General features: G+C 67.4%; 49 protein-coding genes and 1 other RNA gene (1 of these 50 running past the window's edge). 29 read left to right on the top strand and 21 right to left on the bottom strand.

All coding sequences use genetic code 11. The features are described from left to right. From ACG00Y_RS25745 to ACG00Y_RS25725, 5 genes are all read right to left on the bottom strand, one after another. A protein-coding gene (locus ACG00Y_RS25745) for a S46 family peptidase (protein WP_394483955.1) crosses the window boundary here: on the bottom strand, positions 1–1,291 show its 5' portion. Its footprint begins 896 nt before the window's first position; only the first 1,291 of its 2,187 coding nucleotides appear in the window; it begins with the start codon at positions 1,289–1,291; the stop codon falls past the left edge of the window. 93 nt (positions 1,292–1,384) lie between these two features. Beyond that, the gene (locus ACG00Y_RS25740; protein ID WP_394483953.1) at positions 1,385–1,753 is read right to left on the bottom strand and encodes a hypothetical protein; all 369 of its coding nucleotides are present in this window, start codon (positions 1,751–1,753) and stop codon (positions 1,385–1,387) included. Positions 1,754–1,939: 186 nt separating this feature from the next. Continuing rightward, the gene (locus ACG00Y_RS25735; RefSeq protein ID WP_394483951.1) at positions 1,940–2,755 is read right to left on the bottom strand and encodes a cupin domain-containing protein; all 816 of its coding nucleotides are present in this window, start codon (positions 2,753–2,755) and stop codon (positions 1,940–1,942) included. 19 nt (positions 2,756–2,774) lie between these two features. Further along, positions 2,775–3,476, bottom strand: coding sequence for a sigma-70 family RNA polymerase sigma factor (locus ACG00Y_RS25730; RefSeq protein ID WP_394483949.1), 702 nt, complete (start codon positions 3,474–3,476; stop codon positions 2,775–2,777). A gap of 8 nt (positions 3,477–3,484) precedes the next feature. Next, positions 3,485–3,892, bottom strand: coding sequence for a cupin domain-containing protein (locus ACG00Y_RS25725; protein ID WP_394483947.1), 408 nt, complete (start codon positions 3,890–3,892; stop codon positions 3,485–3,487). An 85-nt stretch (positions 3,893–3,977) separates the two neighbouring features. Here ACG00Y_RS25725 and ACG00Y_RS25720 point away from each other — a divergent pair, with 85 nt between their 5' ends. From ACG00Y_RS25720 to ACG00Y_RS25705, 4 genes are all read left to right on the top strand, one after another. Next, on the top strand, positions 3,978–4,463 hold the full coding sequence (locus ACG00Y_RS25720; protein WP_394483945.1) for an SRPBCC family protein: 486 nt from the start codon (positions 3,978–3,980) through the stop codon (positions 4,461–4,463). Continuing rightward, positions 4,463–4,753, top strand: a complete 291-nt coding sequence (locus ACG00Y_RS25715) for a hypothetical protein (RefSeq protein WP_394483943.1) — start codon at positions 4,463–4,465, stop codon at positions 4,751–4,753. Before ACG00Y_RS25720 ends, ACG00Y_RS25715 begins: the two co-directional genes overlap by 1 nt. A 66-nt stretch (positions 4,754–4,819) precedes the next feature. After that, on the top strand, positions 4,820–5,221 hold the full coding sequence (locus ACG00Y_RS25710; protein WP_394483941.1) for a GFA family protein: 402 nt from the start codon (positions 4,820–4,822) through the stop codon (positions 5,219–5,221). Positions 5,222–5,241: 20 nt separating this feature from the next. Beyond that, the gene (locus tag ACG00Y_RS25705; RefSeq protein ID WP_394483939.1) at positions 5,242–5,670 is read left to right on the top strand and encodes a hypothetical protein; all 429 of its coding nucleotides are present in this window, start codon (positions 5,242–5,244) and stop codon (positions 5,668–5,670) included. A gap of 2 nt (positions 5,671–5,672) precedes the next feature. Here ACG00Y_RS25705 and dcd read toward each other — a convergent pair whose 3' ends face one another. From dcd to ACG00Y_RS25680, 5 genes are read right to left on the bottom strand one after another with little or no spacing between them, the layout of a single operon-like run. Further along, entirely contained in the window at positions 5,673–6,239 is a 567-nt protein-coding gene (gene dcd / locus ACG00Y_RS25700) for a dCTP deaminase (protein ID WP_394483937.1), read from the bottom strand. Between the two features lie 25 nt (positions 6,240–6,264). Then, the gene (locus ACG00Y_RS25695) at positions 6,265–7,824 is read right to left on the bottom strand and encodes an ABC transporter substrate-binding protein (RefSeq protein WP_394483935.1); all 1,560 of its coding nucleotides are present in this window, start codon (positions 7,822–7,824) and stop codon (positions 6,265–6,267) included. Then, on the bottom strand, positions 7,821–9,833 hold the full coding sequence (locus ACG00Y_RS25690) for an amidohydrolase family protein (RefSeq protein WP_394483933.1): 2,013 nt from the start codon (positions 9,831–9,833) through the stop codon (positions 7,821–7,823). The genes ACG00Y_RS25695 and ACG00Y_RS25690 overlap by 4 nt, the downstream gene beginning before the upstream one ends. 39 nt (positions 9,834–9,872) lie before the next feature. Beyond that, complete coding sequence (gene rnhA / locus ACG00Y_RS25685) at positions 9,873–10,346, bottom strand: ribonuclease HI (protein WP_394483931.1); 474 nt, start codon at positions 10,344–10,346, stop codon at positions 9,873–9,875. Further along, positions 10,343–11,083: a class I SAM-dependent methyltransferase gene (locus tag ACG00Y_RS25680; protein WP_394483929.1), complete on the bottom strand. Its 741-nt coding sequence runs from the start codon at positions 11,081–11,083 to the stop codon at positions 10,343–10,345. Before ACG00Y_RS25680 ends, rnhA begins: the two co-directional genes overlap by 4 nt. A gap of 13 nt (positions 11,084–11,096) precedes the next feature. Between ACG00Y_RS25680 and gloB the strand changes: the two genes are divergently transcribed. Beyond that, complete coding sequence (gloB, locus tag ACG00Y_RS25675) at positions 11,097–11,882, top strand: hydroxyacylglutathione hydrolase (protein WP_394484217.1); 786 nt, start codon at positions 11,097–11,099, stop codon at positions 11,880–11,882. Then, positions 11,879–13,492, top strand: coding sequence for a transglycosylase SLT domain-containing protein (locus ACG00Y_RS25670; RefSeq protein WP_394483927.1), 1,614 nt, complete (start codon positions 11,879–11,881; stop codon positions 13,490–13,492). The genes gloB and ACG00Y_RS25670 overlap by 4 nt, the downstream gene beginning before the upstream one ends. A gap of 3 nt (positions 13,493–13,495) precedes the next feature. On the opposite strand, the gene ACG00Y_RS25665 is transcribed toward ACG00Y_RS25670, so the two are convergent. The 4 genes from ACG00Y_RS25665 to dnaX are packed head-to-tail and all read right to left on the bottom strand — an operon-like array spanning position 13,496 to position 16,668. Further along, positions 13,496–13,897 carry an MAPEG family protein gene (locus ACG00Y_RS25665; RefSeq protein ID WP_394483925.1) on the bottom strand — a complete coding sequence of 134 codons (402 nt, stop codon included), beginning with the start codon at positions 13,895–13,897 and terminating at the stop codon, positions 13,496–13,498. An 11-nt stretch (positions 13,898–13,908) separates the two neighbouring features. After that, positions 13,909–14,499 (bottom strand): recombination mediator RecR, encoded by a 591-nt coding sequence (gene recR / locus ACG00Y_RS25660; RefSeq protein WP_394484215.1) that lies wholly within the window; start codon positions 14,497–14,499, stop codon positions 13,909–13,911. Further along, the gene (locus ACG00Y_RS25655) at positions 14,487–14,813 is read right to left on the bottom strand and encodes a YbaB/EbfC family nucleoid-associated protein (protein ID WP_394483923.1); all 327 of its coding nucleotides are present in this window, start codon (positions 14,811–14,813) and stop codon (positions 14,487–14,489) included. Before ACG00Y_RS25655 ends, recR begins: the two co-directional genes overlap by 13 nt. Before the next feature lie 10 nt (positions 14,814–14,823). After that, positions 14,824–16,668, bottom strand: a complete 1,845-nt coding sequence (dnaX, locus tag ACG00Y_RS25650) for a DNA polymerase III subunit gamma/tau (RefSeq protein ID WP_394483921.1) — start codon at positions 16,666–16,668, stop codon at positions 14,824–14,826. A 44-nt stretch (positions 16,669–16,712) separates the two neighbouring features. On the opposite strand from dnaX, the gene ACG00Y_RS25645 reads away from it, so the two are divergent. The 3 genes from ACG00Y_RS25645 to ffs all read left to right on the top strand — a co-directional run bounded on the left by ACG00Y_RS25645 (position 16,713) and on the right by ffs (position 18,338). Continuing rightward, positions 16,713–17,822, top strand: coding sequence for an AIR synthase-related protein (locus ACG00Y_RS25645; RefSeq protein WP_394483919.1), 1,110 nt, complete (start codon positions 16,713–16,715; stop codon positions 17,820–17,822). 19 nt (positions 17,823–17,841) lie between these two features. Beyond that, a complete protein-coding gene (locus tag ACG00Y_RS25640) occupies positions 17,842–18,231 on the top strand; it encodes a SirB2 family protein (protein ID WP_394483917.1) in 390 nt (129 codons plus the stop codon). 10 nt (positions 18,232–18,241) lie between these two features. After that, positions 18,242–18,338, top strand: an RNA gene (gene ffs / locus ACG00Y_RS25635) — signal recognition particle sRNA small type. 92 nt (positions 18,339–18,430) lie between these two features. Here the strand turns inward: ffs and ACG00Y_RS25630 are convergent. The 6 genes from ACG00Y_RS25630 to hrpA all read right to left on the bottom strand — a co-directional run bounded on the left by ACG00Y_RS25630 (position 18,431) and on the right by hrpA (position 28,594). Continuing rightward, positions 18,431–18,832 (bottom strand): hypothetical protein, encoded by a 402-nt coding sequence (locus tag ACG00Y_RS25630; protein ID WP_394483915.1) that lies wholly within the window; start codon positions 18,830–18,832, stop codon positions 18,431–18,433. A 20-nt stretch (positions 18,833–18,852) separates the two neighbouring features. After that, positions 18,853–19,794, bottom strand: coding sequence for an OmpA family protein (locus ACG00Y_RS25625; protein ID WP_394483913.1), 942 nt, complete (start codon positions 19,792–19,794; stop codon positions 18,853–18,855). Between the two features lie 26 nt (positions 19,795–19,820). Further along, positions 19,821–20,183, bottom strand: a complete 363-nt coding sequence (locus ACG00Y_RS25620; protein ID WP_394483912.1) for a DUF4398 domain-containing protein — start codon at positions 20,181–20,183, stop codon at positions 19,821–19,823. A gap of 173 nt (positions 20,184–20,356) precedes the next feature. Further along, a complete protein-coding gene (locus ACG00Y_RS25615) occupies positions 20,357–22,741 on the bottom strand; it encodes a protein kinase domain-containing protein (protein ID WP_394483910.1) in 2,385 nt (794 codons plus the stop codon). Positions 22,742–22,758: 17 nt separating this feature from the next. Beyond that, positions 22,759–24,528 (bottom strand): serine/threonine protein kinase, encoded by a 1,770-nt coding sequence (locus tag ACG00Y_RS25610; RefSeq protein WP_394483908.1) that lies wholly within the window; start codon positions 24,526–24,528, stop codon positions 22,759–22,761. A 232-nt stretch (positions 24,529–24,760) separates the two neighbouring features. Further along, positions 24,761–28,594 (bottom strand): ATP-dependent RNA helicase HrpA, encoded by a 3,834-nt coding sequence (hrpA, locus tag ACG00Y_RS25605; protein WP_394483906.1) that lies wholly within the window; start codon positions 28,592–28,594, stop codon positions 24,761–24,763. A 40-nt stretch (positions 28,595–28,634) separates the two neighbouring features. Between hrpA and argA the strand changes: the two genes are divergently transcribed. The 20 genes from argA to ACG00Y_RS25505 all read left to right on the top strand — a co-directional run bounded on the left by argA (position 28,635) and on the right by ACG00Y_RS25505 (position 55,886). Next, complete coding sequence (gene argA, locus ACG00Y_RS25600) at positions 28,635–29,978, top strand: amino-acid N-acetyltransferase (protein WP_394483904.1); 1,344 nt, start codon at positions 28,635–28,637, stop codon at positions 29,976–29,978. Positions 29,979–30,056: 78 nt separating this feature from the next. After that, the gene (locus tag ACG00Y_RS25595; protein WP_394470945.1) at positions 30,057–30,335 is read left to right on the top strand and encodes an oxidative damage protection protein; all 279 of its coding nucleotides are present in this window, start codon (positions 30,057–30,059) and stop codon (positions 30,333–30,335) included. Positions 30,336–30,651: 316 nt separating this feature from the next. Continuing rightward, positions 30,652–30,948, top strand: coding sequence for an H-NS histone family protein (locus tag ACG00Y_RS25590; RefSeq protein WP_394483902.1), 297 nt, complete (start codon positions 30,652–30,654; stop codon positions 30,946–30,948). Positions 30,949–31,169: 221 nt separating this feature from the next. Beyond that, positions 31,170–34,340, top strand: coding sequence for a putative bifunctional diguanylate cyclase/phosphodiesterase (locus ACG00Y_RS25585; protein ID WP_394483900.1), 3,171 nt, complete (start codon positions 31,170–31,172; stop codon positions 34,338–34,340). Positions 34,341–34,349: 9 nt separating this feature from the next. Next, positions 34,350–36,224 carry a DNA primase gene (dnaG, locus tag ACG00Y_RS25580; protein WP_394483899.1) on the top strand — a complete coding sequence of 625 codons (1,875 nt, stop codon included), beginning with the start codon at positions 34,350–34,352 and terminating at the stop codon, positions 36,222–36,224. A 319-nt stretch (positions 36,225–36,543) separates the two neighbouring features. Continuing rightward, positions 36,544–38,784, top strand: a complete 2,241-nt coding sequence (rpoD, locus tag ACG00Y_RS25575) for an RNA polymerase sigma factor RpoD (protein WP_394483897.1) — start codon at positions 36,544–36,546, stop codon at positions 38,782–38,784. Positions 38,785–38,936: 152 nt separating this feature from the next. After that, a complete protein-coding gene (locus ACG00Y_RS25570) occupies positions 38,937–39,905 on the top strand; it encodes an adenylate/guanylate cyclase domain-containing protein (protein ID WP_394483895.1) in 969 nt (322 codons plus the stop codon). A gap of 150 nt (positions 39,906–40,055) precedes the next feature. Further along, complete coding sequence (gene hemH, locus ACG00Y_RS25565; RefSeq protein ID WP_394483893.1) at positions 40,056–41,153, top strand: ferrochelatase; 1,098 nt, start codon at positions 40,056–40,058, stop codon at positions 41,151–41,153. After that, positions 41,150–41,572, top strand: coding sequence for an RNA-binding S4 domain-containing protein (locus ACG00Y_RS25560; protein WP_394483891.1), 423 nt, complete (start codon positions 41,150–41,152; stop codon positions 41,570–41,572). Before hemH ends, ACG00Y_RS25560 begins: the two co-directional genes overlap by 4 nt. 81 nt (positions 41,573–41,653) lie before the next feature. Next, positions 41,654–42,172, top strand: coding sequence for a nucleotide exchange factor GrpE (gene grpE, locus ACG00Y_RS25555; RefSeq protein WP_394483889.1), 519 nt, complete (start codon positions 41,654–41,656; stop codon positions 42,170–42,172). 85 nt (positions 42,173–42,257) lie between these two features. Beyond that, positions 42,258–44,261 (top strand): molecular chaperone DnaK, encoded by a 2,004-nt coding sequence (dnaK, locus tag ACG00Y_RS25550; protein ID WP_394484213.1) that lies wholly within the window; start codon positions 42,258–42,260, stop codon positions 44,259–44,261. Between the two features lie 63 nt (positions 44,262–44,324). Further along, positions 44,325–45,482, top strand: coding sequence for a molecular chaperone DnaJ (dnaJ, locus tag ACG00Y_RS25545; RefSeq protein WP_394483887.1), 1,158 nt, complete (start codon positions 44,325–44,327; stop codon positions 45,480–45,482). 243 nt (positions 45,483–45,725) lie between these two features. After that, entirely contained in the window at positions 45,726–47,366 is a 1,641-nt protein-coding gene (locus ACG00Y_RS25540; RefSeq protein WP_394483885.1) for a response regulator, read from the top strand. A gap of 172 nt (positions 47,367–47,538) precedes the next feature. Then, complete coding sequence (locus ACG00Y_RS25535; protein ID WP_394483883.1) at positions 47,539–49,209, top strand: phosphoethanolamine transferase; 1,671 nt, start codon at positions 47,539–47,541, stop codon at positions 49,207–49,209. Positions 49,210–49,966: 757 nt separating this feature from the next. Next, entirely contained in the window at positions 49,967–50,335 is a 369-nt protein-coding gene (locus tag ACG00Y_RS25530) for an SxtJ family membrane protein (RefSeq protein ID WP_394483881.1), read from the top strand. An 11-nt stretch (positions 50,336–50,346) separates the two neighbouring features. Next, positions 50,347–52,176, top strand: coding sequence for a carbamoyltransferase family protein (locus ACG00Y_RS25525; RefSeq protein WP_394483879.1), 1,830 nt, complete (start codon positions 50,347–50,349; stop codon positions 52,174–52,176). Positions 52,177–52,181: 5 nt separating this feature from the next. Next, the gene (locus ACG00Y_RS25520; protein WP_394483877.1) at positions 52,182–53,351 is read left to right on the top strand and encodes a hypothetical protein; all 1,170 of its coding nucleotides are present in this window, start codon (positions 52,182–52,184) and stop codon (positions 53,349–53,351) included. Between the two features lie 31 nt (positions 53,352–53,382). Further along, positions 53,383–53,535, top strand: coding sequence for a DUF5989 family protein (locus ACG00Y_RS25515; RefSeq protein ID WP_394483875.1), 153 nt, complete (start codon positions 53,383–53,385; stop codon positions 53,533–53,535). 2 nt (positions 53,536–53,537) lie between these two features. Then, a complete protein-coding gene (locus ACG00Y_RS25510; RefSeq protein ID WP_394483873.1) occupies positions 53,538–54,506 on the top strand; it encodes an SGNH/GDSL hydrolase family protein in 969 nt (322 codons plus the stop codon). Between the two features lie 15 nt (positions 54,507–54,521). Next, positions 54,522–55,886: an MBOAT family O-acyltransferase gene (locus ACG00Y_RS25505; RefSeq protein WP_394483871.1), complete on the top strand. Its 1,365-nt coding sequence runs from the start codon at positions 54,522–54,524 to the stop codon at positions 55,884–55,886. Positions 55,887–55,993: 107 nt separating this feature from the next. Here ACG00Y_RS25505 and ACG00Y_RS25500 read toward each other — a convergent pair whose 3' ends face one another. After that, the gene (locus tag ACG00Y_RS25500; RefSeq protein WP_394483869.1) at positions 55,994–57,118 is read right to left on the bottom strand and encodes a PA0069 family radical SAM protein; all 1,125 of its coding nucleotides are present in this window, start codon (positions 57,116–57,118) and stop codon (positions 55,994–55,996) included. Positions 57,119–57,356: the final 238 nt, after the last annotated feature.

Genomic DNA, 57,356 nt, shown 5'->3' with positions numbered 1-57,356 from the left:
CGCGGTCCTGGTAGCCGGACTTGCGCTCGGCGTCGGGCTTGGCGCGCTCGTGCGCCAGCAAGTAGAGCTGGCGCGCGGCGCTCAGCAGCTGCGGGGTCATGAAGGGCGCCAGGTACTCGGCGCGCTGGATGGCCTCGCGCTCGGCCAGCAGGCTTTCGGTGGCGGCGATGTCGGCGCCGTAGCGCGCCCTGCGCTCGGGCGAAGCGTTGACCCAGGCCTTGAGCCGCTCGTAGCCGGCCTGGCGGCGGGCCAGGATGTCGCTGCCGTCGAAGCTCTGCTGCTGGCCCTGGTAGTTCTTGTAGGTGTTCTGCAGGCCCGCGATGCGGTCGGCCACCTTGATCTCGCCGTCGCGGCGGCCGGCGGTTTCGGCCTTGATGAGGTCGATAGCTTCGCCCATCGCCTTGGCGCGCGCCGGCTGCTGCCAGCCGAAGGCGAAGTCCACCTCACGGGGCAGGCGGTGGCGGGCCGTGGAGCCCGGGTAGCCGGCCACCATGACGAAGTCGCCCTCGTTCAGCGGGCTGGTCAGCGGCGAGGCGAACTTGAGGTGGTGCCTGGGCGTGTAGGGCTTGTTGTCCTTGCTGAACTCGGCAGGCTTGCCGTCCGCGCCCACATAGGCACGGTAGAAGCTGTAGTCGCCGGTGTGGCGCGGCCAGACCCAGTTGTCGGCATCGCCGCCGAACAGGCCCACGCCGGTGGCCGGCGCGTGCACCAGCCGCACGTCGCGGATCTCCATCTGCTTGATGAGCTGGTATTGCAGGCCGCCGAAGAAGGCGTAGACGTTGCAGCGGTGGCCGGCGTCGGCCTCGCAGGCAGAGACGAGGCGCTTCTGCGCCGCCTCGATGGCGTCGGTGCGGACCTTGCCGGTCAGCGCCTGTGTCTGCGCGCTCAGCACCTCGGCCGTCACGTCCTTCATGTCGACGGTGACGAGCACGCGGGTGCCGGGCGCGGCGGGCAGCTCGTCGGCCAGCGTGGCGGCGTAGAAGCCGTTCTTCAGCAGGTCGCGGTCGGGCTTGGAGTTGTACTGGATGCTGCCGTAGATGCAGTGGTGGTTGGAGACCACCAGGCCTTGCGCCGACACGAAGCTGCCCGTGCAGCCGGGCAGGCCGACGACGGCGCCCATCGGGAAGGCGGTCAGGTCATTGAGCTTGGCCGGGTCCAGCGCCAGGCCGCCGGCCTTCAAGGCCTTGGCGATCTGCGGCAGCTGCTTGGGCATCCACATGCCTTCGTCGGCATGGGCAGTGGTGGCGGCCAGCGACGCGGCAGCCAACAGCGAAAGGGAGAAACGGGTCATGGCGGGTTCGGCTGAAAGGCGAAACCGCGAGACTACCGCGAGAGGCTCAAACTCCCCGAGTGAGGAAAGACAGGCTTCGGCCTGGACAAACCCTCAATGGGCCAGGCCGATCCATTCGCCGGCAGCCTGGTAGGCCTCGAACAACTCCAGCGCCAGCTGACGCAGACCCGGGTGATCGCTGGCATGGCCGTCCGCCAGGCGCTCGTAGGCGTAGTGGCGGTCGTACAGCATGCGGGTGGGGTTGATGGCCAGGCCGGCGTCGTTCATCAGCTGGCCGAAGCGCAGCAGGCTGCCGGTACCGACTGGGCCGTTCGCCGTGCCCACCCCTGTCAGCCCCAGCGCGCGGATGTCGCCCAGGTGCACGCCCTGCGCGATCGTCAGGCCGGTCCAGGCATGGCCCGGGTCGTCCGCGCCGCGCGGTTCGTCGGCGGGGACGGGGATCAGGTGCAGGGGGATCAACATGTCAGCCCCGCCCGGCCGTCCGAAGGTGCTGACGCGCCCCCTTGGGGGGCAGCGAACGGAGTGAGCGTGGGGGCTTTTGCATGTTTGCCTCGGCGGACTTCTGTGTGAAGCCATGGTGCCGAGGCCTCGGCAGAGCTAAGGCCGGATAAAGCCCGAAATGACCCGGCTAACCGCCTTTGATGCCGCTCAAGTTCCGTTGAACTGCAGATCCAGGTCGCCGTGCGCGTAGATGATGACGCCCGTGTCCGTCTCCGTGATGCGGTGGCCGGTGCCGGCCGGGGCGAGCTGGTAGTCGCCCTGCTGAAGCAGCACGTCGTCCAGGAACAGCTCGCCCTGCACCATCAGGCATTCCTCGTCATGGCCGTGGCCGTGGCCGGGCACGCTGGCGCCGGGGTCGGCGCGGTACAGCAGCGCGGCCTCGCCACCGGCCGTCCACAGCACGCGGCGGGCGATGCCCGGCGCGAACTCGGGCCAGCCGGCCTCGCGGTCGCGCACCAGCGTGCGCTCGGCGCCGGGGCCGTCCATCTCGCGCACGAACAGATGCGCGCCGTCCGCGCTGCCGAGCTGCGGCGCGCTGCCCGCCGGCAGCAGCAGGAAATCGCGCAGGCTCAAAGCCTCGCCGTCGACCTCGGCGCTGCCGCGCAGCACCAGGAACTCGCGCGACCCGCCGGCCGGCAGCGTCAGCGTGGCGCCGGCCGCCAGCTCGATGACGCTGACGGCGCGCGGCTCACCGGGGCGCGCGGGGCGGTCGGTGGGCGCACGGTAGAGCGGGCGCTGCAGCACGCCGTCGGCCAGCGGCAAGGCGTCGGACTTGCGCCGGCGCACAGTCACCATGCCTTGCTCGGCCTGCAGCGACCGTGCCAGGCGCTCACCCAGCCGCTCGCCGAGCCGACCGGGCAGGCCGGTCGCCGGGGCGGCCCAGGCGCGGGCGAAGGGTTCGCTGAGCAGCGGGCTCATGTCGTCGCCGTCGTTGGCGTCTTGGGATTCGGGGGTAGTGGGCATCGTGTTCATGGCTCGCCCCTCAAGCCGGCAGCGCGTGGGCGCCGGTGTCACCGAGCGACTCGCGCAGCGTGATCAGCGCGCGGCGGATCTGGGATTTGACCGTGCCGAGCGGCAGATGCGTCTGGCTGGCGATCTCCTCGTGCGACAGGCCGTTGAAGAAGGCCAGCGCAACGAGCTGGCGCGGCTGCGGTTTCAGCAGCAGCAGCGCGCGGTGCAACTCGGCATGGCCCTGGGCAACGGCCAGCAGCTCGTCGCCCGACTCGGTGGCCGGCGCCGCCACGGGCGAGGCCCCCTCGTCCAGCTCCTCATGCTGGAAGCGCGCCTCGCGGCGGATGGCGTCGATGGCGCGCGAGCGCGCCATGCCCAGCAGCCAGGTCAGCGGCCGGCCGCGCTGGGGGTCGAAGCGCGGCGCCTGGCGCCAGACCTGGAAGAAAACGTCCTCGGCCACCTCCTCGGCCAGCTGGCTGCGCCGCACCAGCCGCAGCACCAGCCCGTAGACGCGCGACAGCGTCGCCTCGTACAGCGCCAGCAGCGCGCGTTCGTCGTGGTCGACGATGCCGGCGATCCAGGCTTCGAGCTGGGCGTCGTCGACCGACACGCCTGCGCACTTGGGCGCCAGCGCCAGACCAGGCTCCTCGGCCTCGTGCAGGTCGACCTCTTCGAACAGCAAAGCCGCCTCGGCTGGCGGGTCATCAGTCTCGTTGGGTTGTGGAAGTGCCATGTCTTGCCTCAAACCAGCAGTTGGTCCGCATGCGGCTCGGCGCCGCGCAGAAAAATGGTTGCGCCCGTCTCGGTGCTGATGCTGGCGTGCAGGCTGCCGGCGCGCGCGAGGTGGTAGCCGCCGGGGCCCACCTCCGTGCGGCTGCCGACCTTCAGCACGCCTTCCAGCACCACGCACTCCTCATCCACCGGGTGGCGGTGGGCCTCCAGCCGGGCACCGGGAGCGAAGCGCAGCAGGTAACTCAGCGTACCCTCGTGCTCATGCAGCACCTTGATCTGCAGACCGTCGCCGAACGGCTGCCAGCCGGACGCGCCGGGCGGCACGGTCAGGTGGCTGTCGTCGGTGTCGGCCACGCGCTCCAGCAGGCGCCGGCGGATGGCGCGGGCCTGGGCGGGGGTCGTGGAAGACGAGGGCATGAGGAGGTGTACGCAGCGTGAACAATTGTGGATGCAGCGTACTCGTTCGCATCCACCTAGCCCGGCCGAGGCGTATTCCTGTCACATGACCCAGACCGCCTATTTCGATCTCGTCAGCCACTGGCGCCTGGAAGCGCCGGTCTCCCACGTCTGGCGGGCCATCACCGAAACCCAGCACTGGCCGCGCTGGTGGCCGGGCGTGGTGGGGGTGCGCAAGCTGCGCAGTGGCGATGGCACGGGGCTGGGCGTCATCGAAGAAATCACCTTCCGCACCGGCCTGGGCTACCGGCTGCACCTGCAGCTGGAAGTGACCGAGGTGTTGAAGGAAGAACGCCTGCGCGCCAAGGCGGCCGGCACGCTGGCGGGGGAAGGCATCTGGCTGATGAAGCAGGCGGCACCCGAGGTGGGCGCGCATACCGACGTTACGTTCGTGTGGCGCGTCACGCTGCCGCCGGGCATCCTGCGCTGGACGGCACCGCTGCTGGGGCCGCTGTTCCGGTGGAATCACAAGCGGGTGATGCGGGCGGGCCGGATGGGGTTGATTCAGTATCTGGCGTTGATGGGTGGGTGATGGCGATGGCGATTTGGAGCGTCTGGACAAACGCGGATGACAGCCAGATCTCGCTGACGCCCGGCGAGGGGCCGCCACGGTTCGGTAACGGCACGAGCGATCCTGGCGCCACGACGCGGCTGTGGCTGATCGAGGCCGCAACCTACGAGGAGGCCGCAACGATCCACCACCTGCGCCTGGGCTGGGGCACCTACAAGCCGATGGGTGAAGCGGCCCCCTGCCTTCGCTGCGGCGCGCTGTTCTGGCCTGAAGGCAGCGGCGTGTGCCAGTGCGACGACGCTGCCGCCTGACCGGGACGGACCGGTTGGTGGCATGCTGCGCGGCGCCGCATCACCTCAACTGCTGGAGCCGCCCCCATGAAGATCAACGGAGCCTGCCACTGCGGCGCCATCGCGTTCGAGGCCGAGATCGACCCGTCGCGCGTCGTGGTCTGCCACTGCACGGACTGCCAGGTGATGTCTGGCGCGCCGATGCGGGCCATAGTGCCGGCTCCCGTCGGGCAGTTCTCGTTGCTGCGCGGTGAGCCGAAGAGCTACATCAAGGTCGCACAGAGCGGCAACCGGCGGGCCCAGGTGTTCTGCGCAGACTGCGGAACTGCGCTATGGGGTACGGCGCCCGAAAACCCGGTGGCCATGATGATCCGACTGGGTTGCATTGCGCAGCGTGACCAGCTGAAACCGGGCTTCCAGCTCTGGCAGCACTCCGAGCAGCCGTGGGCGGGTGAACTGGGTGACGTGCCTGGATCGCCTCAGCAGTAGACGGCGCCACGAGTCATCACATGAACCGCCTTCTTCTTGCCTGTCTGATCGCGCCGCTGGGCCAGGTCGCCGAGGCCGCGCCCATGCCCCGGCTCGACAAGGCCGCGCCGACACTGTGTCCGGCGACCGACAACGGCACCTGGAACCCATCGGCCGCTCAGGTGGCCGCGCTGGAAAAGTCGCTACCGGCCTTCTTCGCCGCCTCGAAGGCAGCCTCAGATCAGCTGCCGGATTCCCGGCATGTCTACCGCTGGCAATACTCGGGCTATTCCTACCGCGGCCAGCGCCGCATCTTCGCCAGCTTCTATCCCGCCGCCGATCCATTGACGGCAGCGATCAAGCCCGGCACCTGCATGAGCTTCAGCGACGGCGGCAATGCGTTCTGGCACCTGGAATTCGACCCACGCTCCGGCAAGGTCGTCAGACTCCAGGTGAACGGCGTCGCCTGAACTCAGGTCTTCGGCAACGTCACCCCCACCTGCCCCTGGTATTTCCCGCCCCGGTCCTTGTAGCTGGTCTCGCAGACCTCGTCGCTCTCGAAGAACAGCACCTGCGCGCAGCCTTCGCCCGCGTAGATCTTGGCCGGCAGCGGCGTGGTGTTGCTGAACTCCAGCGTCACATAGCCTTCCCACTCGGGCTCGAACGGCGTCACGTTGACGATGATGCCGCAGCGGGCGTAGGTGCTCTTGCCCAGGCAGATCGTCAGCACGTTGCGCGGGATGCGGAAGTACTCCATCGTGCGCGCCAGCGCAAAGCTGTTGGGCGGGATGATGCAGACGTCCTTGTTGATGTCGACGAAGCTGTTCTCGTCGAAGTTCTTCGGGTCCACCACCGTCGAGTGAATGTTGGTGAAGACCTTGAACTCGGGCGCGCAGCGGATGTCGTAACCATAGCTGCTGGTGCCGTAGCTGACGATCCGGCGGCCGTCCTGCTCGCGCACCTGGCCGGGCTCGAAGGGCTCGATCATGCCGTGCTGCTCGCACATGCGGCGGATCCATTTGTCGCTCTTGATGCTCATCTTTGAAGTCCTCTTCTTGCGGGGTCTATCGGGGCAGAACCCCGTCGAAATACGTGCTGCCGTCCAGCTCCATGACGAAACCCTTGACCGCCGCCCGCATCGGCACGGCCAGGCGGCCGTAGGCGATGGGGGTCCAGGGGAGCTGCGCCATCGCCAGGCGCTGGGCCTGGGCGTAGAGAGGCTTGCGCTCCTCGCGCGGCAGCACTTGGCGGGCCTCGGCCAGCAGCTTGTCGTAGGCCGGGTTGCACCAGAAGCTGCCACTGGCCGCGCCGCAAGCGAGCTGGCCTGCGGTGCCGGCCGGCTCGGGGTCGCCGTTCCAGCCACCGAGCGCAGCGTCATGGTCGCCGGCGTCGATGCGGCGCAGGTACTCGCCCCATTCATAGGTGACGATGCGCGCCGTCACGCCGACCTTGGCCCAGTCGGCCTGGATCATCTGCGCCATGCGCTGGCCGTTGGGGTTGTAGGCCCGCACGACCGGCATGGCCCACAGCGTGATGTTCAGCGGCAGCACGCCGGCCTTCTGCAGCAGCGCCTTGGCCTTGGCGGGGTCGTGCGGCGCGGGCTTCAGCGTCGCGTCATGCGCCCAGCTGGCGGCCGGGATGGGGCTGGTGGCCAGCGTGCCGGCCTCGCCGTAGACGGCACGAACGATGGAAGCCTTGTCGATGGCCATGTCCAGCGCCTGGCGCACTTCCGGCTTCGCGAGCGCCGGGCGCTTCGTGTTGTACGCCAGGACGCCCACGTTCAGACCAGGCGCCGTGGCGATCTTGATGGCGCGGTCTTTCTGCAGCTCGGCCAGCTCCGCTGGACCCACGGGCGCGGCGATGTCGCACTCGTTGCGCTTGAGGCGCTGCGCGCGCACGGTCGCATCGGGCGTGATCGCGAAGACCAGCTGGTCGGCGCGCGACACCTCGGCCTGGCGCCACCAGCCTGGGTGCTTGACGTAGCGGATGACGCTGTCCTGGCGAAAGCTCTTGAGCTGAAAGGGCCCGGTGCCGACGGGCATCTGCGCGATGCGCTGCGGCGTGCCGGCGCGCAGCAGCTGGGCGCCCTGCTCGGCCGACTGCTGGCTGGCGAAGGGCTGTGTCAGCGTGGACAGGAAGGACGCATCGCGCTCGGCCAGCGTGATGCGCACCTGGTGCGGGCCCAGCTTCTCGACCTTGCGGACCAGCTTCTCCCAGCCGAAGGAGACGACATACGGCGACACGCCGGGGAAGGCCTTGGCAAAGGCGCTGTCCCGGCTGAGCAGCCGGCCGAAGCTGAAGAGCACGTCGTCGGCATTGAACTCGCGCGTGGGCTTGAACTCGTCGCTGGCATGCCAGGCCACGCCGCGGCGCAGCTCGAAGGTGTAGGCCAGGCCGTCGGGGCTGACGGCCCAGCTGCTGGCCAGGCCGGGAATCAGCTCGTCGGTGCCGCGCCGGGTCTCGACGAGGGTGCCGAAGAGGGGCAGGTGCGAGATGTGGTCGATGCCGCTGTCGGTCATCAACGGGTCGAAGGTCTTGGTGTTGCCGGCGGCGCAGAAGCGCAGCGTGGTGTTGGCGCCGGCGAGCAGCGGCACGGTGAGCAGCAGGGCGGCAATGCGCTTCACTTGATGATCTCGGCGGCTGGGACGAAGGGCAGCACCCCCATCGCTTGGTAAAGCGCAGCGGGGGACAAGGCCTTGTCCCCCTGGATGACCAGCGCCACCCGCCGGATGGCGCGGATGTCGGCCACCGGGTCGCCGTCGACCAGCATCAGGTCGGCCCGTTTGCCGCGCTCGATGCTGCCGATCTCGTTCAGCCGGTCGCTGTACTTCGCGCCGTTCCAGGTGGCTATCTTGAGCGCCTGCGCGGCCGGGATGCCGGCTTGTACATACAACTCCAGCTCGCGCTGCAGCGCAAAGCCCGCGGTCGCGTCGGTGCCCGCCACCAGCGGGATGCCGGCCGCGTGCATGCGGTGCAGCAGGTTCATCATGACCTTCCAGCTCGCACTCCAGCGCCTGGCCTTGGTGTCGTCCATGTCGACCTCGGCCGACAGCAGGCCGCGCTGCATGACGGCCGGCAGGTTGGCCGACACCATCGCATAGCTGGGGTTGGGCTGGCCCTGGCGCTGCGTGTACTGGGCCTCGAAGGCGGCCATCGTCGCGTCGACGACGGTGCCCTTCTTCTTCAGCAGCGCGATGAAGTTCTGCGTGCGGCGGTCGTTGAGCTTGAGGTCGGCCGCCTTGTCGCCGACGAGGTTGAAGCGCAGCAGCGTGCGCGTGTCGTCGGTCTTGCTGACGAGGAAGTTCAGCGTTACCTGGTTGATGTGGTGCAGCTCGTCGAAGCCCGCCTCGACCGCCTGGCTGGCCGTCATGAAGGCCGGCACATGGCCGCCGGTGCGCAAGCCCAGCGACCGCGCATGCGCCACCATGGGCTTGACCCACTCGGGCTTGATGGAGTTGTAGAGCTTGAGCTGACGGTAGCCGTGGGCGGCATACCAGTCGATGGCGGCCAGCGCATCGGGCAGGTTGTCGGGCACGAAGTCGGCCTGCGACGAGAACGGGCTCTTGCCCTCGATGAAACCGTTGGCCGAGATGCGCGGCCCCAGCACGTCGCCGCGCTCGATGCGGCCGCGCAGTTCGGCGATGTCGGCCTTGCTGTTGCCGACATCGCGCACCGCCGTCACGCCGGCCGCCAGATGCAGCAACAACTCGGGCGGCGTGAGATGGACGTGCATGTCGACGAGGCCCGGCAGCAGCGTGCGGCCCTTGCCGCTGATGCGCTGGGCCGGCGCGGCATTGCGCAAGCTGCCGGGCTTGGCGATCGCTGAGATGCGGCCGTCGAGCAGATAGACGTCTGACGGCCCGCGCAGCACGGCCGCCTGGGCATCGAACCAGCGCACGCCTTCGATGACCGTCAGGCCCGGCAGCGGCTGCGGCAGCTCGCGGGCCAGGCGCTGAAGCTGGGCCAGCTCAGCGGTCTTCTGCGCATCTGACAGGCGGTCCACCTCGGCCTCGAAGCCCTGCAGCACGGTGCCGCCCCAGCCCGGATAGACCTGGGCGAACAGCGCCCGGTTGTCCTCGCGCAGCCACACATAGCTGGGCGACAGCTCCAGGCCGGTGACGGCGTACAGGCCGATCTCGAACGGCTGGCCGGCCAGGCTCAGGCGCTGCACGCGCTCGATGGACAGCCGCCCCACCGGCAAGGCCTCGGTGCGCGGGGTCTTGGCCGCGAGCAGGCTCTGCGCCAGCCGCGCCGCCAGAGCCGGCGTGGCCTGCAGCGGCAGGTAGACGGCCTCACGGGCCGCACCGGCCTGCTCGCCGCGGTCCACCGACGAGCGCCAGACGGCCTTGCCATCGGCCTGGCGCTCGAAGCTTTCATCGATGCGCGCGCCGTAGGTGGCCACGCCCTCGGTGCGGTAGCTCAGCCAGGCGCCGTCGGCGGCGAAGGTCGCCACCTCCTTCTGGTCGGGGCCGCGACCGTTGTTGCGGTAGCTGTAGTCCGTCTCCAGCCGCTCGGCGCTCGCATTCACCCCCAGGTGGCCGCAGGCCGTCTTCACGCAGACGACCGTGTACGTCTGGGCCTGCGCAGCGCCGGTCAGCAGCAGCGCGGCGAGCAAGGTGGGCAACAGCTTCATGGGCGATCCCCGGGGACGTTTAGGTGGAACGCACTGTACTTAGCGTGGCACGCCCTTGTTCGCCAGCATGTCGGCGCGCTCGTTGCCCGGGTCGCCGGCATGGCCCTTGACCCAGCGCCACTCCACCTTGTGCAGCTTGCGCAGCGCGTCCAGCCGCTGCCACAGGTCGGCGTTCTTCACCGGCTTGCCGTCGGCCGTCTTCCAGCCCCGGCGCTGCCAGTTGATGATCCATTCGGTGATGCCCTTGCGCACGTACTCGCTGTCCAGGTAGACGACCACATCGCAGCTGCGCTTCAGCGAGGCCAGCGCCTCGATGGGCGCCATCAGCTCCATGCGGTTGTTGGTGGTTTCGCGCTCGCCGCCGAACAGTTCCTTGTCGTGGCCGGCGCTGTGCAGCCAGGCGCCCCAGCCGCCGGGGCCTGGGTTGCCCTTGCAGGCGCCGTCGGTGTAGACCGTGACCTGAGGGCGCTTGATGGCCAGTGCGGGTTGAGCCGGTTGAGTGGTTTCCGTCATTCTTTTTTGTGATGGTTGTTCAAAGCGACCGCGGCTGCCTTTTTGGCCGCCGCGCGCTGGTTCCTGGCCAGGCCGATCATGCGCATGCCGTGCACGCGCTTGACCGCCTGGATGAAATACACCGCGCCCAGCACCGGCCACCAGCGCGAGCCCACGCGCTCCGTCCACTGCCAGCGCTGCAGCCAGACGTCGCTGCGCAGCGGCGGCCGGTAGACGCCGAAGCGCGCCGCCTCGACATCGAAGCTCAGCAGCTTGAGCCAGTCGCGCAGCCGCCAGTAGCCGATGAATTCGCCATCCGGCCCGACATCGGGCAGGTACGGCTGGCCGCCCCGCCGCAGCCGGCCCAGGTTCTGGCGCAGGCCCCACAAGCTGGCCGGGTTCAGGCCGAAGACGATGAGCCGCCCCTCGGGCCGCAGCACGCGCTCCACCTCGCGCAGCAGCGCATGGGCGTCGACGGCCAGTTCCAGCGCATGAGGCAGCAGCACGAGGTCCAGGCTGGCGCTGTCGAAGGGCAGGGCCTCGAAATCGCACTGCAAGTCGCGGCCGGCCAGCCAGCGGTGCGGCATGCGGTTGGCCTGCAGGCCGTCCAGCTCGGGCATGCCCAGCTGCAGCGCATGGAAGCCGAACAGGTCGGCCACCACGGCATCGACCTGGGCCTGCTCCCAGGCCAGCAGGGTGCGGCCGGGCGGGGACTGCAGCCAGGCTGCCAAATCTATACTCGGCGCTTTATCTGTCATGGGTTCTGCGCCTTTGACGCTCACGCCTCTACCCGCTTTCGACGACAACTACCTCTGGCTGCTGGACAACGGCCGCGAGGCCGTGGTCGTCGACCCCGGCGATGCCGCACCGGTGGCTGCGGCGCTTGACGCCCGTGGCCTGACGCTGGCCGGCATTCTATTGACCCACCATCACGCCGATCATGTCGGCGGCGTCGACGCGCTGCGACCGCGCCTGGCGGGCCCCGTCTACGCGCCTGCCAACGAGAAGATGCCCGAGCCGGTGACCCGCGTGCATGGCGGAGACACGGTCGAACTGCTGGGCCTGCGCTTCGCCGTCATGGACGTGCCGGGTCACACGGCGGGCCACATTGCTTACTTCGTATCTGAGGTGACCGGTGGCGACCCGCTGCTGTTCTGCGGCGACACCTTGTTCAGCGCCGGCTGCGGTCGCCTGTTCGAAGGCACGCCGGCGCAGATGCACGCCTCGCTGCAGTCGCTGGCGGCGCTGCCGGCCGAGACGCGGGTCTGCTGCGCCCACGAATACACGCTGTCCAACCTGCGCTTCGCGCGTGAGGTGGACCCCGCCAACGCGGCGCTGGCCGCCTACACCGCCTGGTGCGAGGCCGAACGCGCGGCCGGCCGGCCGACGCTGCCCGGCCGCGTCGGCACCGAGCGGCAGGTCAACCCCTTCCTGCGCTGCGCCGAACCCGCGCTGCGCGAGGCCGCCCGCCGCCACGCCCCCCTGCAACTGTCGACCGCGCCCAGCCCGGTCGACGTCTTCGCGACCTTGCGCGAATGGAAGAACGGATTCCGATGACCCTGATCCACCGACTCACTCCGGTCGCGCTGGCGCTGCTGCTCGCCGCCTGCGCCACCACCACCGCCCCGCCGCCTGCCGAAGCCCCGGCGCCGGCCGCCCTCCCCGCCCCCACCCCTTCTATTGAAGCCGCCCCGGCGCCCGAAGCCGCCGCACCCGCACCCGTGCGCGCCATGGCCGCCGAGCTGCTGGAAGACAACCTGCGCCCCGGCCAGAAGATCGACCTGGACGCACCCGACGCCAGCACCGACCTGTGGGCGCGCGTGCGCCAGGGCTTCCAGCTGGAGGACCTGGACGACGACTGGGTGCGCAAGGCCGAGGCCTGGTACAGCGCCCGGCCCGACTACGTCGAGCGCATGACGACGCGCGGCAGCCGCTACCTGTTCCACATCGTCGACGAGGTCGAGAAGCGCGGCATGCCCACCGAGCTGGCCCTGCTGCCCTTCATCGAGAGCGCCTTCGTCACGCATGCCGTGTCCAGCGCCAAGGCCACCGGCATGTGGCAGTTCATGCCCGCCACGGGCCGCGACTTCGACCTGAAGCAGAACATCTTCCGCGACGACCGCCGCGACGTGCTGGCCTCCACCCGCGCCGCGCTCGACTACCTCGGCCGCCTGCACAAGATGTTTGGCGACTGGCATCTCGCGCTGGCCGCCTACAACTGGGGACAGGGCAATGTGCAGAAGGCCATCGCGCGCAACCAGCGCCTGGGCAAGCCTACCGATTACGCCAGCCTGAAGCTGCCCAACGAGACGCGCTACTACGTGCCCAAGCTGCAGGCCGTGAAGAACATCGTCCTGCACCCCGACCGCTATGCGCTGACGCTGCCGGCGGTGGCCAACCACCCGTATTTCCTGAGCGTGAAGATCGAGCGCGACATCGACGTGGCACTCGCCGCCCAACTGGCCGGCCTGACGCTGGAGACCTTCCAGCAGTTCAACCCGCAGATGAACAAGCCGGTCATCCTGGCCGCAGCCACCGAGCAGGTGCTGCTGCCCTATGACCAGGCCGGCGACTTCGCCGAGAACCTGGCGCGGCACACCGGCCCGCTGGCCACCTGGACCGCCTGGGTCGTGCCCAAGACCATGAGCCCGTCGGAAGCCGCCAAGCGCACCGGCATGGCCGAGTCGGCGCTGCGCGAGATCAACCGCATCCCGCCCCGGATGGTCGTCAAGGCCGGCTCCACGCTGCTGGTGCCGCGCGCGGCGCACATGCAGGATGACGTGTCCGAGCGCCTGGCCGACACCGCCAGCCTGAGCCTCGCGCATGACGCGCCGCCGCTGCGCCGCGTCAGCATCAAGGCCGGCAAGGGCGACACGGTCGCGGCCATCGCGGCGCGCTACAAGGTGCGCGCCGAGCAGGTCGCACAGTGGAACAAGGTCGGCGCCAAGGCCCGTTTCAAGCCCGGCCAGGCGGTGGTGGTCTACACGGCGTACAAGCCATCGGTGAAATCGGCCAAGGCCACGAAGGCTGCCGGCACCAAGGTGGCGTCGGTCAAGAAGAGTGGCAAGAAGACGGCACGCGCCGCCAAGCCGGCCGCACCGCGCAACGTCGCCAAGGACCGTGGCGGCAAGGGCCGCAGCAACGTCGTCGCGGCGGCGGCGCCGTAGCGCTCAGCGCACGAAGAACAGCGCTGCGCTGGCGCCCAGCCCGGCGACCCAGAGAAGCGAGCGCAACGAGGCCTGGTCGGCGACGTAAAGGCCGATGTAGCCCAGGCGCGCCGCGATGAAGCCCAGCGCCAGCGCATCGACCGTGCCCTGGGCCGCCTGGTGCTGGTGGGCGACGAACAGGCCGGCGATGAAGACGGGCAGCGCCTCCCAGCTGTTGGCCTGCGCCGCATTGGCGCGCGCCTGCCAGCCGTCCAGCTTGGCCAGCCATTCGCGGGGATGGTTGTTGTCGAAGCCGCCATCACGCCGCCGCTTGCCGAAGCCCTTGGACTTGGCCAGCGAGGCGCAGACCACAGGCAGCGCGCAAGCCACGAGAAGGCAGAGTTGGCTGATCGTCAATTGCGTCATCGGGCTGTCCTTCAGCGTCGGTCGGTCAAGGCATGGGCGATGGTGCCCAGGTCCACGTACTCAAGCTCACTGCCCACTGGCACGCCGCGCGCAAGACGCGTGGACTTGATGCCGCGCGCCTTCAGCGCCTCGGCCAGCACATGCGCCGTGGCCTCGCCCTCGGCGGTGAAGCTGGTGGCGAGGATGACTTCCTCCACGCTCTCTTCCGCAGCGCGCGCCAGCAGCTCCGCCGCGCCGATCTGGCGCGTGCCGATGCCGTCCAGCGGCGACAGCCGGCCCAGCAGCACGAAGTAGTAGCCACGATAGGACGCGGTGCGCTCCAGCGCGGCCTGGTCGGCCGGCGTCTCGACGACGCACAGCAGCCGCGCGTCGCGCTCCACATCTGCGCAGACGCCGCAGATCGGCGCCTCGCTGAAGGTGTGGCAGCGCTCGCAATGCTTGATGTTCTCGCCGGCCGCCGTCAGCGCGTCGGCCAGGCGCGGCATGGCCAGCCGGTCGTGCTGCAGCAGGTGGTAGGCCATGCGCTGGGCCGACTTCTGGCCCACGCCGGGCAGGCGCTTGAGCGCCTCGATCAGCGCATCCAGCGAGTTCAAAACGGGAATTTCATCCCCGGAGGCATGGGCATGCCCTGCGTCAGCTTGCCCATCTTCTCGCTGCTCGTCGCCTCGGCGCGGCGGGCCGCGTCGTTGAAGGCGGCGGCGACGAGGTCCTCCAGCATGTCCTTGTCGTCGGCCAGCAGACTGGGGTCGATGGTGACGCGGCGGACTTCGTTCTTGCAGGTCATGACGACCTTGACGAGGCCGGCGCCGCTCTGGCCCTCGACCTCGATGGTGGCGAGTTCGTCCTGCGCCTTCTTCAGGTTGTCCTGCATCGCCTGGGCTTGCTTCATCAAGCCGGCGAGTTGGCCTTTCATCATGGTGTGTTCCTTAGGGGTTGATCAGGGGTTGGACCGAGCCGGGCAGGATGCGGGCCGAGGGGAACTGGGCCAGCAAGGTGCGCGTCATCGGGTGCTGCACGGCAAGGTCTTCGGCCGCACGCTGCTGGCCCTCGGCGCGGGCGACGGTGCGCAACGCGATGGAGTCTTCGGCCACGCCGGCCTCGATATCGAGCCGGGCGTCGAGTGCCGCTTCGAGCTTGGCGACAAGGGTGGGCTGGCGCAGCGACTCGCGCTCGACGCGCAGCGTCCAGACCTCGCGGCCATCGACCGTCGCGCAACCCAGCGCCTGGGCCTGGCGGGCCAGCTCCCCGGTCATGCCGGGCAGGTTGAGCGCGGCGATGCGCTCGGCCCAGAGGGCGCCTTCGGGCGTCTCGCGCAGCTCGGCGCGGCGCGGCGCGTCGGGTTCGCGTGCTGCGGGCGCTGCAGCCGCGGGCGCGTCGTCCGCGTCCATCCACGGCGGCGGTGCGTCGTCAGGAGGCGGGCCGTCCATCGCCATGTCGTCGTCGGCCTGCCCCCCTTGTTCGACGGGCTTGGGGCGCAGGCGGTCGCTGAGCTTGGGCACGGCCGGCTCGGCCGCAGTGGGCACAGGGGCAGCGGGCGCCGGCGAATAGGACTTGACGGCAACCGGCACCGGCACCGGAGGTGCCATCTTCGGCAGCGGCACGGCGACGACGGCCTTGGCCACCGTCTGCGGCCGCACCAGCGCCGCCGCCTTCACCGGCTTTGCCACCGTGCCCGCCGGGCGAAACGCCAGCATGCGCAGCAGCACCATCAGCAGGCCGGCGTATTCGTCCGGCGCCAGGTGCAGCTCGGCGCGGCCGTGCAGGGCCATGCTGTACATCAGCTGGATCTCGTCGGCCGGCAGCGCAGCGGCCAGGCGGCGGATCTCGGCGGTCTCGTTGTCGGCATCGTCCAGCGCCGTGGGCGCGGCCTGCGCCAGCGCCATCTGCTGGAACAGCGTGGCCAGGTCTTCCAGCGTGCCGGCAGCGGACAGGCCCACGCCACGCAACGCATCGGCCTGGGCGACCACCGCCTCGCCGCTCGCCGCCGCCAGCGCATCGACGATGGCCACGACATGGCCGCGGTCCACGCTGCCCAGCATCTGGCGCACGCCGGCTTCGGTCAGCGAACCGGCACCGAAGGCGATGGCCTGGTCGGTCAGCGACAGCCCATCACGCATGGAGCCCCGCGCCGCCCGCGCCAGCAGCCGCAGCGCGCCCGGCTCGGCCGGCACGCTCTCCGCGCCCAGCACATTGCCCAGGTGCATCTGCACGTCCGCCGCTGCCATCGGCCGCAGGTTGAACTGCAGGCAGCGCGACAGCACGGTGACCGGCACCTTCTGCGGGTCGGTCGTGGCGAGCACGAACTTCAGGTAGTCGGGCGGCTCCTCCAGCGTCTTCAGCATCGCGTTGAACGCGGTGTTCGACAGCATGTGCACTTCGTCGATCATGTAGACCTTGAAGCGCCCGACCACCGGCTTGTAGACGGCCTGGTCCAGCAGCTGCGAGATCTCTTCGACACCGCGGTTGGAGGCCGCGTCCAGCTCCACGTAGTCGACGAAGCGGCCCGAGTCGATGTCGCGGCAGGCGTGGCAGACGCCGCAGGGCTGGGCCGTGATGCCGCCCGTGCCGTCGGCGCCGACGCAATTGAGGCTCTTGGCCAGGATGCGCGACACCGTCGTCTTGCCGACGCCGCGCGTGCCGGTGAACAGGTAGGCGTGATGCAGGCGGCCTTGCGTCAACGCATTGGCGAGCGCCTGCACGACGTGCTCCTGGCCGACGAGTTGCTCGAAACTCTGCGGGCGGTATTTGCGGGCCAGGACCTGATAACTCATGGCGGCAATTCTATGGGTGGGGGCGCCGGGGATAATCCCGCCCCATGACCTCGCAAGCCCCCCTCACCTACGACCAAGCCGGCGTCAACTACGACCTGATCGACCCGCTGAAGATCACGGCCCAGCGCGCCGCCGCCGCCACCGCCTCCCACCTCGCCGGCCACGGCTTCAGCGAAGTGAAAGCCTCGCGCGGCGAATCGGCCTATGTCGTGGACGTGGGCCCGTTCTACATCGCCTCCATCGTCGAATGCCTGGGCACCAAGACGCTGGTGGCCGACGAGATGGCCAAGTTGACGGGCAAGAGCTTCTTTGCCGGCATCGCCCAGGACACCATCGCCATGGCCGTCAACGACCTGATCACCGTCGGCGCCACGCCGCTGGTCGTGCAGGCCTACTGGGCCGCCGGCGGCAGCGACTGGTTCGGCGACGCGCAGCGCTCGCAGGCCCTCGTGGCCGGCTGGAAGGCCGCCTGCGACACCTGCCAGGTCGCCTGGGGTGGCGGCGAGACACCGGCACTGGCCGGCATCGTCGAAGACGGCCGCATCGACCTGGCCGCGTCCTGCACCGGCCTCATCAACCCCAAGGAGCGCCTGTCGGTCGGCGACAAGCTCGGTGCAGGTGATGCCATCGTGCTGCTGGCCTCCAGCGGCATCCACGCCAACGGCCTGTCACTGGCACGTAAGCTGGCGGAACGGCTGCCTCAGGGTTATCTGACCGAGATCGAACCCGGCGTCACCTACGGCGAGGCGCTGCTGGCGCCCACGGCGCTGTACTCGCCCGTGACCGAAGCGCTGTGGAAGGCCGGCATCGCGCCGCACTACTGCGCCAACATCACCGGCCACGGCTGGCGCAAGCTGCTGCGCCACCCTAGCGCGCTGACCTACCGCATCCACACCGTGCCGCCGAAGACGGCCGTGCTGGAGTTCATCCAGCAGCAGGCCGGCCAGGACGACCGCGAGGCCTACTCCACGCTGAACATGGGTGCGGGCTTCGCCATCTTCGTCAAGGCCGAGGACGCCGAGCGCGCGGCCCAGGTCGCACGCGACTGCGGCATCGAGGCCTGGGTGGCCGGCACGGTCGAGGCAGGCGAGAAGCAGCTGCTGATCGAGCCGCTGGGCATCCGCTTCAGCGAGGACGACCTGGCATTGCGCTGATCTCGGCGCAGAGCCAGCCATGACCTGGTTCTATTCGGAGATGGTCCAGTGGCATGTGCTGCTGGCCTGGTGCAGCGTCGGAATGTTCTTCGTGCGGGGCCTGCTGTTCCAGTTCGGCACGCCGCAACTGCAGGCCATTGCCAAGGACGCGCGGCTCATGGTGCTGGTGTTCGGCGTCAACGCCTGTCTGGTCGTCACCGGATTGAGCCTGTGGGGAGCCATCGGCTACAACCCGTTGCGGGCCACTTGGCTGGCCATCAAGCTCGTCGCGCTGGTGGGCTACATGGTCTGTGGGCACTGGGCCTTGAGCCAGCAGCGCTTGCACCTGCTGGGCTATCTGACCGCGCTGGCGCTGCTTGCGCTGGCGATGGACCTGTCCATCAGACGGAGCTTCCTCGGTCTCGCTTAGAATGCGCCTCGACGGGCCTCCCCGCATGGAAGCGCGCCCAACCGGGTCAGGTGGGGAACCAAGCAGCCCTAAGCGTTGCAACCAGTGCCGGGGTCAGGCTCGTCACCCTTCCCTCTCAAAAGCAATCGGCCGGAGCCAGCACGAATGCCGGGTCCAGCCGAGGGGAAGAGGCCAGCGCCTCCCTACCGTCAATGCGTCGTCAGTTGCCCGGCGACTTCGGGATGTCGGTTGAGCGAACGGTCAGCGTCTTGATCTGGCCGCCACCGCCCACGCTGCCTTCCACCACCCCTTCACGTACACGACGCTCGCACAGGCTGCGCTCTTCACCGCTCTGCGCTTCGCAGCGTTTGAGCGCATTGCGTGCCAGCTCTGAGGGCTGCTCGCCCGGCGTGGCCAGGCGGCCCCGGCGGGCCAGCGCGTAGGCGGCGCTGGCTTCGCGCAAGCAGGCCGCGCGCGGCTGCTGCGTGCGGCCGGTCGTGCAGTCGGCCTTTTCGCGCTCGTACTGCAGGCGCAACGGGTCGACGTTGCCGGCAGACTGCGCAGCGCCGGTCAGGGCCAGCAGGCCGGCGGCCAGCCAGGCGCTTCGTGAGGTGTGGGTCATCCCGATCTCCTTGGCGCGGATCAACTGCGCGCGCGAACCGGCTGGTTGTCGTTCGAGATGTAGACCTCGACGCGGCGGTTCATAGCACGATCCGACGTGCTGGCGTTGCTTGCCACCGGGTGTTCCTCACCATAGCCACGGGTCGCGACGCGGGCAGGGTCGACACCCTGGGCGCGCAGCGCATCGGCAACCGCTTGCGAGCGACGCTGCGACAGCGTCATGTTCATCGCATCACTGCCGGTGCTGTCCGTAAAGCCTTCGATCAGCACGCGGCGGTCGGCGTGCTGCTTCAGGTAGTTGGCCAGCTTGGCGATGGAGGCCTGGGCCGCCGGTCGGATCTCGGCACGGCCGGTCTCGAACAGCACGTCGCCCAGCGTCACCAACATGCCGCGGTCGGTCTGCTTGGCTTGCAGGTCGGCCAGTTCGCGCTGCAGGTCGGCAGCCTGGGCCTGAGCCCGGGCGGCGTCGGTCTGCGCCGCAGCCGCCTGCTGGCGTGCCGCATCGGCGTCGGCGCTGGCGTTGGCGGCCTGAGCCTGCGCGGTGCTGGCCTGGGCCTGCGCGGTGGTGGCTTGTGCCTGGGCCGCGTTGGCGCGCCTGGCGTTGGCGTCGGCACGGGCACGCTCGCGGTCGGCCTCGGCGAACTTGATGGCCTCTTCATCCGTCTGCGCCTTGGCCAGCGCCAGGGCGGTGCGGGCTTGCGTGGCGGCCACGTAGGCGGTCGAGTTGATGTCGGCCAGCGACTCGCGCTGCACGCTCAGCTCGTCGGCGCGGCGCAGCGTGTCGGTGGCCTTCTTCAGCTCCAGCGGGGCGTACTTGAGCACCGCCGGGTCGTTCTGTGCGCTGCTGACCGTGCTGCGTGCCTGCTGCAGTTCCGGCGAAACCGTCGGGGTGCTGGCGCAGCCTGCAACCAGGGCGGCAGCGGCTGCCAGCGCGGAAAGAGTAGCGATTCGAGTGATTTGCATGATGGGTTTTTCCTTCTTATGGGTGTTCAAGAGCGGTTGAGCTGCGTCTGCAACTGCTGGATGCTCTGGCGCACTTCGGTCAATGCACGGCTGGAGCGGGCGGAGCGGGCGCTGGCCTGGGCCAGGGCGGCATCGGCGGCCGCTTCTTCGGCGAGCTGGCGGGCCTGCACAAACTCCTTGCGGGCCATCGCGGCGTTGGCCCGCGTCAGCTTGTCGCGGGCTGCGGCGAGTTCGGTGGCGGCGTCAGCGGAACTGCCGCTGGCCTGCTCGACGGCGGCGTTAGCGACAGCCATCTGCTCCTTGGGCTCTGGCGTGGACGCGCAGGCGCCGAGGAGGACGGTGGCGCAGGCCAGCAGAATGGCAGCGCGGGATTTAGACATCGGATTCATCACGACTCCTGTGGATGGAATGCCCGAAGGCGCTTGGCGCAGACGGGGGTTTTTGTGTGATGGAGTATTTGGCGCAGCGGCAATGCGCAGCGTCAGCGGCGGCCGCGCCGCCTGTGGGCAGGCAGCCTCAAACCTTGTGGGAGGCGCCCTACAGCCCTGCAGGTGCCAACCGCTCAGCCAGCAGCCTGGCGGAAGGCCATCACGGCCTGGTTGCGCAGCGTGCGCAGCAAGGAGAGTTCCTTGTCGCCCAGCTGCACGGCGCCCGCTTCGGCGTGGTCGGCGTAGATGAGGCCTAACGGCGCGCCCTTGAGCACCAGCGGCAGCAGCAGGAAGCTCTGCGCCTGCATCTCGGTCTTGAACCAGCCCGGCAGGCGTGCCGCGATGTTGGCGGCGCGGGCGTCCTGGATCAGTGTGTCGGCGCCCTTGATGCAGACGGCGGCGAGCAGGTCCGGCGGCTGGCGGGTCAGGTCCACGCGCAGCAGCGGCGCGAGGCGCTCGATGTCGTCGCCCACACCCAGGCGGCCGGTCAGCGTCTGGCCACGCGCGTCGCGCAGGCAGAAGATGACGCGGCGCAGGCGCAGCGCGCGGTAGATGGTCTCCAGGATCATGCGCAGCACGGCATTGAGCTGGAAGCTGTTGACCATCGCGTCGGTGATCTCCTGGACACCGGCGGCGAGGATCTCGCTGGTCTGCGCCGGCTCGCGCGGCGTGACGACCTCGGTGCGCTCCAGCACCTGCGTGGCCAGGTCGTGCTCGGCCAGCGAGTCATGCGTCGACGGGGTCAGCGGCGCCAGCAGGCGCTGGGCGCGGGCGTTGGGCGGCAGGTGCAGGTCCAGCGCCTCGGTCACCTGGGCCAGGCGTTGCCGCGCCACGTCGGCCGCCTGCTCGAAGCGCTCGACCTGGATGCCCAGCGCCCGCGCATGGCGCTGCGCCAGCGCCTTGACCTTGGCGTGGGCCTGTTCGGGCGGCGTGTGCAGGATGAGTTCGGCCATCTCGTTGGACGCGCGGGCCAGCCAGCGCTGGCGCTCGGCGGCGTCCTCGATGAGCTTGGGCGGCGCCTCGCCGCCGGGGCGGCGCATGGCGCGCTGCAGGCTGTCGGGCAGGCCCCATTGCCGCGCCACGCCCAGGCCGAGCGCCTCGTAGCTCATGCCCAGCACCTGGGCAGAGGCCGTGGCCTCGCTGATGGCCTGTCCGTCGTCCGTCGGGCTGACGAGCCGGCGCACGGCCTCGGCTTCTTCCGGGAAATAGAACTCGGTCAGCGTGCGGCCGAGGTGGTGCAGCATGGCGCCGAGGAAGGCCTCCTCGGATTCGCGGTCGTTCATGCACAGCTCGCGCGCCAGCGACGCGGCCATCAGCGAGCGCAGGAAGTCCTCGCGCAGCCGCTGGGCATGGCCCTTGTTCTCCATGCGCTCCAGCAGCACCAGGCTGAGCGCCAGGTTGCGGATGCCGGCAAAGCCGATCAGCGCGACGGCGCGCGACACGGTGCTGATGCCGCCCCCGCCCGTGTGCCGGTAGGCGGCCGTGTTGACCAGGCGCAGCAGCTTCTGCGTCAGCGCCACGTCCTTGAGGATCTCGTTGGACAGGCTGGACAGGCTTTCGTGCTCGGACTGCGTCAGGCGCTGAATGCGCTGGATGGCGTCCGACAGCGCCGGGAAGTCGCTCTTGTGACGCATGCGGCGCAGCAGGAAGTCCAGCACCGGCGCGTCCTGCGCTTCGGCGTCGGGCTCGGCAACGGGCCGCAGCCAGGCGGCCAGCGCGTCGCGCATCTGCGCGGCGCTGGGCCAGCGGGCGGCCGGCTCGCGCGCCAGGCCGCGCTGCACGATGGCGCGCAGCGCGTCGTCCACGGCGGGGTCCAGGCCCGAGGGCAGGACGAGGTCGGTGGTCTGCACGCGCTGCACGGCGCGCCAGGGGTCGGGGTCGTGGTTGAGGCGCTGGCCGCTCAGCATCTCGGCCAGCATGACGGCCGCCGCGAACACGTCCATCTGCGGATGCGGCGCCGCGCCGCGGGCGGCCTCGGGTGAGATGTAGCCCGGCGTGCCGACGATGCGGGTCGGCGCGTTGGTTGCGGGGGATACGCGCGCCGCGATGCCGAAGTCCATCACCCGCGCCCGGCCGCGCGCGTCGATGAGGATGTTGCTGGGCTTGAGGTCGCGGTGCACCAGGCCGGCGGCATGGGCGGCGGTCAGCCCATCCAGCACGCCCAGCATCAATGTGACGGTCTCGGCGGCGGTCAGCTTGGGACCAGCGCGCAGGCGCTCGCTCAGCGTGCCGCCGCTGACGTATTCGAAGACGAGGTAGGAGCGCCCGCCCTGCGTGTCGGCCTCGAAGACCGGCACGATGTTGGGGTGGGTCAGGCGGCTGACGGCGCGGGCCTCGTGCAGCCATTCGTCGACGGTGCCGGGCTCGGCGGTATCCAGCGCCTGGGCCTTCAACAGCTTGACGGCGACCTCGCGGTCCAGCAGCGGGTCGTGGGCCAGCCAGACGGTCGCCTGCGCGCCTTCGCCGAGGCGGCTCAGCAGCCGGAAGCGGCCGAGCTGGGGAGGCAGTTCAACGGCCATGACTGGGCGAGGCTGGATCAAGAGCGGCCGGCGAGGCGGTTGCGCAGCGAGCCCGGCGCGGCGGCGGGAGCCGCCGCTGGTGCCGGCGCCTGACCCGGGCGGTGCGCGCCGGGGTTGAGCGCCTCCATGACCTCGCGCAGGCCCAGGCCCAGCGGCTTGGCATAGCGGCGCGTGACGGCCTCCACGCCGGGCCGGCGCTTGGCCTCCGGCAGCGCCAGCGCCTCCAGCAGCTCGTTGGCCAGGCTGCAGGTCAGGCGCAAGGTGTCGGCATCGTTGCGCGGCGTGTGCACCGGCCCGTCCAGCGGCTGGCGGCGGATCATCTGCAGCAGCTCGTCGCCCAGGCCCCAGTGGCGGGCCACGGCGGCGCCCAGCGCGTCCAGGTCGCAGCCCAGCACGGCATAGGCGGCAGCCTGCTCGCTCAGGGACGGCGGGTTGGCCTGGTCCTCGGTCGGCTCGGGCGGCTGCATCAGCTGGCGGATCTGCTGGGCGTCGTCCGGGAAGTGGTATTGCAGCAGCAGCCGGCCCAGGTTCTGCATGACCGTGATCAGGTGGACGACCTCGCCGTCGTAGCCGGCCGGGCGCAAGGCCTGGGCAATGGTGGCGGCCTTGGTGGTGCGCGCCATCACCTGGCTCAGCATTTCGGCGGCCACCGGCTGCAGCGGGCCGGGCCAGGGCTTGAGCGAGTTGGCGGCCAGTTGCACGCCGTCCAGGCCCAGCATCTGGATGGCGCGCTGCATGTTCAGGATGGTCTCACCGGCATGGCCACTCTGCCTGAGCGCGTTGTTGACGCGGCGCACTAGCTCCAGCGTCAGCGCCATGTCCTTCAGCACCAGCTGCGACAGCGCGCTGGCGTGCTGCGCCTCCATGCCGGCGCCGCCGGTGAAGCGATGCATGCCGGTCGTCGTCGTCGGCAGGTGGCCGATGCGCTGCAGCTTGTCCAGCAGCAGCACGACGGGGCCGCCGTTGTCGTAGGCAGCGGCCTGGCGCCAGCCGTCCAGCGCGCGCAGGAAGCTGCGCGCCAGGTGGTAGCGCTGGCGCAGCTGCCGGTCGGTCGCGCGGTTGCAGATGGCGCGCAGCGGGTCGGGGATGGGGTGGGGTGTCTCCCAGCCCAGCCGCACCAGCTCGCGACCGATGGGTTGCATCTGCTGCACCACGTGCTGCAGGTCGCGCTCCTCCAGCACGGGCTTGCCGCTGAGGATGCGGTTGAGCAGCAGGCCCACGCAGAGCACGTCCTCCTCGGCCGACTCGCGCACCGCGCGGCGGGTCACGGCGGTGAAGTCCACGGTGGCCGGGAAGACTTCCTGCGCGACCTCGATGCCGATGAGGCGCACCTTGTCGTTGGCGTCGATGACAAGGTTGGCCGTCTGCAGGTCGCGGTGGGCGTGGCCGGCCTCGTGGGCGAAGGCCAGGCCTTCCAGCAACTGGCAGACCCAGCCGGCCGCGTCCAGCGGCAGCGGCGCGTTCTGGCGCGCCAGGCGCTCGTCCAGCGTCTCGCCCAGGGCCCGGTCATAGGCGACGTAGGGCCAGTTCTCGACCTGGCCGATCTCGAAGACGGGCGCCAGGTTGGGGTGATGCACCCGCTCGCCGGCCTGGGCCATGCGCAGCCAATGCTCCAGCGCCGGGGCGCTGTTGGGCTTCTCGCGCGGCATGCACAGCATCAGCTCCTGGCCGTGGCGGGCGTCGAAGACACGCCAGATCAGGCTGCGCGCACTCTTGGACAGCAGCGCACGCAACTCGAAACGACCGAAAGTTCTCAGCGGTGAAGCGACAGGGCTGGTTTCAGACACGACAGAAGTGATGGGGGCAGTAACACTTGTTATCCGTGCATTGGACTCCACGCCAGCGGGGGCCAAGCCGAAAGAAGCGTCGAAATGCGACTGATTTCAGCCTGTTCATTCTGCAATCGTGGCTTGTGTGCATCAGCACACGAACGATGCGTCACCCCACCAACTGAGACCAGACCTTGTGGCTTCGACATAACTTGCCTGCGGCAAGTGAGTCTGCGCTGCAAAGTCCGGTTCAGCTTGTCAGCTGACTCCAGACTTTGTCCAGCCGCTTCACGCTCACAGGCTGCGGCGTGCGCAACTCCTGCGCGAACAGGCTGACACGCAATTCCTCCAGCTGCCAGCGGAAGTCGTCCAGCCGCGCGTCGCGCACACCCTTCAGCTCAGCCACGCGGCGCGTGTAGCGCTGCTCCAGCGGCCTGACCTCGCCCATCAGCTTGGTGTCGCGGGCCGGGTCGGCGCGCAGCTTGTCCAGGCGCGTGGTGATGGCCTTCAGGTAGCGCGGCAGGTGTTGCAGCTGCGCCCAGGGCGTGTCGAGTGCAAAGCGTTTGGGCACCAGGCGCTGCAGTTGCGCGGTGATGTCATCGCTGACTTCCTTGGTGGGCCGCGAGTCCTTGAGCTTGCGGGTCGCGTTAGCCAGCTCCTGCAGCACGGCGTGGACGGCGCGGGCGACTTCCTGGGCGATCAGGTTGAGGCGGCTGCGACCTTCCTCGATGCGCCTCTTGAAGGCGAACTGATCGGTGGGGAGCGGGTCACCCAGGAAGGCGCGGTCCAGCGCCACGCCGATGACCTGGTCGCGCAAGTCCTCGGCCGTCCCCAGGCCCATGTAGAGCACGGACATGCGCTGCAGGTCGGGGATGTTCTTCTCGAGGAACTTCAGCGGCTCCTTCAGCTGCAGCGCGATCAGACGGCGCAGGCCGGCGCGGTGCTTGGCGGCCGCCACCTCGGGCTCGTCGAAGACCTCGATCTCGACGTGGACGCCCTTGTCGATCAGCGCCGGGAAGCCGATCAGCGTCTGGCCGCCCTTCTTCACTTCCAGCAGCTCAGGCAGCTCGCCGAAGGTCCAGTCGGTGTAGGCCTGGCTGGCGTCGCGAGCCGGCGTGGCCGGCTTGACGATCTCGGCGCGGATGCCGCGCTCGGGTTGCGGCCTGGGTGCGGGCTCTGCAGCCGGCAGCTTCAGCGCGGCCAAGGCCTGGAAGGCCGACCTCGCCTGGCCGCCCAGTTCGGCCTTCAGCGCGGCGAGCTGGCGGCCCTGGCCGAGCTGGCGGCCATGCTCGTCGACGACGCGGAAGTTCATGAACAGGTGCGGCGCCAGCAGCTCCAGCTTGAAGTCGTTGCGCTGCACGGCGATCTGGCTGCGCTCCTTGACGGCTTTGAGCAGCACGTCGACCAAGCCGCCCTGGCCAAAGGGGTTCAGCTCGACGAACTCGGCGACGAAGTCCGGCAGCGGCGTCAGGCGTGCGCGCGGCTTCTGGTGCAGGCTCTTCAGCAGCGCCGTCACCTTGGCGGCAAGCATGCCGGGCACCAGCCACTCGGCGCGCTCCTCGCTGACCTGGTTGAGCGCAAAGATGGGCACCGTCACCGTCAGCCCGTCACGCGCATCACCGGGCTCGTGCAGGTAGGTCGCCGCGCAGTCCACGCCGCCCAGGCGGATGACCTTGGGGAAGGCCTCGCTGGTGACGCCCGCCGCCTCGTGGCGCATCAGCTCGTCCTGGCTGAGCTGCAGCAGCTTGTCATTGCCCTTGCTGGCCTCGCGCCACCACTTCAGCAGCGTCGCGCCGCTGAACACATGCGCCGGCAGCTTGTCGTCGTAGTAGGCGTAGATCAACTCGTCGTCGACCAGCACGTCCTGCCGGCGCGACTTGTGCTCCAGCGCCTCGACCTTGGCGATCTGGCGGCGGTTGTGGGCCAGGAAGGGCAGCTGCCGCACCAGCTCGTCGGGCAAGTCGTCGTTGACGAGCCCCTCGCGGATGAAGATCTCGCGCGCGGCCCTCGGGTCGACGCGACCGAAGTTCACCTTTCTGTTGCTGTAGATGACGATGCCGTACAGCGTCGCTCGCTCCAGTGCCACGACTTCGGCGGCCTTCTTCTCCCAGTGCGGCTCCAGCAGCTGGGTCTTGATCAGGTGGCCGGCGATGGGTGGCAGCCACTGCGGCTCGATGTTGGCGATGCCGCGGCCGTACAGGCGCGAGGTGTCGACCAGCTCGGAAGCGACGATCCAGCGGCCCGGCTTCTTGCTGAGGTGGGCGCCCGGATGGCGGTAGAACTTGATGCCGCGCGCGCCGAGATACCAGTCCTCGTCGTCGCTCTTCTGGCCGATGTTGCCCAGCAGGCCGGCGAGCATGGACAGGTGCAGCTGCTCGTAGGTGGCGGGGCTCTGGTTCAGGCGCCAGCCGTGCTCGGCAACGACGGTGTGCAGCTGTGAATAGACGTCACGCCACTCGCGCACGCGGCGCGGGCTGATGAAGTTCTCGCGCAGCAGTTGCTCGTGGCGGCGGTTCGACAGCTTGTGCTCGGCGCCGCCACCCTTGGACTCCTCCAGCCACTTCCACAGCTTGAGGTAGCCGCTGAACTCGCTCTTCTCGTCGTCGAACTTCTTGTGCTTCTCGTCGGCGGCCTGGGCGGCCTCCATCGGCCGGTCGCGCACGTCCTGGCCGGTGAGGGCCGAGGCGATGACCAGCACCTCCGACAGCGCCTCGCGGTTCTTGGCCTCAAGGATCATGCGGCCCACCCGCGGGTCCAGCGGCAGGCGCGACAGCTCGCGGCCCAGCGGCGTCAACTCGTTGTTGTCGTCGGTGGCGCCCAACTCAGCCAGCAGCTGGTAGCCGTCGGCAATCGCCTTCGGGCGTGGCGGCTCCAGGAAGGGGAAGCGCTCGACCTCGCCCAGGTGCAGCGCCTTCATGCGCAGGATCACGCCGGCCAGGCTGGACCTCAGGATTTCCGGATCTGTGAACTTGGGCCGCTCGTTAAATTCCTTCTCGCTGTACAGCCGAATGCAGATGCCGTTCGCCACCCGCCCGCAGCGGCCGGCGCGCTGATTGCTCGCCGCCTGGCTGACCGGCTCGATCAGCAGTTGCTCGACCTTGTTGCGGTAGCTGTAGCGCTTCACGCGCGCCAGGCCGGGGTCGATGACGTAGCGGATGCCCGGCACCGTGAGAGACGTTTCGGCCACGTTGGTCGCCAGCACGATGCGCCGGCTGCCGTGCGAGTCGAACACCCGGTCCTGCTCGGCCTGCGACAGCCGCGCGAACAGCGGCAGGATCTCGACGCCCGGCGGGTGGTGCTTGCGCAGCGCCTCGGCCGCCTCACGGATCTCGCGCTCGCCGGGCAGGAAGACCAGCACGTCGCCGCCGCCCTCGCGCCACAACTCATCCACCGCATCGGTGATCGCGTTGTTGACGTCGTACTCGCGGCTCTCCTCGAACGGCCGGTAACGCTGCTCGACCGGAAACAACCGGCCCGACACGGTCAGCACCGGCGCCGGGCCCTTGCTCGACGCGAAGTGGTTGGCGAACCGGTCCGCGTCGATGGTGGCCGACGTGACGACGATCTTCAGGTCCGGCCGGCGCGGCAGCAGCTCGCGCAGATAGCCCAGCAGGAAGTCGATGTTGAGGCTGCGCTCGTGGGCCTCGTCGATGATGAGGGTGTCGTAGGCCTTCAGCAGCGGGTCGCTCTGCGTCTCGGCCAGCAGGATGCCGTCCGTCATCAGCTTGACCGACGCGTTCTTGGCCAGCCGGTCCTGGAAGCGCACCTTGAAGCCGACCACCTCGCCCAGCGGTGTCTTCAGCTCCTCGGCGATGCGCTTGGCCACGCTGCTCGCGGCAATGCGGCGCGGCTGCGTGTGTCCGATCAGACCACCACCGTTGATGCGCCCACGGCCCATCGCCAGCGCGATCTTGGGCAACTGGGTCGTCTTGCCGGAGCCGGTCTCGCCGCAGACGATGACGACCTGGTGCTCGGCCATCGCTTGCGCGATCTCGTCGCGCCGCGCCGAGACGGGCAGCGATTCGGGAAATGAAATGGAAAGAGCCGGTTGAGGCAACCGGCTCTCGATGCGTTCTGAACTCATTGGACGCGCATTGTCCCGCAGCCATGGAGAATCCCGCCCCATGACCGGTCTTGTCTTCCCTCACACCTTCGTGCCCTGGTTCCGTTCCGTGGCGCCCTACATCCACGCCTACCGTGGCGAGACCTTCGTCGTCGGCATGCCGGGTGAGCTGGTCGCCGCCGGCAAGCTGAACAATTTCGTGCAGGACCTGTCCATCCTGCACGCCATGGGCATCAAGATCGTGCTCGTCCACGGCTTCAGGCCGCAGGTCAACGAACAGCTCCTCGCCAAGGGCCAGACGCCGCGCTACAGCCACGGCCGCCGCATCACCGATGCCGTCGCGCTGGACTGCGCCCAGGAGGCCGCCGGCCAGCTGCGCTTCGAGATCGAGGCCGCCTTCAGCCAGGGCCTGCCCAACACGCCGATGGCCAACGCCACCGTGCGGGTCGTCTCCGGCAACTTCCTGACCGCCCGCCCCGTCGGCATCGTCGACGGCGTGGACTTCCAGCACTCCGGCTTCGTGCGCAAGGTCGACGGCGCCGCCATCCAGCGCGCCATCGACATCGGCGCCATCGTGCTGCTGTCGCCCTTCGGCTTCTCGCCCACGGGCGAGGCCTTCAACCTGTCGATGGAAGACGTGGCCACGTCTGCGGCCATCGCCTTGCAGGCCGACAAGCTGCTGTTCGTCTGCGAGGTCGCTGGCGTGCCCGAGGACCCGGACGACCCCGAAAGCCCCATCGACACCGAATTGGCCGTGGCCGACGCCGACCGCATGCTGGCCAAGGCCGGCCCGTTTCCCGAGCCCACCGACGTGGCCTTCTACCTGCGCCACTGCGCCGAGGCCTGCCGCGCCGGCGTCGAGCGCACGCACATCATCCCGTTCACCGTCGACGGCGCGCTGCTGCAGGAGGTCTACACCCACGACGGCATCGGCACCATGGTCGTCGACGAGAAGCTGGAGAGCCTGCGCGAGGCCAGCGCCGACGACGTGGCCGGCATCATCCAGCTCATCGAGCCCTTCGAGCGCGACGGCACGCTGGTCAAGCGCAGCCGCACGGAGATCGAACGCGACGCCGAGCTGTACACCGTCATCGAGCACGACGGCGTCATCTTCGGCTGCGCGGCGCTCTACCCCTATGTCGAAGCGCGCACCGCCGAAATGGCCGCGCTGACGGTATCTGCCGAAGTGCAAGGCCAGGGCGACGGCGACCGGCTGCTGAAAAGAATCGAGCAACGCGCCAAGTCCATGGGGCTGGACAGCATCTTCGTGCTGACGACCCGCACCATGCACTGGTTCATCAAACGGGGATTCCAGCAGGTCGACCCCGATTGGCTGCCGGAAGAGCGCAAGCGCAAATACAACTGGGACCGGCGCTCGCTGGTGCTGGTCAAACGATTCAACTAGGCCCCACCGGGCGCATCCAAACGGCCCGCGCGCTAAAGTGCCGGCCGTTTTCCTTTCTCGCCTTTCAGGAGTCCCGCCATGCCCCGCACCGTCCAATGTGCCTATCTGAAGAAAGAAGCCGAAGGGCTGGACTTCCCGCCCTACCCCGCCCACACCGAACTCGGCAAAAAGGTCTGGGAATCCGTCAGCAAGGAGGCCTGGGCGGCCTGGATGAAGCACCAGACCATGCTCGTCAATGAAAACCGCCTCAACCTCGCCGACCTGCGCGCCCGCCAATACCTGATGCGCCAGGCTGAACAGTTTTTCTTCGGCACGGGTGCCGAAGCGGTGGCGGGCTATGTCCCGCCAGCGAACTGAGCGCAGCTCAGTGGAAAAACTGGGGGCGGCAGCCCGGCGCTGCCGGCTGGAAACTATCCCTGCCGTGCAATTGGCCACGAATACTGCTGGCGCCGCCGCACCCTGCACATGCCGGTCGCCGGCCTGCCGCACCCAAACTGGCGCCAGGCAAATGAAAACCCGTAGCCACCAGCCAACGAAAACTCTTGCATCAAACCCGGCATACGCGATTTAATTCGGCCACCGAGATATTCGTGGCTCAGGCCCCGGCCGGCTCCGAGGCTGCGACAGGCAACGTCGCAAGTCTCCCCGCTCAAATTGCAAGAGGAATAGCAACATGTCCAGTCTCAAAGATCTCCTGGCCCAACGCGCCGCGCTGGATGAACAGATCAACCAAACCAAGGACCGCGAGCGCAATGAAGCGATCAGCAAGGTCAAAACCCTGATGAGCGAATATGGCCTGTCGGTCGCAGACCTCAGCGTGCGCACACCCAAGCCGGTCAAGGTCTCCAAGGTCGCTGCCAAGTATCGCAATCAGGCCACCGGCGAAACCTGGAGCGGCCGCGGCCTGCAACCCAAGTGGCTGAAGGCGGCGATCGCCGGCGGCGCCAAGCTCACCGATTTCTCCGTTTAATTCCTCCTCGGGATTTCCCGCCCGCTCGCCGGGCGCACCCCACAAATCAGGGCCACCTTCGGGATGGCCCTTTTCTTTTGCAGCGAGGCGCCCCATAAACTCGCCGCATGGCTTTCGTCATGTCGTCACCGCCGCCGCTCCCCGGGTTTGACCCTGGGGCCGCCGCCTGCGCTCGTTCAGCGCGACGGTGCCTGGCCCGCAATGCGGCGCTTGGCTGAGCCATGGATCTGTTCTCCAGCGTGAGCGATGCGCTCGACAACGGCGGCGCCGGCGGAACCGCCGCCGAGCGGCCGGCCGCAGCCACGGCGTTGCCGTCCAGCCCGCGGCGCATCCACGACCGCCGGCGCGGCTGGCGCCGCTTGCGCCGCGTCGGCTGGGCCGCGTTGACGGGGCTCGGCGGCGGCCTCATCGCCGCCTGGGCGCTGGCCACCCCGGTCCTGCCGCCGGCGCTGCATCTGCCGCAGGCGCTGTCAGCAGTGCCAGCGGCCGAACTCTTCATTCCCATGCTGCTGGCCGCGCTCGGCCTGGCGGCGCTGTGGCGGCTAGGCGCCTGGGTGCTGCCCCTGGTCATGGCTGGCCTGCTGCTCGGCTGCGGCCTGCCACTGCTGATAGAACCGGGCGCCGACCCGCTGCAGCTGCTGAGGTCCGCCCCGCTGTTGAGCGCGCTGGCCCTGTTGCCGCTGGCCGCCGTCTTGAACCGCACGCTGCTGCGCCGCCTGGGCCTGACCGGCCGGTTGGCCAACCGGCGCGAGATGGCCAGGTTCGCGCTGCTCGCCGGGCTTGCCGCGCCGCTGCTGGCCGGTCTGCTGACCACAGGCGTGCTGCTGGCCGCCGGCCTGAGCCGCAATGCCGCCGTCGTCGGTGCGCTGACGCTGGCCGGCGCCTGGGCCATGGCCTTGCTGAGCACCGGCACCGCCTTGCAGGCCAGCGCCCAGCGGCCCCGGCGCAGCGGCCGCTGGACCGCGCCGATCACCGCCGTCGCCGCCATTGCCAGCCAGGCCGCGCTGAGCTGGCTGCCGCAGGCCGATGCCCTCTTGCTGGCGCCGCACCTGCTGCTGTGCCTGCACGCCCTGCAAGCCTCGCCGCGCAGCAATGCCAGCCTGGGCACCGCCCTGCTCGCGTTGTGGGCGCTGGGCACGACAGCCGGGCCGGCGGCCTACGCCACCGGCGCCTTGCTGGCCGTCCTGCCGCTGGCCGTCATCGCGCTGAGCCAGCACCAGGCCCGTGACCGCGACGGCTGGCGCAGCGCGCTGGACGCCCAGGGCCTGGCGCTGGCCGAATGGCGCCTGCCCGAGGGCCGCCGGCATGTCTCGGCCCGCTGGCTGGCACTGACGACGCCCGCCAACCCGGCCAATCCGGCTGCAAGCGCCGGCAGCGCACCGCTGGACTGGGTGCGCGCCGCCCACCCGCGCGACCGCGAGCGCGTGCGCCTCGCGCTGCGGGAGTTGCTCACCGTGCCGGGTGATGACCGCGTCGGCCTGTCGCTGCGCCTGGCCGCCGACGGCGGCGACTGGCGCTGGCACGAGTTGCAGGCCCACGTACCGCATCGTGACCCGAGAGGCCGGGCGCGCAGCCTCATCATGACGCTGGCCGACGTGAGCTGGCGCCACACCGCCGAGGAGCGCGAGCGCATGTCGGCCACGCTGTTCCAGCAAGCGGCCGAAGGGCTGGCCGTCGTCGACCTGCAGTGGCGCATCGTCGAGGTCAACCCGGCCTGCTGCGAGCTGCTGCACGCCTCGCGCGAGGCCCTCATCGGCCGCCCGGCCGCGCCACTGAGCCTGGCCAACCTGCAGCGCAGCGGCCACGACCCGGCCGAGCTGCAAGCGCAGCTGCAGACCGGCGAAAGCTGGAGCGGCCAGCTGCAAGCCGACCTGGACGACGGCGGCCGCCATGTCTTCGCCGCGCGCCTCAGCCCGGTGCCCGAAGCCCACGGCGCCCAGCCGCGCTGGCGGCTGCTGAGCCTGACCGACCTGGGCGAGAGCCTGCGCCAGCAGGAGCTGCTGCGCCGAAGCACGCGCTACGACAGCGCCACCGGCCTGCCCAACCGCGACGAGTTCATGCGCCTGCTGCCCCAGGCCATGACGGCCGCCAACCGCGACGGCTTCAAGCTCGTCGTCGGCATCATCGACCTGGACGACTTCGGCCGCCTCAATGCCGAGCATGGCCAGATCGTCGCCGACGCCGTGCTGCTGCAGCTCAGCGGCCGGCTGCAGGCGACGCTGCGCGGCGCGCGCGGCGCCTGGCCCGACACCGCCGACCAGCTCGCCCGCCTGCACGGTGACGAGTTCGCCGTGCTGCTGCGCGTGCAGACGCCCGAGGAGGCCCAACGCGCCGTCGACCGCCTGCTGGGCCTGCTGTCCACGCCGGTGGCCATCCGCGAAAGCCGCATCGGCAACGGCCTGGCACTGGAGATCGGCGCCAGCATGGGCGCCACGCTCTATCCGCTGGACGACGCCGACCCCGAAACGCTGCTGCGCCATGCCGGCCACGCGCTGTACCGCGCCAAGCATGCCGGCCGCAGCGTCGTGCAGTTCCACGACCCGACGCTGCACCAGCGCGACGAAGCCGGCCTGATCGCGCTGGCCCGCCTGCAGCAGGCGCTCGACGCCGACGAGCTGCTGCTGCACTACCAACCGCAGATCGACCTGCGCACCGGCCAGGTCATGGGCGTGGAGGCGCTGCTGCGCTGGCAGCACCCGGAGCGCGGCCTGCTGACGCCGGCGCACTTCCTGCCGCTGAGCGAGACCACCGGCCTGGCCGTACAGATCGGCGACTGGGTCATCGAACGCGCGCTGGCACAGATGGCGGCCTGGGCACGTGCCGGCCTCAACGGCGGACGCGGCCTGCCGGTCAGCGTCAATGTCGGTGCCCGGCAGCTGAGGCGGCCCGACTTCCCGCAGCGCCTGCAGGAACTCATCCAGCGCCAGCCGCCCGAGATGGCCCACCTGCTGCACCTGGACGTGCTGGAGTCCGACGCGCTGGCCGAGACGGTCGCCACACAGGCGCTGATTCAGCGCTGCGTGGCGCTGGGCGTGGGCATCGCGCTGGACGACTTCGGCGCCGGCTACTCCAAGCTGTCCTCGCTGAAGCAGCTGTCGGTGGACACGCTCAAGCTGGACCGCGGCTATGTGCAAGGCATGCTGGGCGATGCGCAAGACCTGTCCCTCGTGGAGGGCGTCATCGGCCTGGCCCGCAACATCGGCTGCAACGTGCTGGCCAAGGGCGTCGAGAGCCGCGCCCATGCCCGCGAGCTGCTGCGGCTGGGCTGCCGCCTCGGCCAGGGCAACGGCATCGCCGCCGCCATGCACCCCATGGCCTTGACCGGCTGGATGGACGCCTTCGCCAGGAGCGACTGGGCCAGCCAGTCCAGGGCGGCACTGCAGGCTCCTTAAACTCTCGGGGTGATCCCGCCCGGCTTTATCCACGACCTGCTGGCCCGCGTCGACGTCGTCGAGGTGGTGGGCCGCCATGTCGAGCTGAAGAAGGCCGGCATCAACCACAAGGGCCTGTGCCCCTTCCACGGCGAAAAATCGCCCAGCTTCATCGTCAGCCCCAGCCGCCAGACCTACCACTGCTTTGGCTGCGGCGTGCACGGCAACGCCATCGGCTTCCTGATGGAACACACCGCCGCGACCTTCGTCGAGGCCGTGGAAGACCTGGCCCAACAGGTCGGCATGGTGGTGCCGCAGGACGAACGCTCTCCGGAACAGCGCGAGCGCGCGAAGGCCGAGAAGGAGAAGCAGCACAGCCTCACCGACGTGCTGGCTCGCGCCGCCGATTTCTACAAGGCGCAGCTGCGCAAGTCGCCACGCGCCGTCGAATACCTGAAGGGCCGCGGCCTGACCGGCCAGGTCGCCGCCCGCTTCGGCCTGGGCTACTCGCCCGAGGGCTGGCGTTCGCTGTCCAGCGGCTTTCCGGCCTACGACGACCCGCAGCTGGTCGAATCGGGCCTGGTCATCAGCCCGGACGTCGAACCCGGCGAGGACGCCAAGCGCTACGACCGCTTCCGCGACCGCATCATGTTCCCCATCCGCAACGTGCAGGGTGAAGTGATCGGCTTCGGCGGCCGCGTGCTGGACAAGGGCGAGCCCAAGTACCTGAACTCGCCCGAGACGCCGGTCTTCAGCAAGGGCCGCGAGCTGTACGGCCTGTTCGAAGGCCGCCAGGCGATGCGCCAGCGCGGCTATGCGCTGGTCGTCGAAGGCTACATGGACGTCGTCGCGCTCGCCCAGCACGAATTCGGCAACGCGGTGGCCACACTGGGCACGGCCTGCACCGCCGAGCATGTCCACAAGCTGTTCCGCTTCACCGAGTCGGTCGTCTTCAGCTTCGACGGCGACGCGGCCGGCCGCCGCGCCGCTGTGCGCGCACTGGAGGCCGCCCTGCCCCACGTGACCGAGACGCGCAGCGTCAAGTTCCTGTTCCTGCCGACCGAGCACGACCCGGACTCCTATGTGCGCGAACTCGGCGCCGAGGCCTTCGAGCGCTGCGTCGAGACGGCCGTGCCGCTGTCCCGCCAGCTGTCCACGGTCGCCGCCGACGGCTGCGACCTGAGCACACCCGAAGGCCGCGCCCGCATGCTCAAACAGGCACACCCGCTGTGGAACCTGCTGCCAGACGGCCTGCTGCGCCGCCAGCTGCTGGGCGAGCTGGCCCGCCAGGGTCAGCTGCCGGAGGCCGAGCTGCAGGCGCTGTGGCTGGGCGAGCCGGCCGCCGCTCCCGCCGCCGCCCCGGCACCAGCCGAGCGCCCGCGCTGGCAACCCAAGGCGGAATGGAAAGGCGGCAAGGGCGACTGGAAATCCCGCCGCGACCGTGACGCCGAGCCGCGCCCGTCCGGCCCGCGCGCCGTGCCGTCGACGCCGACCGACAACGCCGTGCGGCTGCTGCTGCAGCACAGCGAGCTGTGGGAAACGCTGGCCGAAGAGGACCGCGCGCTACTCCACGAGCTGCCAGGCGTCCATGGCGAGCTGATCCATTGGCTGGAACGCCACCTGACCCACCACGGCGCCAGCCCCTGGGCGGTCATCCAGGCCGGCCTGGTGGCGGACGGGCATGGCGATGCGGTCAGCCGCCTCGTGGGCCATCTGCAGGCACTGGGCATCGAGGAGCTGGAACCGGCGGCCGACCTGGCCCGCGCCGTCACCCGCCTGCGCTCGCAAACCTCGACACCCCTGCCAGGCGGCAGCGGCGCGACCGACGACGAGCGCCGCCGGGCACTCGAAGCCCTGGCCCGCACGCGCGAACGGCACGGCATCCCGCCCGGCAAGATGCCCTGAATTTTGACCTCGCGATGAAACGCGTGGATAATCTTGCGTTTTCCGCGCGCGTCAACAAGAGTGACGGCAGAGAAATGCCGGACCCGGCCACCCAGCGACACTGGGCAACTCGCTAAGAGTTTTGATGGCCAAGATATCCGCCAGCTCTGCATACCAAACGATCACGCCAGCTTGTTCGCGCCACGCCAGGGTCCCTCACTGAAACCCTGACGGTGAAAGCCACCGCCCCCAGCCCCGCCGGATTGAGTCCGAGCCCGGGCCGGCTGCGGTGGCTGCTGCATTTCTGAATTGACCCGCGCAAACCCCTCGAAGGACCTGCATGACCGCCAAGAAGACCGCGACCAAGGCCAGCCCCGCCCCCGCCGAAGAACTCCAGAAGAAGACTGCCGTGAAGGCAGCCGCCGAGGCGCCGGCCAAGACCGCGAAGCCCGCCGGCAAGACCGCCAAGGCGGCCGGGTCAGACGAAGACAAGCCCAAGCGCGGCCGCAAACCCAAGGCGGAGACCGAGTCCAAGAAGGCCGGTGGCAAGAAGGTCGTCGAGGAAGACGTGGACCTGTCCGACGTCGACGCCGAGCTGGAGGGCGAGGTGGAAGCGGAGGTCGAGGAAGTCACCGCCGTGGCGGAAGACACGCCCAAGGCCAAGCCGCTGCGCATGAAGGTCAGCCGCGCCAAGGAGCGTGCGCTGATGCGCGAGTTCGGCCTGGAAGAGACCGCGCTGACCGAAGAGGAAGCCCTCAAGCGCCGCAGCGAGCTGAAGACCCTCATCAAGATGGGCAAGACGCGTGGTTTCCTGACGCACCAGGAAATCAACGACCACTTGCCCGAGAAGCTGGTCAGCGAGGAAATCCTCGAAGCCATCGTGTCCATGCTCAACGACATGGGCATCGCCGTGTACGAGCAGGCGCCCGACGCCGCCACGCTGCTGATCCAGGGCAACACGACGGCCACGTCGACCGAGGAAGAAGCCGAAGAAGCCGCCGAAGCGGCGCTGTCGACGGTGGACTCCGAGTTCGGCCGCACGACCGACCCGGTGCGCATGTACATGCGCGAGATGGGCACGGTCGAACTGCTGACGCGTGAAGGCGAAATCGAAATCGCCAAGCGCATCGAAGGCGGCCTGCAGGCCATGATGCTGGCAATCTCGGCCTCGCCGACGACCATCGCCCACATCCTCGAGTTCTCCACCAAGATCCGCGCCGGCGAGATGCAGATCTCTGAAGTCGTGGACGGCTTCGTCGCCGCCGACGAGGCCGACGACTATGTGGCCGAGGAAGACTTCGACGAATTCGACGAGGAGGACGACGACGACGGCAACGGCGGCTCCAAGGCGCTGACCAAGAAGCTCGAAGAGCTGAAGAATGCCGCACTGGTGAAGCTGGACACCATGTCCGTCGCCTTCGACAAGATGCGCAAGGCCTTCGAGAAGGACGGCTACAAGTCCCTCCCGTACAACAAGGCCCAGCAGGCCATCAGCGCCGAGCTGATGACGATCCGCTTCACGGTCAAGACCATCGAGAAGCTGTGCGACATCCTGCGCAGCCAGGTGGACGACGTGCGCCGCTACGAGCGTGAGCTGCGCAAGATCGTGGTCGACAAGTGCGGCATGCCGCAAGAGCACTTCATCAAGACCTTCCCGCCCAATGCACTGAACCTGAAGTGGGCCGAGAAGGAAGTCGCTGCCGGCAAGCCGTACAGCGTCATCCTGGCGCGCAACCTGCCGCCGGTGCAGGAGCTGCAGCAGAAGCTGACGGACATCCAGGCCAAGGCCGTCGTGCCGCTGGACGACCTGAAGGACATCAACAAGAAGATGAACGAGGGTGAGAAGGCCTCTCGTGACGCGAAGAAGGAAATGATCGAGGCCAACCTGCGCCTCGTGATCTCCATCGCCAAGAAGTACACCAACCGCGGCCTGCAGTTCCTGGACTTGATCCAGGAAGGCAACATCGGCCTGATGAAGGCGGTGGACAAGTTCGAATACCGCCGCGGCTACAAGTTCTCGACGTATGCGACGTGGTGGATCCGCCAGGCCATCACGAGGAGCATTGCCGACCAGGCCCGCACCATCCGCATCCCGGTTCACATGATCGAGACGATCAACAAGATGAACCGCATCTCGCGCCAGCACTTGCAGGAGTTCGGCTTCGAGCCGGACGCGCCGACGCTGGCCGAGAAGATGGAGATCCCGGAAGACAAGATCCGCAAGATCATGAAGATCGCCAAGGAGCCGATCTCCATGGAGACGCCGATCGGCGACGACGACGACAGCCACCTGGGCGACTTCATCGAGGACACCAACAACACGGCGCCCATCGAGGCCGCGATGCAGGCTGGCCTTCGCGACGTGGTGAAGGACATCCTCGACAGCCTGACGCCGCGCGAAGCCAAGGTGCTGCGCATGCGCTTCGGCATCGAAATGCAGAGCGACCACACGCTGGAAGAAGTCGGCAAGCAGTTCGACGTGACGCGTGAGCGCATCCGCCAGATCGAGGCCAAGGCGATCCGCAAGCTGAAGCACCCGAGCCGCAGTGACAAGTTGCGCACGTATCTGGACAACCTGTAAAGGTTGGCCAGGGACGTGGTTCGCGCCAGCGAACTGCCGCGTAGCGGCAACGCGACTTGCGCCCTGACTCGCACAGCGAGGCGGGGCACAAGCTGCGCGCGACACCGCAAGGCCGGCTTCGCCCGGCCTTTTTTGCGTCCTACACTGAACCCATGACCGCGATCAGAGAGCGCACCGTCCTCTTCGCCGACCTGCGTGGCAGCACCGGGCTCTACGAGTCCCTCGGCAATGCCGAGGCCAGCGGCCTGGTGACCCAGACGGTCAGCCAGATCAGCGAGGCCGTGCTGGAGAGCGGCGGCCATCTGATCAAGACCCTCGGCGACGGCCTGATGGCCGCCTTCGAGACGCCGCGAGACGGTGTGCGCGCGGCCCAGCGCATGCAGGAGATGCTGGAGCGCACCGTGCAGCGCGCGCGCCGGCTGAACAACCCCGCCATGCTGGCACTGCGCCTGCAGGTGGCGCTGGCGCGCGGTGAGGTGGTGGAGCTGAACGGCGACTGCTTCGGCGACGCGGTCAATGTCGCGGCCCGCCTCATCGACCACGCCGGCGACGGCGAGATCCTCATCACGGCCGAGGTGCTGGCCGGCCTGCATCGCGCCTCCAAGGGGCGCTTTCGCAGCCTGGACCGCATCTCCGTGCGCGGCCGCATCGAGCCCGTGCACGTCTACCGCATGGACGCCACCGTGCTGCTCGGCGCCGACGACACCGCGACGCAGTTCGGCGAGCCGATGCGCTCGGTCGACCCCGACGGCATGCGCCTGGTCTGGCAGGATCTGGACCGCGTCTTCGACATCGGCGCCATGCCCATCGTGCTGGGCCGCAGCGTGCAGGCCACCTACTGCATCACCGACGCCCGCGTGTCGCGCTCGCATGTGCGCATCGACTGGCAGGGCAGCAGCTTCGAGCTGACCGACCTCTCCTACAACGGCACCTATGTGCGCTTCGGTGACTCAGGCGAGTTGCTGAGCCTGAAACGCGGCAGTTGCACGCTGCACGGCAGCGGCGTCATCGGCCTGGGTGGCGTGCCGGGCGATGAACAATCACCCACCGTGCGCTTCGAGGTGCTGCACTTTGCAGACACGGAGCCCCAAGCTTTCGGTGGACCCCGCTCACGGCGCTAGACATGGAGCCCCTCGTCCAAGGACTACCTTGGCCGGTCCCCCGAGGGGCCGGCGATGCTTGCGGCGTTGAGCCGCAAGCACATCGCCCACGCGGGCCGGCTTGGGAGCGGCCCGGCGCTCGGCCCGCAACTACCGAGCACCTCTACTGACATGCCCTTTCTTCCCGAACCGCCGCAGCGCCACGGCGCCGCTTCTGCTGGCCCCGACACTGGCGTGCTGCTGTGCAACCTCGGCACGCCCGACGCGCCGACCGCACCCGCGCTACGCCGCTACCTCGCCCAGTTCCTCGCCGACCCGCGCGTCGTCGAGATTCCCAAGCTGATCTGGCTGGCCATCCTGCACGGCATCATCCTGCGCGTGCGGCCGGCCAAGTCGGCGGCCAAGTACGCCACGGTCTGGATGCCCGAGGGCTCGCCGCTCAAGGTCTGGACCGACAAGCAGGCCAAGTTGCTGCAGGGTGTGCTGGGCGAACGCGGCCAGCGCGTGCGCGTGGCCTATGCGATGCGCTACGGCCAGCCGGCCATTGCCGCCACGCTGGACGCACTGAAGCGCGAAGGCGTGAAGCGCGTGCTGGTACTGCCGGCCTACCCGCAATACTCGGGCGCGACGACGGCCAGCGTCATCGACGACGTGGCCCGCTGGGCGCTGCAGACGCGCCATCTGCCGGAACTGCGCTTCATCAACCGCTATCACGACGACGCTGCGTACATCGCGGCCCTTGCCCAGACCGTGCGAGAGCACTGGCAGCGCCATGGCCGCGCGGACAAGCTGGTCATGAGCTTCCACGGCATGCCCGAGCGCACGCTGCACCTGGGCGATCCCTACCACTGCGAATGCCTGAAGACCGGCCGGCTGCTGGCCGAGGCGCTGGGGTTGAAGGACGGCGAATGGCTGGTGACCTTCCAGAGCCGCTTTGGCAAGGCCAAGTGGCTGGAGCCCTACACCGAGCCCAGCCTCGTCAAGCTGGCCCAGGGCGGGCTGAAAACGGTGGACGTCATCTGCCCCGGCTTTGCCGTCGACTGCCTGGAGACGCTGGAGGAGATCGCCCAGGAGGCGCGCGACGCCTTCCTCGCCGCCGGCGGCCAGCGCTTTGCCTACATCCCCTGCCTGAACGACCACCCGGCCGGCATGCGCGCACTGGCCAAGCTGGCTGAGCGCCATTTGCAGGGCTGGCCGACCGACTCGCCCCACCCGGACACGCTGGCGTTGCAACACCAGAGGGCGCTGGCGGCCGGAGCGAAGGAATGAGCGAAGCGCCGGCGAGCATGCGCCTGGACAAATGGCTGTGGGCGGCGCGCTTCTACAAGACCCGGGCGCTGGCCGTCGATGAGATCAACCTCGGCCGGGTGCGTGTCGGTGGCGTGCCGGTCAAGCCGGCGCGGGACGTGAAGGTGGGCGATGTGCTGAGCATCCGCATCGGCGCGCTGGCCCGCGAGGTCTCGGTGCTCGGCTTGTCCAGCCAGCGCGGCCCGGCGCCGCAGGCGCAGGCGCTCTATGCCGAGACGCCCGCCAGCATCACCGCCCGCGAGGCCGCCGCCGAGGCGCGCCGACTGGCGCCGGAGCCGGCAGCCTCCATCGAGCAAGGCCGCCCGACCAAGCAGGACCGCCGCCGGCTGGCGGACTGGGACCGGTGGTCGGCCTCGGTGGATGACGAAGATCCGGGTTGACCCGGACAAATCGTTCCGAATCTCCCCTCTTGAAACCAGGGCATCGCGCCTCATGTCGAGGCGGTCACCCCTTTTTCTGCCATGACGACCGAACATCCCCTGCCCGAAGACGCAGCCGGCGAGCCGACGGCCGCCGAGTTGAACCCCGAAATCAAGATCGCCGAACTGGAAGGCCGCCTCGCCGAGATGAGCGACGCCTACCTGCGCGCCAAGGCCGAGGCCGAGAACGTGCGCCGCCGTGCCGAGGAAGACATCTCCAAGGCCCGCAAGTTCGCTGTCGAGAGCTTTGCCGAAGCCATGCTGCCGGTCATGGACAGCATGGAGGCGGCCATCGCCACGCCCAGCGCCAGTGTCGACACCGTGCTGGAAGGCGTGCACGCCACGCGCCGCCAGCTGTCCAGCGCGCTGGAGCGCAACCGGGTGGTCGAGATCAACCCGGGTCAGGGCACCAAGTTCGACCCGCACCAGCACCAGGCCATCTCCGTGGTGCCGGCACCGACCCAGGACGCCAACACCGTGGTCGCCGTGCTGCAGAAGGGCTTTTTGATCGCCGACCGCGTGCTGCGGCCCGCCCTCGTGACGGTTTCCGCGCCTCGCTAATGACTTGGGGACAGACCTTGGCGCGCAGCGACATGCTCTGTCCTCACTAGTTAACAGGCGCCACGCCCTTGAATCGGCGCCAGTTATCCACAACTCGAATACATCACCAAATCCTCAGGAGTTCCAAATGGGAAAGATCATCGGCATTGACCTCGGCACCACGAACTCGTGCGTGGCCGTCATGGAAGGCAACACCACCCGCGTGATCGAGAACGCGGAAGGCGCGCGCACCACGCCGTCCATCATTGCCTACCAGGAAGACGGCGAGATCCTCGTCGGCGCCTCGGCCAAGCGCCAGTCGGTGACCAACCCGAAGAACACGCTGTACGCCGTCAAGCGCCTGATCGGTCGCAAGTTCGCCGAGAAGGAAGTGCAGAAGGACATCGACCTGATGCCCTACACGATTGCCGCTGCCGACAACGGCGACGCCTGGGTGGAAGTGCGCGGCAAGAAGTTCGCGCCCCCGCAGGTGTCGGCCGAAGTGCTGCGCAAGATGAAGAAGACCGCCGAGGACTACCTCGGCGAGGAAGTGACCGAGGCCGTCATCACGGTGCCGGCCTACTTCAACGACGCCCAGCGCCAGGCGACCAAGGACGCCGGCCGCATCGCCGGCCTGGACGTCAAGCGCATCATCAACGAGCCCACCGCCGCAGCCCTGGCCTTCGGCCTGGACAAGCACGGCAAGGGCGACCGCAAGATCGCCGTCTATGACCTGGGCGGCGGCACGTTCGACGTCTCCATCATCGAGATCGCCGACGTCGACGGCGAGAAGCAGTTCGAAGTGCTGTCGACCAACGGCGACACCTTCCTGGGCGGCGAGGACTTCGACCAGCGCATCATTGACTACATCGTCACCGAGTTCAAAAAGGAACAAGGCGTCGACCTGACCAAGGACGTCCTGGCCCTGCAGCGCCTGAAGGAAGCCGCGGAGAAGGCCAAGATCGAGCTGTCGAACTCGTCGCAGACCGACGTCAACCTGCCCTACATCACGGCTGACGCGACCGGCCCGAAGCACCTGAACGTCAAGCTGACCCGCGCCAAGCTGGAGTCGCTGGTGGACGAGCTGATCGAGCGCACGATGGCGCCTTGCCGCATGGCCATCAAGGATGCCGGCGTGTCGGTCAGCGACATCGACGACATCATCCTGGTCGGCGGCATGAGCCGCATGCCCAAGGTGCAGGAGAAGGTCAAGGAGTTCTTCGGCAAGGAGCCGCGCAAGGACGTCAACCCCGACGAGGCCGTGGCCGTCGGTGCCGCCATCCAGGGCCAGGTCCTGGGCGGCGAGCGCAAGGACGTGCTGCTGCTCGACGTCACCCCGCTGTCGCTCGGCATCGAGACGCTCGGCGGCGTGATGACGAAGATGATCAAGAAGAACACGACCATCCCGACCAAGTTCGCGCAGACGTTTTCCACGGCTGACGACAACCAGCCGGCGGTGACCATCAAGGTCTACCAGGGCGAGCGTGAGCTGGCCCAGGCCAACAAGTCGCTGGGCGAGTTCAACCTCGAAGGCATCCCGCCGGCACCGCGCGGCGTGCCGCAGATCGAGGTCTCCTTCGACATCGACGCCAACGGCATCCTGCATGTCGGCGCCAAGGACAAGGGCACCGGCAAGGAAAACAAGATCACCATCAAGGCGAACTCCGGCCTGTCCGAAGCCGAGATCGAGAAGATGGTGAAGGACGCCGAAGCCAACGCGGCCGAGGACAAGAAGAAGGTCGAGCTGGTGCAGGCCCGCAACCAGGCCGACGGCCTGGTGCACAGCGTGCGCAAGTCGCTGAGCGAGCATGGCGACAAGCTCGAAGCCGCTGAAAAGGACGCGATCGAAGCTGCTGCCAAGGACGTGGAAGAAGCCATCAAGGGCGATGACCAGGCCGCCATCGAGGCCAAGACCGAGGCACTGATGACGGCCAGCCAGAAGCTGGGCGAGAAGATCTACGCCGACCAGCAAGGCGCGCAGGCCGCTGCGGCGGCAGCCGGGGCCGGCGCTGCCGAGCAGCCGCAAGCTGCACCGCAAGGTGAAGCCAAGCGCCCGGCCGACGACAACGTCGTGGACGCCGAGTTCAAGGAAGTCAAGGACAGCAAGTAAGCCTCCCTGACCCCGGCCCGGGAGCGCTCACGCGCCCCCGGGCCTTTGCTTTACGAGACGAGCATGGCTTCCAAGCGCGATTACTACGAAATCCTCGGCGTCGCCAAGAACGCGACCGAGGAGGACATCAAGAAGGCCTACCGCAAGCTGGCCATGAAGCACCACCCCGACCGCAACCAGGGCGACGGGGCGAAGAAGGCCGAGGAACAGTTCAAGGAGGCCAAGGAGGCCTACGAGATGCTGTCCGATGCGCAGAAGCGCGCGGCCTACGACCAGTACGGCCATGCCGGCGTCGACCCCAACATGGGCGGCGGGCGCGGCGGGCCGGGCGCGGAAGGCTTCGGCGGCTTTGCCGAGGCCTTCGGCGACATCTTCGGCGACATCTTCGGCGGCCAGGGTGGTGGCGGTCAGCGCCGCGGCGGCGGTGGCCAGCAGGTCTACCGCGGCAGCGACCTCAGCTACGCAATGGAGATCACGCTCGAAGAGGCGGCTCGCGGCAAGGAGACGCAGATCCGCATCCCCAGTTGGGAAGGCTGCGAGACCTGCGGCGGCACGGGCGCCAAGCCCGGCACCAGCGCCAAGACCTGCGGGTCATGTGGAGGCTCGGGCACGGTGCATATGCGCCAGGGCTTCTTCAGCATCCAGCAGACCTGCCCGCACTGCCATGGCAGCGGCAAGATCATCCCCGACCCCTGCACCAGCTGTAACGGCCAGGGCAAGGTCAAGAAGCAGAAGACGCTGGAGGTCAAGATCCCGGCCGGCATCAACGAAGGCATGCGCATCCGCTCGGCGGGCAATGGCGAGCCCGGCGTGAACGGCGGTCCGAGCGGCGACCTCTACATCGAGATCCGCATCAAGCAGCACGACTTGTTCGAGCGCGACGGCGACGACCTGCACTGCACCATGCCGGTGTCCATGATCACCGCCACGCTGGGCGGTTCCATCGAGGTGCCGACGCTGGGCGGCAAGGCCGAGATCGAGCTGCCCGAGGGCACGCAGCATGGCAAGACCTTCCGCCTGCGCGGCAAGGGCATCAAGGGCGTGCGCTCCAGCTACCCCGGCGACCTGTACTGCCACATCGCCATCGAGACGCCGGTCAAGCTCACCGAGCATCAGAAGAAGCTGCTGAAGGAGCTCGACGAATCGCTCAAGAAGGGCGGCGAGAAGCATTCGCCCAACGCCAAGAGCTGGACGGACCGCGTCAAGGACTTGTTCAAGTAAGCCGGCGCGGCACCCAACCCCGCCAAGCCGCGGCCTCCGCAAGGAGCCGCGGCTTTTTCACTGCCGCCGGATGAGTGCGCGGCGGATGTCACGGAATGCACCGCCAACGCGCGTAAACCAGCTCACGCCTGCAGACGCAGAAACCCTAAAGTCCGCCGGCCCTCATACCGACTACTCATAAGTGATGCCGATTCCGCCACCTGCGCTCAGAGTCCACGGCCCCGCGCCGGGGAAGGGGGCCGCATGCAGTTGATGGATCAGCACATCCAGGCCGCATCGGCGCTGATCATCGACAGCAATGCCAACTCGCGCAGCCTCATGTCGGCGCAGTTGCGCGACCTGGGCGTGGGCACGGTGCGCCAGACCAGCCGGGTGAAGGACGCCCGCGTGCTGCTGGAGCACCAGACCTTCGACATCGTGCTGTGCGACTACCACTTCGACAGCAGCGAGACCTCGGGCCAGGACCTGCTCGACGAGCTGCGCCGCGAAGGCCTGCTGCCCTACTCCACCGTCTTCGTCATGGTGACCAGCGAGGCCACCTACGCCAAGGTCGCCGAGGCCGCCGAGGCCGCGCTGGACGCCTACCTCATCAAGCCCTACACCAGCGCCAACCTGGCCGAGCGCCTGGCAAGCGCGCGTCAGCGCAAGCGAGTGCTGAAGGACATCTTCGACGCCATCGAGAACCAGGATTTCCAGACCGCGGCCGACCTGTGCCTGGCGCGCTTCGAGGCCAAGTCCAAGTACTGGCTCTACGCCGCCCGCATCGGTGCCGAGCTGCTGCTGCGCCTGAAGCGCTTCGGCGACGCCAAGGTCTTGTACGAGGCCATCATTGCGGCCAAGACCGTGCCCTGGGCACGCCTGGGCGTGGCGCGTACAGAGGTGGCCAGCGGCAACCTGCAGGCCGCCCGCCGCACGCTGGAGAACCTGATCGGCGAGCTGCCCGACTTCGCCGACTCGCACGACCTGATGGGCCATGTGCAGATGGAGCAGGGCGACCTGGCCCAGGCGCTGAAGACCTACCAGACCGCCGCGACGTTGACGCCCGGCTGCCTGCTGCGCCTGCAGCGCTCCGGGTCGCTGGGCTTCTACGTCGGCCAGCGCGCCGACGCGCTGAAGATGCTGGAACGGGCCATGTCGCAGGGCCTGCGCTCCAAGCTGTTCGACATGTTGAGCCTGGTGCTGATCGGCCTGATGCGCTTTGACGCCAAGGACACCAAGGGCTTCAAGTACGCCCACGACTCGCTGGCCGCCGCGCTGGAGCGCTCACCAGGCTCCATCCGGCTGCGCCGTTTCGACCTGCTCTTCCGCGGCCTGGCCTTCCTGCTGGAGCGGCGCGTGGGCCAGGCCCTCGTCGTTGCGCGGGATTTCACGGAGGACGCCGCCAGTGGCAGCTTCGACCTGGAGGCCGCCTCGCTGCTGACGGCGCTGTGGATACGCCTGTCCAGCCAGGAGGTGGAGCTGGAAGAGATGATGCCCATCCTCCAAGGCCTGGGCATGCGTCACTGCTCGGCCAAGGCCAGCACCGAGATCCTGGTCGCGATGACCGAAGGCCATCTGGGCGCGGCAGAGCAGTTCCGCGACTGCCACCAGAAGATCTTCAGCGTCGCCGAAACCGCGATGCGCCACTCGATGCGCGGCAGTGCCAAGGTGGCGGTGGAGCTGCTGATCCAGCAGGGCGAGCTGACACGCAATGCCAAGCTCATCGATATGGCCGGCCTGGTGCTGAAGCGCCATGCGGACAAGATCGACGGCGCCGACGCGCTGGGCGAGCAGATCGACGTGCTGTACGGCCGCTATGTCAGGCCCATGACCGGCGGCCCGGCCAAGCGGGCGACCGGCGGCGTGGCGCTGCGCACCGCCACCGCACCGGCGCAAGCCGCTTGAGACGGAGCCCCTCGTCCAAGGCGTACCTTGGCCGGTCCCCCTCGGGGACGGCGATGCTTGCCGGATTGACCGACAAGCACATCGCCATGGCGGGCCGGCTTGGGAGCGGCCCGGCGCTCGGCCCGAATACGACGCATTTCTGAACAGCCCGCCTTCCTTCCCTCGCTCTCCGATGCCCTTGTTCAAGCGCCTGCTCGCCTGGTTCCATCCCGACACCTCACGCCCTCTGACCCAGGCCTGGCTGGCCGCCCTGTGGATGGGCCTGTTCGCGAACTGGCCGATGTGGCTGCAACTGCACGCCATGGCCGACGTCGGCAGCCCGTTCATCGCGGTCTTCGCCGGCATCGTGACCGTGGCCACCGGCGCGCTGCTGAGCCTGCTGGCCTGGCCGCGCCTCATCAAGGCCGTGCTGGTCGTGCTGCTGCTGAGCGCAGGCGCGCTGGCCCATTTCATCGGTAGCTACGGCATCGTCTTCGATCCGACCATGGTCGTGAACCTGGTGCAGACCGATGTGCGCGAAACGCGCGACCTGCTGAACTGGCGGCTGCTGCTGAGCATCGTGCTGCTGGGCGCCCTGCCCGCCTGGTGGCTGCTGCGCCGGCCTGCGGCGCCGCGCCAGTCGGCGGTGAAACGCCTGTGCGGCAACTTCACGGCCTTTGCGCTGGGCATCGCCGCCATGGTGGTGCTGGCGCTGGGCATGTTCGCCGACCTGTCCTCGACGATGCGCAACCACAAGAGCGTCCGCTACATGGTCACGCCGCTGAATGGTGTCTATTCGCTCAGCGTCGCGGCGGCCCGGCGCCATGCCACACGCAGCGGCCCGCCCGCCGTCATCGGCGCGGATGCCCGCCTGCTGCCGCGCGCTGCAGGAACCAAGCCACCGCTGCTGCTGCTGGTCGTCGGCGAAACGGCGCGGGCCATGAACTTCAGCCTGAACGGCTATGAGCGCCCCACCAACCCGGCGCTGTCCAAGCTGCCTGCGACGCAGCTCGTCAGCCTGCGCAAGGTCACGTCCTGCGGCACGGCCACGGCGGCCTCGCTGCCCTGCATGTTCTCGCCGCTGGGCCGCGAGGCCTTCGGCGACCTGAAGGGCAGGCAGGAGAACCTGCTCGACCTGCTGCAGCGCGCCGGCCTGGCCGTGCTGTGGCTGGACAACCAGAGCGGCTGCAAGGGCCTGTGCGCGCGGGTGCCCCACAGCTTCACGACCCAGCTGCCCGAGGGCGCCGCACCGCTGCCGCCCGGCTTGTGCAAGGGCCGCGAATGCTTCGATGAAGCCCTGCTGCATGAGCTGGACAAGCGCATCGCCGCACTGGACCCGGAGCGCCTGGCGCGCGGCCTCGTGCTCGTCATGCACCCGATGGGCAGCCACGGCCCGGCCTACTACAAGCGCTCGCCGCCCGATCTCAAGCCCTTCCAACCCGAGTGCCGCAGCAACGCCTTGCAGCAATGCCCGCGCGAGCAGGTCGTCAACGCCTACGACAACACCATCGCTACCACCGACCGACTGCTGGCGCGCGCCATCGACTGGCTGCAGACGCAGCAGGCCTTCGATGTCGGCATGCTCTACGTGTCTGACCACGGCGAGTCGCTGGGCGAGAACGGCCTGTACCTGCACGGCATGCCCTACGCGCTGGCGCCGCGTGAGCAGACGCATGTGCCCATGATCCTGTGGGCGCCCGAGAGCGGCGCGCTGGCGGCGTCGCTGCAACCCGGCTGCCTGGCCGGCCTGCGCGACCGGCCGGTGTCGCACGACCACTTGTTCCACACCACGATGGGCTGGGTGGGCGCACGGGCCGACGTGTACAAACCAGGCTGGGATCTGCTGGCCGCGTGCAGGAAGTAGACGCCCAGAGAACTTCTAAACGGTAGAACGCCAAGCAGGTGCCGTTGCGTTAGCTACCAAAGGGCGCCATTCAAGCCGCGAAGACTCCCGGAGCGCGGCGCGCCCCTGTCCGTCGCGTCGCTTGAGCCAGGGTACGATGCCGCGCCGCCTGCGTCGACCGCGCGCGCAAATGCCCGGACAGGGAACCCTGAAGGCGGGCCAGCCCCAACTTCTCCCCCATTCGGCCAAGACGGCGAGCTGTGCCCACCGTGCCACTAGCCAGAAGCGCTCCAGACCGGACGATCGGCAGACATGGAGTTCGGTCCTTGGTGATTTTCTTCCCGTCTGCAGTTGGGTCCTGTTGGAAGCCAGAGAGATGCTGCGTAACTTGATCCGAGCCCTTGAGGCCGAGCAGTCGATTGCCAAAGCTGCATGCGGCAGGTCCACTCTTGAACGCACATCATGCTGCCGACCCGCAGAGAGATTGCCAGAGCTGAGCCCCTGGACGACTTGCTGATGGTGGGATCGGAGAGCTTCAACCCGGCAAAGTCGCCCTCAGAAGCGGACTGGTACCTCACGGCTTCCGGCGAGACCTATAGCGACCACAGCGCGCCATGCGCTCCCGCCGACCACTCGCCCGTGCAATCCCTTCGGGCTTCGCTGAGTGTCTTCAGATTGAGTTATTCAGGCGCGCCGTACGCAAGCCGGGCCTTTGAAAATTATCTAATGGCGCGGAACGCAGGCAAGTTCGGCGATAAATGCCTGAGAGGATGAGATCGTGAACAACAGAGTATTCGGATCAATATGGTCCCTTATTATTTTAGGCCTTTCCCTTTCACCCCTACTGCGAGGACAATCTATCCATCTACCGACCGCAAGTGCCGCACTACTGCTCGCGCTGGTCACCTTGGTAGCGCCCAGACTGCTCACGCGGCCGAACCGCCTCTGGATTCACTTCGGCAAATTGATGCACGGAATTATCAGCAACGTGGCGCTCTTTCTTATTTATTTTCTATTCCTGACCCCAGGGGCTGTACTGTTGCGATTGTGTGGTCGCAATGAGCTCAAATTGAAAATTGACCCCAAGGCAACAACGTACTGGAATCAGCGCTCATCCGACAAAACCGATTTCAATCGACCATACTGAACGCCGAATCCATGAACATTCTTGGAATTTCCGCTTACTACCACGACAGCGCAGCCGCACTGATTCAGGACGGCGTCGTCGTGGCGGCGGCCCAGGAAGAGCGTTTTACCCGGAAAAAGCAGGATGCTGGGTTTCCGCGCGCTGCCGCCCTCTTTTGCCTTGATGCTGCGCACAGCGCAGAAATCGACCATATCGTCTTCTACGACAAGCCGCTTCTCAAATTCGAGCGCCTGCTGGAGACCTATCTCAGCTTTGCCCCAAAGGGGTTCCGCTCCTTCCGCGCAGGACTGCCGGTTTGGGCCAAGGAAAAGTTGTTCCTGCGCTCGCTGCTGACAAAAGAATTGGCCGCACTACCCGGCTGTACGCCTGCGTCCCAAGATCTATTGTTTTCAGAGCACCATTTGAGCCACGCGGCATCCGCTTTCTACCCTTCCCCGTTCTCTGAAGCGGTCGTCCTGACGATGGACGGAGTAGGCGAGTGGGCAACGACATCAGTGGCCATAGGCCGCGGCCGGGAACTGCGGATCGTTCGCGATCTGGTCTTTCCACATTCACTCGGACTACTGTATTCCGCATTCACAAGCTACGCGGGGTTCAGAGTAAATTCCGGCGAATACAAGCTCATGGGTCTTGCGCCATATGGAGAGCCACGTTTCGCGAAGAAGATTTACGAGCATCTCGTTGACGTGAAGCCAGATGGCACTTTTCGGTTGAATCAGCGTTATTTCAACTATTGCACCGGCCTGAGCATGACGAACGCGCGCTTCCAGCAACTCTTCGGACAGCCGCCACGTCTACCAGAGAGCCCGCTGGAAGATTTTCACGCCGATATCGCAGCCTCAATTCAACAGGTTACCGAAGATATCATCCTGCGAATGACGCGCGCTCTGGCAAAAGAAACAGGCCAAAGGAATCTATGCTTGGCTGGCGGGGTCGCACTGAACTGCGTTGCGAATGGAAAAATCCTTGCGGACGGCGCGTTCGCGCATGTATGGATACAGCCCGCGTCAGGCGACGCAGGCGGCGCACTCGGCGCGGCTCTTGCCGCCTACCACTTGCACGCCGAGGCGCCTCGCAGCGTGCATCACCCAGACGCCATGTTTGCGAGCGCGCTTGGTCCGGAATATTCACCGGCAGAGATCGAAGCGGCACTGCTGGCCGCAGGTGCTCGCTCAGTCTTTGTGAAAGACGATCTTCTGTTCGACGAAACCGCTGAAGCACTGGCTGCGGGTGAAGTGGTGGGATGGTTTCAGGGTCGAATGGAATTCGGCCCGCGCGCTCTCGGCAATCGATCCATCCTCGGCGACCCGCGCCGAGCGGATATGCAAAAGAAGCTGAACCTGAAGATCAAGTTCCGTGAAAGCTTCCGCCCGTTTGCGCCTTCAGTCCTGGCCGAGGAGGCAACTGAGTGGTTCGACATGCATGCACCGACCTCACCGTACATGCTGACCGTAACAAAAGTGGCCGAACAACGCAGAGTGGTCTCCGCGCAGCACGCGGCGGCCCACCATGGGATGAAGGATCAGCATCTGGTGCGCTCAACCATCCCCGCCGTGACCCATACTGACTTTTCTTCCCGAGTCCAGACAGTTCAAGCAGGCCAGAATCCCCGATATCACCGCCTCTTGAAGGCATTCTCAGAGATCACTGATTGCCCAATGCTCATCAATACAAGCTTCAATGTACGGAATGAGCCGATCGTGTGCACGCCGAGCGAAGCATTTGCTTGCTTCATGGCAACAGACATGGACCGATTGGTCATAGGCAATTTCGTATTGAAGAAGTCAGAGCAGAATCGCGCGCTGGCCGTGAATTACGCCTCGAATTACGAGATGGACTAGTTGCAATGGCACATCCCCCTTCTCAAGAAAATTCCATGCTCCGCAGAGTTCTCATCGGTCTGTTTCAGATCACCATCGTTGTGTGCCTGATCGACGGATTTCTGGACATCAGCTATTCAGTAGTTCAGCACGCCAAATTTCATTTACGAGAGAAAATCACTGATTTAAGCGCCGCCGGAGGATCTGATCGCGAATCACGCGCCGCGCTTCGCATACCGATGGACGGCCTGCCCGTAAAAAACTTGCCCGGCATTCGCAACATTCTGAAGGAATACAAGTCCCCTGCTCTGAATGTCGACGCCAACGGCCGTCGAGAAAACGGTCGCCCCTATACCAGCCAGCCAGGTCACATAGGGTTCTTACTCGGATCATCAACCGCATTTGGCTACAAAGTCAGCGACAATCAAACGATTTCAGCTCAACTGGAGTCCGCAATGCCGGACACGCATGTATACAATTATGCCGGCCTGGGCCAACCGACCTCAGACAATCTAATGCGCTGGCAGGATCTGCAGAACAAGCACTCCAATCCGGACTTCGTCATTCTAGCCGGCTTGACCTATCAACTATATATTGACTGCACGCCGTCGCCCCCGATCAAGCAGGGGCGTTCAAACATATTTTTTCATTTGGCGAAAATCACAACAAGCACTACACCCGAGCCCGCCTGCCAGTCCAGCGACAACATTGAGTTGGCCATATCAAACTCGATCATGTCAATTCAAAATGCTGTAGCTTTCGGCCGAAATACCGGTGTCCCGTTTTATCTGGTGTACCTCCCGACTCCTTTCGATGAGAACTCAAATATCAACCATCTCATCGAAAATGCGAACGAAGATGCAAAAAAGCGTGTACTGAACTTGCAAAAGGTATACAGCAGATACCATCAAGAGCTGACGAAATTGAATATTCCAGAATTTGTCGACCTCTCGCGCGCATTACCTGCAGACAAGACATACTTCTTGGATTTTGGCGGGCACTTGACCAAGGACGGCAACGCAATTGTTGCGCAAGCACTCGCTCAATATATTCAACCAGCCATTTCGTCGCGCCCGCCGCAGCGCCTTCAAGACCCCAGTTCTTCAGATCATCGTGCGCCAGTGAGTTATATCAGCAGCCTTCGAGCGGGAAGTGTGGAGTGTGTCCAACCGCCGCATGACTGCTTGCACCACTGACCCCTCATAAGTATTTTATTCGGAGCACAGCGTGAAATTTCTAAGCGACATTTTTGGTTTTTTGTTCAAGAAGAAATCTAGACTGGTGCTGCTACCTTTCATGATTGTGATATTGCTGTTCGCGGTTCTTTTCGTCGTACTGGCGAATTCCGCTTGGGCGCCGTTTGTCTATGCGGTTTTCTGAACATGACAGCGCGAGAAAATCCGGTCAAAGCGTTTATATCGGCAGCCGGGCTGGTGCTGTTGGGCCTGTTGATGGCGGGAGCCGCAGTCGAAGGACTCGTACGCTTGGCGACATCGTCTCAGCAGAACTATCTGATTGAGATGTGGCGCTACGCAACGCTGCTGAAACGCAAGAGTACCGACCCGGCCATCGGCCATGAGCACGTCGCCGGCGCGTCAGCGCGGCTGCAAGGCGTTGACGTTTCCATCAACTCGCTCGGCATGCGGGGGCCCGAACCAGATCTGCAAACCGCCGGGAAGCGCAAGGTCGTCATCATCGGTGACTCGACAGCCATGGGTTGGGGCCTGCCAGAAAACGAGACGCTGCGCGCTCAACTTGCAGCTCAGCTCGGGCCGACTGCGGAAGTGCTGACGACTGGCGTTGGCAACATGAACATGGCTCAAATCGTCGCCAACTGGCTGCGACATTCAGAAAAGATTTCCGCAGATGCAGTGATCGTCCTGGCCACGGCCCGTGCGCCCGCTCTCCAAGAAGCAGGTCAGGCCGGTTGGCTGGTTCGCCATAGCCAAGCGTATGCGTTGCTAGTCTCGTTTATCGACATCGCGATCTCAAATACACCAGGAGAGGCCGGGTTGGTCGCGGCCTATAAAGATATGTGGGTTGGTGGCCGCGGCCGAATGAGCATGGATCGAGCGCTTGACAGGTTGAAAGCAGACCAGGCAAAGAAGGGATACCAGGTGATTGTGATGCTGGTCCCGGAGCCGCACAGCTTCAATCCCTATCACTTCCACTTCATGACCGAAGCGATGCGAAGCGAATCCGAAAAGCGCGGCTGGACTTTCCTTGATCCGCTTCCGAGTATGCAAAAGCAGCCAGCACAGCAGTACTGGGTTGCCAACAATGACGTCCATCCAAATGCCAAGGCGTTTCTATTGATGGCAGATCTGCTGCGTCCGCACCTATCTCATTGAGGGGCAGTTCAGCCAATGTTGTTTCAGCTGCCTTCGTTCCTGCTGTTTTTCCTGATTTTCTGCACACTTTTCAATTTCTGCCCACGGCGGTTGAGGCTTGCGTTCGTCACCGCAGCGAGTTTGATTTTCTACGCATGGTGGTACCCACCCAATGTGTTGTTGCTAATTGCCATGGTGATTGGCTGCTGGCTGATGTTGCTGCTGGTGTCTCACGATCGCCGTTGGCTCGCGCCATGTGTCGTCGCATCACTGATACCTCTCGCCCTCTACAAATATGCGGACTTCTTGCTCGCAACTTTCGACGGCCTCTCCGGCTTCGAATCAGCCCGCCTCGGATGGACACTGCCGCTGGGCGTATCTTTTGTCACCTTCACCATCATCAGCTACCTCGTCGACACAGCGCGAAAGCCTGAAAAGCAGCGCCCCGGCTTCTGGGCTACAGCGGTATATATAACGTTCTTTCCCCACCTAATCGCCGGACCAATCCTTCGAGCTAGACACATCTTGCCGCAGTTGAGTCAGCTGGGCGTGTGCCGGAACGGTTGGATGCCTAACCTTGCGCTGTTTACTGTTGGCATGCTGAAAAAGGTGCTTGTGGCCGATCCGGTCGGCGCCTATGTTGACAAGCTCTACGCCGCGCACACCACCCTTTCGGCCTGGGAAGGTGCCGCTGCAATATTCGGATTCTCGATCCAGATCTATTGCGACTTCAGCGCCTATTCCGATATGGCTATCGCGCTGGCAGGCATGTTGGGAATAGCATTCCCGGAGAATTTCAGATCGCCTTATGGCGCTGCATCGATGGGCGAGCTCTGGCAACGCTGGCACATCACTTTGAGCTTCTGGCTACGCGATTATGTTTTCAAACCGCTGCACAGCAGGTTGCAAAAATATTCCCGCCATCTTTCGCTCATTGTCACAATGGGAATATCTGGCCTGTGGCATGGCGCAGCATGGACGTTTGTCGTTTGGGGATTGGCCCACGGGGTACTGAGAGCCCTGGAAAGCGTCACCGGCTACAGCGCCTACGCAGCCAGCGCGTCCGGGATGAGCCGCCGGCTGTGCATTCTCCTGACATTCCTGATATGGAGTTTGCTGGCGGTGATATTCCGCTCGCCCTCAATGTCCGTCGCTTATGACGTCCTCTTTGGTAGTTTCTCGGCCGGCGGATGGGGCGAATGGCCGGACGCGGCCACGGTGCCTGTGCTCCTCGGAGTCGGCGTGCTGGTGCTGCACACATTTGATCGCACTGAAACCATTCGCTCCCTAGCTTCGAAAATCCCGACAACGGTACTGGCTCCTGTGCTGATCATGTTGTGCATCGGATGCGCAGCGATTGCGTCGATGCAGCCGGCCAACTTCTACTACTTCGAGTTTTAGCGATGAAGTTGTGGCGCATCGTTTCGCGACATGGCTGCGCGGGGCGGCGCCGAGATCCCGAGACCGTCCCGCCACAACAATCGGGCACGATCCGGATCGACGCTTTCCTAGAACAGGCTGCCCTGCGTGCTTGTCTTCTGCGGTTTGCGGAACACGGCAAGCTGCACCGGCCGCCGTTCGTTGCGCAGCCCCAGCTTCATGACCGCCCGCCGCAGCCGCGCCTGCAGCAGCTCGGCCCAGATGCCCTCGCCGGTGAAGCGCGTGCCGAAGCGCGCGTCGTTGTCCTTGCCGCCGCGCATGTCACGGATGCGCGCCATCACGCGCTCGGCGCGGTCGGGGAAGTGGCGATGCAGCCAGTCCTGGAACAGCGGGTTCACCTCCCAGGGCAGGCGCACCGGGATGCTGAAGGCACTGCTGGCACCGGCCGCCGCAGCGGCCTCGAGGATGCGCTCCAGCTCGGGCTCGTTGATGAACGGAATGATGGGCGACACGCTGACGCCCACCGGCACGCCGGCTTCCGCCAACGCCTGGATCGTGCGCAGCCGCCGTGCGGGCGCAGCAGCGCGCGGCTCCAGGATGCGAGCCAGGTCGTTGTCCAGCGTCGTGATGGACAGGTAGACCGATACCAGCCCCTGAGCGGCCATCGGCGCGATCAGGTCCAGGTCACGCTCAATGCCGCTGCTCTTGGTGACGACCGAGAACGGGTGGCTGGTCTCATGCAGCACCTCGATGATGCGCCGCGTGATGCCCAGCTTGCGCTCGATGGGCTGGTAAGCATCGGTGGCCGTACCCAGCACCAGCGAGCGCGGCTCGTAGCGCGGCGAGGCCAGTGTCTCGCGCAGGCGCTCCGCCGCATTGACCTTGGCCACGATGCGCGTCTCGAAGTCCAGCCCCGGCGACAGGTTCAGGTAGCTGTGCGTGGGCCGCGCGAAGCAATAGATGCAGCCCTGCTCGCAACCGCGGTAGGGGTTGATGGAGTAGTCGAAGGAGATGTCCGGCGACTGGTTGCTGGTGACGATGGCCCTGGCGTGCTCCTCCATGATCTGTGTCGCCACCGGGACCTGCTCCTCGGCGGCGTTCTGGTCCAGCGAGCCCCAGCCGTCGTCGTACTGCTCGCGCTGTTGCGCTTCGAAGCGATGTGGCATGGCGGTCGCCGTGCCGCGGCCCTTGATGGACTCAACGGGCACGAGAGCCGGCTGGGCGGCGGCAATACGGGTGGGTGTTTGCGACATGCTGTGAATATATACAGCATCTACGTGTTTGCGCGCCTGAACTCCAAGCCCCGGAGCAGGCTTCGCCCGCTTTCACCGGCCAGCGCGGCCGCGCCTGACGAGCACGTCAGTAGTCGGACCTGCAAAATTCCGAATCGCCGATTCAAGCTGCTGCGACGAGCCCGTTGGGCCAGCGGCGCAGCAGCGACGGGAGCGCTTGTCGGGCTTGGGGATGACGCTGTGGCATCGCCTTGGCGCG

It is taken from the genome of Pelomonas parva (genome assembly GCF_043555835.1).
GTDB lineage: Bacteria > Pseudomonadota > Gammaproteobacteria > Burkholderiales > Burkholderiaceae_C > Pelomonas > Pelomonas parva.
The sequence above is the reverse complement of the archived record's forward strand: the minus strand, read 5'-3'. Positions and strand labels throughout refer to the sequence as shown.

Coding starts and splice junctions, on each gene's coding strand:
- ACG00Y_RS25740 (WP_394483953.1), bottom strand. CDS start 1,753: ATGTTGATCCCCCTGCACCTGATCCCCGTCCCCGCCGACGAACCGCGC.
- ACG00Y_RS25735 (WP_394483951.1), bottom strand. CDS start 2,755: ATGCCCACTACCCCCGAATCCCAAGACGCCAACGACGGCGACGACATG.
- ACG00Y_RS25730 (WP_394483949.1), bottom strand. CDS start 3,476: ATGGCACTTCCACAACCCAACGAGACTGATGACCCGCCAGCCGAGGCG.
- ACG00Y_RS25725 (WP_394483947.1), bottom strand. CDS start 3,892: ATGCCCTCGTCTTCCACGACCCCCGCCCAGGCCCGCGCCATCCGCCGG.
- ACG00Y_RS25720 (WP_394483945.1), top strand. CDS start 3,978: ATGACCCAGACCGCCTATTTCGATCTCGTCAGCCACTGGCGCCTGGAA.
- ACG00Y_RS25715 (WP_394483943.1), top strand. CDS start 4,463: ATGGCGATGGCGATTTGGAGCGTCTGGACAAACGCGGATGACAGCCAG.
- ACG00Y_RS25710 (WP_394483941.1), top strand. CDS start 4,820: ATGAAGATCAACGGAGCCTGCCACTGCGGCGCCATCGCGTTCGAGGCC.
- ACG00Y_RS25705 (WP_394483939.1), top strand. CDS start 5,242: ATGAACCGCCTTCTTCTTGCCTGTCTGATCGCGCCGCTGGGCCAGGTC.
- dcd (WP_394483937.1), bottom strand. CDS start 6,239: ATGAGCATCAAGAGCGACAAATGGATCCGCCGCATGTGCGAGCAGCAC.
- ACG00Y_RS25690 (WP_394483933.1), bottom strand. CDS start 9,833: ATGAAGCTGTTGCCCACCTTGCTCGCCGCGCTGCTGCTGACCGGCGCT.
- rnhA (WP_394483931.1), bottom strand. CDS start 10,346: ATGACGGAAACCACTCAACCGGCTCAACCCGCACTGGCCATCAAGCGC.
- ACG00Y_RS25680 (WP_394483929.1), bottom strand. CDS start 11,083: ATGACAGATAAAGCGCCGAGTATAGATTTGGCAGCCTGGCTGCAGTCC.
- ACG00Y_RS25670 (WP_394483927.1), top strand. CDS start 11,879: ATGACCCTGATCCACCGACTCACTCCGGTCGCGCTGGCGCTGCTGCTC.
- ACG00Y_RS25665 (WP_394483925.1), bottom strand. CDS start 13,897: ATGACGCAATTGACGATCAGCCAACTCTGCCTTCTCGTGGCTTGCGCG.
- ACG00Y_RS25655 (WP_394483923.1), bottom strand. CDS start 14,813: ATGATGAAAGGCCAACTCGCCGGCTTGATGAAGCAAGCCCAGGCGATG.
- dnaX (WP_394483921.1), bottom strand. CDS start 16,668: ATGAGTTATCAGGTCCTGGCCCGCAAATACCGCCCGCAGAGTTTCGAG.
- ACG00Y_RS25645 (WP_394483919.1), top strand. CDS start 16,713: ATGACCTCGCAAGCCCCCCTCACCTACGACCAAGCCGGCGTCAACTAC.
- ACG00Y_RS25640 (WP_394483917.1), top strand. CDS start 17,842: ATGACCTGGTTCTATTCGGAGATGGTCCAGTGGCATGTGCTGCTGGCC.
- ACG00Y_RS25630 (WP_394483915.1), bottom strand. CDS start 18,832: ATGACCCACACCTCACGAAGCGCCTGGCTGGCCGCCGGCCTGCTGGCC.
- ACG00Y_RS25625 (WP_394483913.1), bottom strand. CDS start 19,794: ATGCAAATCACTCGAATCGCTACTCTTTCCGCGCTGGCAGCCGCTGCC.
- ACG00Y_RS25620 (WP_394483912.1), bottom strand. CDS start 20,183: ATGAATCCGATGTCTAAATCCCGCGCTGCCATTCTGCTGGCCTGCGCC.
- ACG00Y_RS25615 (WP_394483910.1), bottom strand. CDS start 22,741: ATGGCCGTTGAACTGCCTCCCCAGCTCGGCCGCTTCCGGCTGCTGAGC.
- hrpA (WP_394483906.1), bottom strand. CDS start 28,594: ATGAGTTCAGAACGCATCGAGAGCCGGTTGCCTCAACCGGCTCTTTCC.
- argA (WP_394483904.1), top strand. CDS start 28,635: ATGACCGGTCTTGTCTTCCCTCACACCTTCGTGCCCTGGTTCCGTTCC.
- ACG00Y_RS25595 (WP_394470945.1), top strand. CDS start 30,057: ATGCCCCGCACCGTCCAATGTGCCTATCTGAAGAAAGAAGCCGAAGGG.
- ACG00Y_RS25590 (WP_394483902.1), top strand. CDS start 30,652: ATGTCCAGTCTCAAAGATCTCCTGGCCCAACGCGCCGCGCTGGATGAA.
- ACG00Y_RS25585 (WP_394483900.1), top strand. CDS start 31,170: ATGGATCTGTTCTCCAGCGTGAGCGATGCGCTCGACAACGGCGGCGCC.
- rpoD (WP_394483897.1), top strand. CDS start 36,544: ATGACCGCCAAGAAGACCGCGACCAAGGCCAGCCCCGCCCCCGCCGAA.
- ACG00Y_RS25570 (WP_394483895.1), top strand. CDS start 38,937: ATGACCGCGATCAGAGAGCGCACCGTCCTCTTCGCCGACCTGCGTGGC.
- hemH (WP_394483893.1), top strand. CDS start 40,056: ATGCCCTTTCTTCCCGAACCGCCGCAGCGCCACGGCGCCGCTTCTGCT.
- ACG00Y_RS25560 (WP_394483891.1), top strand. CDS start 41,150: ATGAGCGAAGCGCCGGCGAGCATGCGCCTGGACAAATGGCTGTGGGCG.
- grpE (WP_394483889.1), top strand. CDS start 41,654: ATGACGACCGAACATCCCCTGCCCGAAGACGCAGCCGGCGAGCCGACG.
- dnaJ (WP_394483887.1), top strand. CDS start 44,325: ATGGCTTCCAAGCGCGATTACTACGAAATCCTCGGCGTCGCCAAGAAC.
- ACG00Y_RS25540 (WP_394483885.1), top strand. CDS start 45,726: ATGCAGTTGATGGATCAGCACATCCAGGCCGCATCGGCGCTGATCATC.
- ACG00Y_RS25535 (WP_394483883.1), top strand. CDS start 47,539: ATGCCCTTGTTCAAGCGCCTGCTCGCCTGGTTCCATCCCGACACCTCA.
- ACG00Y_RS25525 (WP_394483879.1), top strand. CDS start 50,347: ATGAACATTCTTGGAATTTCCGCTTACTACCACGACAGCGCAGCCGCA.
- ACG00Y_RS25520 (WP_394483877.1), top strand. CDS start 52,182: ATGGCACATCCCCCTTCTCAAGAAAATTCCATGCTCCGCAGAGTTCTC.
- ACG00Y_RS25510 (WP_394483873.1), top strand. CDS start 53,538: ATGACAGCGCGAGAAAATCCGGTCAAAGCGTTTATATCGGCAGCCGGG.
- ACG00Y_RS25505 (WP_394483871.1), top strand. CDS start 54,522: ATGTTGTTTCAGCTGCCTTCGTTCCTGCTGTTTTTCCTGATTTTCTGC.
- ACG00Y_RS25500 (WP_394483869.1), bottom strand. CDS start 57,118: ATGTCGCAAACACCCACCCGTATTGCCGCCGCCCAGCCGGCTCTCGTG.